This window comes from Streptomyces sp. NPDC056169 (genome assembly GCF_042268445.1).
GTDB lineage: Bacteria > Actinomycetota > Actinomycetes > Streptomycetales > Streptomycetaceae > Streptomyces.
This window is the reverse complement of the sequence record NZ_JBHJUO010000001.1, coordinates 110,795-166,557: the sequence shown is the minus strand read 5'-3', so window position 1 is coordinate 166,557 and position 55,763 is coordinate 110,795. Positions and strand designations below refer to the sequence as shown.

Sequence of the window (55,763 nt, the reverse complement as noted above, 5' to 3'; positions counted from 1 at the left end):
ACCGGCCATCGCCACCGCCGGACTGGTGCTGGCCGGTTCCTTCGGCAGCCTCGCGGTGAACCCCGCCCCGTCCACCCAGCAGATCGGCTTCGCGACTGCCCTCGGCATCCTGCTGTCGGCGTTCGTTCTGTCCGTCGCGCTGGTCCCGGCGCTCGCCGCGCTGCTCGGCCGCTCCCTGTGGTGGCCCGTCCGGCCGCGCCGCGCCGCGAGGCAGCCCTTGCCGTACGAGCCCGGGCGGCAGCCCGGCGAGCCGGGTCCCACCCCGGTCCCGTACGACCGCATCGGCACAAACTGACCGCCGCACCGCCGCCTTCGGGCTCCCGCACGGCCGTCACCGCAAGGAACGCGCGGGCGAACACGGCGAGCCTGTGTGCCGATCGCGTCCGGGGAGGGCGTTCACCACCCGAACCGCCTGTAAACCTCCACCCGATCGAGCGCTCGGACGGCCACGCGCAGTGGCGGGTCCCGTGCGCCTTCTGGAATCCACACGCAAGTTGATCGAAGGGCAAGAACACATGGCTAGGCACACGAAGCGCATCACCCGCCGGCGGCTGCTGGCAACGGCGGCGATCGTGGCGGGGGCTGTCCTCACTCCGGTGGCGGTCCAGGCGGCCACCGTCGACAAGGTCGACACGACCAGGGGGAAGCAGAACCCGGTACACGGGCTGGAGCGGGCGGCCCACCCGCTGCGTGCGACCGAGCCCGGCGGAAACACGGCCGACCTGCGAGCCCTGTCCACGATGATCGGCGACGCCAAGGTGGTCGGCCTCGGCGAGGCCACCCACGGCTCCCACGAGTTCTTCACCATGAAGGAGCGGGTCTTCCGCCACCTGGTGGAAAAGAAGGGCTTCACCACCTTCGCCCTGGAGCTGAGCTGGTCCGCGGGACTCCAGATCGACGACTACCTCCAGACCGGCAAGGGCGACGCTCGCGAGATCGCCGAACAGACGCTGGCCAACTCTCCTTGGGAACGCGAAGAATTCGTGAGTCTCATCGAGTGGATGCGCGACTACAACCGCAACCACCCCGACCGTCCCGTGCACTTCATGGGCGACGACATCGGCGCCCCCTCGTTGAATGACGCGTTCTTCGAACGAGTGACCGGCTACGTGAAGAAGAACCACCCCGATGCGCTGCCGCGGCTCAACGTGCTCTACACCGGCCTGCGGCCCATCGACGACGTCTTCGCCTACCTGGCCAAGCCGCTCGCGGAGCGGCAGCAGCTCGCCGCCAAGGCGCAGCAGGCCCTGGAACTGGTCAGCAGCCAAAAGGGCTCCGGCGGAGACGCGTTCGACTGGGCCGAGCAGAACGCCCGCTCCATCGCCCAGACCGCCAAGTTCCTCACCTTGAACCCCGCCGACCCGGAGTCCCTGAACAGCCTTCAGCGCTTCCGCGACGAGGTCATGGCCCAGAACGTCACGTGGTGGCAGAAGCACACCGGCGACAAGATCCTGGTGTCGGCGCAGAACAACCACGTCGGCTACGTCTCCGACAACCCCGAGATGTACTCCAAGACGCAGGGGGCGTTCCTGCGCGACACCATAGGCAAGAACTACCTGCCCATCGGCTTCACCTTCAACCAGGGCTCGTTCCTGTCGAAGGACGCCGCCCTCGGCGGCGAGTGGAAGAAGTTCACCGTGGGCGCCGCCGAGCCCGGCCGGAATGAGCACACCCTCGACCAGGTCCGTTACCGGGACTTCTACCTCGACGTCCGCAAGGCCCCGGCCGCCGCGCGCGCCTGGCTGAACGTCGCCCGGCCCACGCTCAACATCGGCACGCAGTTCCCCGAGAAGCCCCGCGACGTCACGATCGCCAAGTCCTTCGACGTTCTCATCCACCTCCACGAAATCCGGGAGGCCGAAAAGATGAAGCCGTGACGCCCGCGACGCGCCCCGCCTGGACGAGCCGCGAGAAGAGGCGGGTCAACGACTCACCGTCCACAGCCCACAACGCTCCGTAGCAGGAGGGGCCGGCGCTCATCAGCGGGCCAGGTAGCCGCCGTCTACCGGGAGGATCGCGCCCGTGATGAAGGACGCTTCGGCCGAGGCCAGGAAGAGGATCGCCGCCGCCACCTCCTCCGGCGTGCCGAAGCGGGCCATGGGGTGGGCCCGGAGGACCTCGGAGAGGTACTCCGGGCCGCCGGGCTCCACGCGGGCCGCCGCGACCCGCTCCGTCTCGATCGTGCCCGGGGCCACCGCGTTCACCCGGATCCCGCGCTCCGCCCACTCCACCGCCAGGTGCTTGGTCAGCCCGCTCGCGACGAACTTCGCCGGACCGTAGACCGCCTGCCGTGCCTGCCCGGCGACCCCCGAGATCGACGACGTGCACACGATCGCCCCGCCGCCCGAGACGAGCATCGCCTCGATCGCGTACTTGCACGTCAGGAACATGCCCCGGCCGTCGACGGCCATGACCGCGTCGAAGTCCGCCCCATCCGCCTCGGTGATGTCGAGTAGCGGGATGACGCCCGCGTTGGCCACGAGCACGTCGAGCCGTCCGAAGCGCTCCACCGCCGTGTCGATCATCCGCCGTGCGTCCTCCGCCAGGGAGACGTCGCCGATCACGGGGACGACCCCCTCCAGCGTCGCGAGACCGTCCCCGTCGAGGTCCGCGGCCACGACCCGCGCGCCTTCGGAGAGGAAACGCTTCGTCGTCGCCCGGCCGATCCCGCTCGCCGCGCCCGTGATCACGCACACCCGGTCCGCCAGCCGTCCCGCGGCCCGTCCCGTCACCTGATTCGCCATGCTTCGCCAACGAGTGCGCGAGGCCGGAGTGTCGGTCCCCGCCAGTAGGGTGGGGAGTATGGCAGACCCCTCCAGCTACCGCCCCAAGCCGGGGCAGATCCCCGACTCGCCGGGGGTCTACAAATTCCGCGACGACCACCGCCGGGTGATCTACGTGGGGAAGGCGAAGTCCCTGCGTCAGCGGCTGGCGAACTACTTCCAGCCGCTCGTGAGCCTGCACCCGCGCACGGCCACCATGGTGACGACCGCCGCCTCCGTGGAGTGGACCGTCGTCTCGACCGAGGTCGAGGCGCTCCAGCTGGAGTACTCCTGGATCAAGGAGTTCGACCCCCGGTTCAACGTCAAGTACCGGGACGACAAGAGCTATCCGTACCTCGCGGTCACGCTCAACGAGGAGTTCCCGCGCGTCCAGGTCCTGCGCGGTCACAAGAAGAAGGGCGTGCGCTACTTCGGTCCGTACGCGCACGCGTGGGCGATCCGCGAGACCGTCGACCTGATGCTGCGGGTCTTTCCGGTGCGGACCTGCTCGGCGGGAGTGTTCCGGAACGCCGCTTCGGCCGGCCGCCCCTGCCTCCTCGGCTACATCGGCAAGTGCTCGGCGCCGTGCGTCGGCCGGGTCACGCCCGAGGAGCACCGCGAACTGGCCGAGGAGTTCTGCGACTTCATGGCCGGCCGCACCGGCACGTACATCCGCCGGCTGGAGAAGCAGATGATGCTCGCCGCCGCGGACATGGAGTACGAGAAGGCCGGCCGGCTCCGGGACGACATAGAGGCCCTGCGCCGGGCCATGGAGAAGAGCGCGGTCGTCCTCGCCGACGCCACCGACGCCGACCTGATCGCCCTCGCCGAGGACGAGCTTGAGGCCGCCGTCCAGATCTTCCACGTCCGCGGCGGGCGCGTGCGCGGCCAGCGCGGCTGGGTCACCGACAAGGTGGAGGCCGTCGACACGGCCGGGCTCGTCGAGCACGCGATCCAGCAGCTGTACGGGGAGGAGAGCGGCGACGCCGTCCCCAAGGAGGTCCTGGTCCCGGCGCTCCCGGAGGACGCCGAGGCCGTCACCGCCTGGCTCTCCGGCCGTCGCGGCTCCAACGTCTCGCTGCGGATCCCGCAGCGCGGCGACAAGAAGGACCTGATGGAGACGGTCGCGCGCAACGCGCAGCAGGCCCTCGTCCTGCACAAGACCAAGCGCGCCAGCGACCTGACCACCCGCTCCCGGGCCCTGGAGGAGATCGCCGAGGCCCTGGACCTGGACTCGGCGCCGCTGCGGATCGAATGCTTCGACATCTCCCACCTCCAGGGCGAGGACGTCGTCGCCTCGATGGTCGTCTTCGAGGACGGGCTGCCCAGGAAGAGCGAGTACCGCCGCTTCCAGATCAAGGGCTTCGAGGGACAGGACGACGTCCGCTCGATGCACGAGGTGATCAGCCGGCGCTTCAAGCGCTATCTCGCCGAGAAGGAGAAGACCGGCGAGTGGGTCGACGGGGACGTGCCGGAGGGCGAGGTCCCCGCGCAGGCCCCCGGCGAGGACGACGGCCGGCCCAAGCGCTTCGCGTACCCGCCCCAGCTCGTCGTCGTCGACGGCGGGCAGCCGCAGGTCGCCGCCGCCCGGCGCGCGCTCGACGAGCTCGGCATCGACGACATCGCGGTCTGCGGGCTCGCCAAGCGCCTGGAGGAGGTCTGGCTCCCCGGCGACGACGACCCGGTGGTGCTGCCCCGCTCCAGCGAGGGCCTCTACCTCCTCCAGCGCGTGCGTGACACGGCTCACGACTTCGCCATCCGCTACCAGCGCTCCAAGCGGACGAAACGCATCCGGACCAGCCCCCTTGACGCGGTCCCGGGTCTCGGCGAGACGCGGAAACAGGCGTTGATCAAGCATTTCGGCTCGGTGAAGCGGCTCCGGCAGGCGACAATCGAGCAGATCTGCGAGGTCCCCGGCATGGGCCGGAAGACCGCGGAGTCGGTGGTCGTGGCCCTCGCCCAGGCGGCCCCGGCCGCACCCGCCGTGAACACGGCGACAGGAGAGATCATGGAAGACGACGGGGGCGGCACGGCATGACCGCGCACGAGCAGCACGACGAGAACGAGCAGCACGAGCAGCACGACGAGAACGAGCAGCACGAGCAGCACGACGAGAACGAGCAGCAGGACCAGCAGGACCAGAGCGAAGAGCAAGACCAGCACGACCGAGAAGACGGAGCAGGACACGTGAGTACGGGCACGAAGGAGACCCCCGGCGACAACGGCGCCGAGGCGGCCATTCCCGAGCTGGTGATCATCTCCGGCATGTCCGGAGCCGGCCGGTCCACCGCGGCGAAGTGTCTGGAGGACCTCGGCTGGTTCGTCGTGGACAACCTGCCGCCCGCGCTGATCCCCACCATGGTGGAGCTCGGCGCCCGCTCCCAGGGCAACGTCGCCCGGATCGCCGTCGTCGTGGACGTCCGCGGCCGGCAGTTCTTCGACAACCTCAGGGACTCCCTCGCCGACCTCGACTCCAAGCAGGTCACCCGCCGGATCGTCTTCCTGGAGTCGTCCGACGACGCCCTGGTCCGGCGCTTCGAGTCGGTCCGCAGGCCGCACCCCCTCCAGGGCGACGGCCGGATCACCGACGGCATCGCCGCCGAGCGCGACCTGCTGCGCGAGCTGCGCGGCGACGCCGACCTGGTGATCGACACCTCCAGCCTCAACGTCCACGAGCTGCGCGCCAAGATGGACGCCCAGTTCGCCGGGGACGAGGAGCCCGAGCTCCGGGCGACCGTCATGTCCTTCGGCTTCAAGTACGGCCTGCCGGTCGACGCCGACCTCGTCGTCGACATGCGCTTCCTGCCGAACCCGCACTGGGTCCCCGAGCTGCGCCCCTTCACCGGCCTCAACGAGGAGGTGTCGAACTACGTCTACAACCAGCCCGGCGCCAAGGAGTTCCTGGACCGCTACACGGAGCTCCTCCAGCTGATCGCCGCGGGCTACCGCCGCGAGGGCAAGCGGTACGTGACCATCGCCGTGGGCTGCACGGGCGGCAAGCACCGCTCCGTCGCCACCGCCGAGAGGCTCGCCGCCCGCATCGCCGCCGAAGGGGTCGAGACCGTCGTCGTGCACCGGGACATGGGGCGCGAGTGAAGCCGTACCGCCGCCGCGCCTCCACCCTGACGGCGCGGCGCTCGCTCCGCAGACGAGGTGCCCAGCCCAAGGTCGTCGCCCTGGGCGGCGGCATGGGCCTGTCGGCCTCCCTGGCCGCCCTCCGCCGGATCACCGGTGACCTCACCGCCGTCGTCACCGTCGCCGACGACGGGGGCTCCAGCGGCCGGCTCCGGGAGGAGCTCGGCGTGCTGCCCCCGGGCGACCTGCGCAAGGCGCTCGCCGCGCTGTGCGGGGACGACGACTGGGGCCAGACCTGGGCCCGGGTGATCCAGCACCGCTTCCAGTCCAAGGGCGAGATGCACGGCCACGCCGTCGGCAATCTGCTGATCGTCGCCCTCTGGGAACAGCTCGGCGACCCCGTGCAGGCCCTGGACCTGGTGGGCAGGCTGCTCGGCGCCCAGGGCCGGGTGCTGCCCATGTCCGCCGTACCGCTGGAGCTCCAGGCCCTGGTCAAGGGCCACGACCCGGAGCGGCCGGAGGACGTGGACACCGTGCGCGGGCAGGCGACGGTGGCGCTCACCCCGGGTGAGGTGCAGTCCGTGCACCTCGTGCCGCACGACCCGCCGGCCGTGCCCGAGGCGGTCGCGGCCGTGCTCGACGCGGACTGGGTGGTCGTGGGTCCGGGCTCCTGGTTCTCCTCGGTGATCCCGCACCTTCTGGTCCCCGAAATCCTCGACGCGCTCGTGGAGACGAAGGCCCGGAAGGTGCTCTCGCTGAACCTCGCGCCGCAGCCCGGAGAAACAGAGGGCTTCTCTCCGCAGCGTCATTTGGAGGTTTTGGGACGACACGCCCCTAAACTCGCCCTGGACGTGGTGCTCGCCGACGAGGCAGCCGTGCCCGATCGCGAGTCCCTCGCCGATGCCGCCAAGCGGCTCGGTGCCGCGGTCGAGCTGGCGCCGGTGGCCGGGCCCGACGGCTCCGCGAAGCATGACCCGGAGCTGTTGGCCGCCGCGTACGACCGTATTTTTCGGATGCATGGAAGGATCGGCCCATGGCGATGACGGCAGCGGTGAAGGACGAGATCTCCCGGCTTCCCGTCACCCGGACCTGCTGCAGGAAGGCAGAGGTCTCGTCGATCCTGCGGTTCGCGGGCGGGCTGCACCTGGTGAGCGGCCGCATCGTGATCGAGGCGGAGCTGGACACGGCGATGGCGGCGCGCCGCCTGAAGCGGGACATTCTGGAGATCTTCGGACACAGCTCCGAACTGATCGTGATGGCCCCCGGCGGGCTGCGGCGCGGCTCGCGCTTCGTGGTGCGGGTGGTGGCCGGCGGCGACCAGCTGGCCCGCCAGACGGGCCTCGTGGATGGCAGGGGCCGCCCCATCCGGGGTCTCCCCCCGCAGGTGGTCTCCGGCGCGACCTGTGACGCGGAGGCGGCCTGGCGCGGCGCCTTCCTCGCCCACGGCTCGCTGACCGAGCCCGGCCGGTCCTCCTCCCTGGAGGTCACCTGCCCGGGACCGGAGGCGGCGCTCGCCCTGGTCGGCGCGGCCCGCCGGCTCTCCATCGCGGCGAAGGCCCGCGAGGTGCGGGGCGTGGACCGGGTCGTCGTCCGCGACGGCGACGCGATCGGCGCCCTGCTGACCCGGCTCGGCGCGCACGAGTCGGTGCTGGCCTGGGAGGAGCGGCGGATGCGGCGCGAGGTCCGCGCCACGGCCAACCGCCTGGCCAACTTCGACGACGCCAACCTGCGCCGCTCGGCGCGGGCCGCGGTCGCCGCGGGGGCCCGGGTGCAGCGCGCCCTGGAGATCCTCGCCGAGGAGGTGCCCGAGCACCTCGCCGCCGCGGGCCGCCTCCGCATGGAGCACAAGCAGGCCTCCCTGGAGGAGCTGGGCGCGCTCGCCGACCCGCCGCTGACCAAGGACGCGGTGGCCGGACGGATCCGCCGCCTCCTCGCGATGGCCGACAAGCGGGCGCAGGACCTGGGCATTCCCGGGACCGAGTCCAACCTGACCGAGGAGCTCGACGACAGCCTGGTCGGCTGACCGGCCCCCGTCGCCGCACGGAATCACGAACTCCACGCTGCCGGTGCCCTTCTGAGGCACCGGCAGCTTTTCCGTACCACCGCGAGGCACCCTTGACAGGCCCATGGGTGCCCATGAGCCTGGCGTCTGTTCACCTTCGTGGCAGGCAACAGCAAGGGGGGCTCATGAGACGCAGAGCGAGATCGATCCTCGCCGCGGCTTCACTGCTGATCGCGGGAGTGGCGGCGGCACCCGTCGCCGGAGCACAGCCGAACGACCGGGACGGCGGCGACGCCCTCTCCGTATGGCGCGCCAAGGTCACGCAGGAGCAGGTTCCGCTGCTCCTCGACGCCGGCGCCGACGCCCATGAGATGACCGAGCAGGTGCCCGACCAGGGCTCCGCGACGGTCGAGCTCTTCCTCACCGACCGGCAGGCGGGGCAGCTGCGCGGCCAGGGGGTCGAGCTCGCCGAGCACACCCTGACCGAGCGGGCCGAGCAGCGGAACGCCGCCGCCGGCGACGGCGTCTTCCGCCCGTACGGCGGTCCGAACGGCCTCAAGCAGGAGATCCTCGACACCGCCCGGGCCAACCCCGGCATCACCAAGGTCGTCTCCATCGGCAAGACCCTCAAGGGCCAGGACATCCTCGCCCTCAAGGTCAGCAAGGGCGCGCAGCGCGTCAAGGACGGCTCCAAGCCCGCCACGCTGTACATGTCCAACCAGCACGCGCGCGAGTGGATCACCCCCGAGATGACGCGGCGGCTGCTCCACCACTACCTCGACGGCTACGGCGAGGACGAGCGGCTCACCCGGATCGTCGACTCCACCGAACTGTGGTTCGTGCTCTCCGCCAACCCGGACGGCTACGACTTCACCCACGCCGACCCCGACAACCGGCAGTGGCGCAAGAACCTCCGCGACAACGACGGGGACGGGCGGATCACGTCGGGCGACGGTGTCGACCTCAACCGCAACTTCGCCTACAAGTGGGGCTACGACAACGAGGGTTCGTCCCCCGACCCGGCCGACGAGACCTTCCGCGGCACCGGCCCCGTGTCCGAGCCCGAGACCAAGGCCCTCGACGCCTTCCAGAAGCGGATCGGCTTCTCGTACGGCATCAACTACCACTCGGCCGCGCAGCTCCTGCTGTACGGCGTCGGCTGGCAGGTCGCCACCGACACCCCCGACGACGTGGCCCTCAAGGCCCTCGCCGGCACCCCGCAGAACTCGGCCGTGCCCGGCTACCGGCCGCAGGTCTCCTCGGAGCTGTACATCACCAACGGCGAGGCGGACGGACACGCCGCCAACGTCAACGGGATGCAGATGTTCACCCCGGAGATGTCGACCTGCGCCACCGCCTCCCGGGTCGACCCGAACGACGCCTGGAACCCGGCCGACTGCGCCTCCGTCTTCACCTTCCCGGACGACGAGAAGCTGATCCAGGCCGAGTTCGCCAAGAACATCCCGTTCGCGCTCGCCGTCGCCGAGACCGCCGCCCACCCGGACCGGCCCGTCTCCCCGGTCGGCATCGACGCCCCCGACCTCACCCCGGCCGCCTTCACCACCTCCTACGCCCGCGGCGGGGAGCAGGAGGTCGCCGTCACCGCGCGCAAGTCCCTGCGCGACAAGACCCTCACCTACCGGATCAACGGCGGCCGCACCCACCGCGAGGACCTCGACGCCTGGAAGGGCGGCGAGACCTACGGCGGCGAGGACAACCTCTACTTCGACGAGTACCGCGCCGAGGTCGACGGCGCCCGGCCCGGCGACTCCGTCGAGGTCCGCTTCACCGCCCGCACCCGCGAGGGCCGCGCCACCGCCTCCGCCCCCTTCACCTACAAGGTGGCCGAGCGGCCCCGCGGCGACGTCCTCGTCCTCGCCGACGAGGGCGGCACCACCGCCGCGAAGCACACCGCCGCGTACGTGAAGGCGCTCGCCGACAGCGGGCGCAAGGCCGCCGTCTGGGACGTCGCCACCCAGGGCACCCCGGACGCCCTCGGCGTCCTCTCCCACTTCCGCACCGTCGTCTGGTACACCGGCGCCGAGCGGCCCTCCGGGCCCACCCAGCTCGCCGTCCGCGCCTACCTCAACGAGGGCGGGAAGCTGATCAACGCCGGCGAGAAGTCCGGCGGACTCACCGAGGTCGGCCGGGCCGAGACCAACGACTTCGCCCAGTACTACCTCGGCGCCTACCACCGGGCCGGCCTCGGGCAGCCGCCCGCCTTCGCCGGCACCGGCGCCTTCGCCGGCGTCGGCGCGAGCCTCGGCGCCGCCGCCGACAACCCGCTGGACAACGCCGGCGCGTACACCGTCACCTCGGACACCCTGAAGCCGAAGGAGTTCCCGCAGTTCGCGAGCAGCGCCTCCGCCGGTGACTACCCGGGCGTCCGCACCCCCTTCGAGCCCGCCGAGGGCACGACCTTCGCGGCCGTCAAGCACGCCGACGGCACCTGGGCCCGGCTCGGCAGGACCGTCGACCTCACCGGCGTCCCCGCCGCGTCGAAGCCGCGCCTGGACTTCCAGGTCAGCTACGACACCGAGCCCGGCTACGACAACGTCATCGTCGAGGCCCACACCGTCGGCCAGGACGACTGGACGACCCTGCCCGACACCAACGGCGGCACCTCCACCGCGCCCCCGGCCGACTGCGGCGAGGGCTACTACGTCCGCGGCCACCCCTTCCTCGCCCGCTACCTCACCGTCGGCGAGGACGGCTGCGCGTCGACCGGCACCACCGGCTCCTGGAACGCCTTCACCGGCCCCTCCAACGGCTGGCGGCAGGCCTCCGTCGACCTGAGCGCCTGGGCGGGCAAGCAGGTCGAGCTCTCGATCTCGTACGTCTCCGACCCCGGTACGGGAGAGATGGGCGCCTTCGTCGACGACACCCGGCTCGTCACCGGCACCACCACGCAGGCGGAGGGCTTCGAGACCGGCCTCGGCGCCTGGTCGGTCCCGGGCGCACCGGAGGGCAGCCCCGGCAACGGCGCCGACTGGACGCGCTCCGCGGCGCTCTTCCACTCCCAGGCCGCCGTCACCACCCGGGACACCGTCCTCCTCGGCTACGGCCTGGAGCACGTGCCCGGTGCGACCGAGCGGGCGAGGCTCGTCGGCCGCGCCCTCGCGGTGCTCCGGCGCTGACGGAGAGTAGTGGGGACAAAGGTCCCACGACGGCCCGTACCCGTTGGTAGGTGCGGGCCGTCGGCCGTTTTTCCTCACTTTCCGGGCTCGTACGGTTGCGCTCGATGTCACTCCCAGGGTCCCGGAGAGGTAGGGTCGTAAGCGGTCGGGGACATCCCTAAAAACAAAAATCTCGCCGGCGTCGAGCACACCGGCGTACCTAACGAGGAGATCGGTTCGTGACGATCCGCGTAGGCATCAACGGCTTTGGCCGCATCGGCCGGAACTACTTCCGCGCGCTCCTTGATCAGGGTGCTGACATCGAGATCGTGGCCGTCAACGACCTGGGTGACACCGCGACCACCGCGCACCTTCTGAAGTACGACACCATCCTGGGGCGCCTCAAGGCCGAGGTCACCCACACCGCCGACACCATCACCGTCGACGGCCGCACCATCAAGGTGCTCTCCGAGCGCAACCCGGCCGACATCCCCTGGGGCGAGCTCGGCGTCGACATCGTCATCGAGTCGACCGGCATCTTCACCAAGAAGGCCGACGCCGAGAAGCACATCGCCGGCGGCGCCAAGAAGGTCCTCATCTCGGCTCCGGCCTCCGACGAGGACATCACCATCGTCATGGGCGTCAACCAGGACAAGTACGACGCGGCCAAGCACCACGTCATCTCGAACGCGTCCTGCACGACCAACTGTGTCGCGCCGATGGCCAAGGTTCTCGACGAGAACTTCGGCATCGTCAAGGGCCTGATGACCACGGTCCACGCGTACACCAACGACCAGCGCATCCTGGACTTCCCGCACAAGGACCTGCGCCGCGCCCGCGCCGCCGCGGAGAACATCATCCCGACCACGACGGGTGCCGCCAAGGCCACCGCCCTGGTCCTCCCGCAGCTCAAGGGCAAGCTCGACGGCATCGCGATGCGCGTCCCGGTCCCGACCGGTTCCGCCACCGACCTGGTCGTCACCCTGGACCGCGAGGTCACCAAGGACGAGGTCAACGCCGCGTTCAAGAAGGCCGCCGACGACGGCGACCTCAAGGGCATCCTGTACTACACCGAGGACCCGATCGTGTCCTCGGACATCGTGAGCGACCCGGCCTCCTGCACCTTCGACGCCTCCCTGACCATGGTTCAGGAAGGCACCACGGTGAAGATCCTGGGTTGGTACGACAACGAGTGGGGCTACTCCAACCGTCTCGTCGACCTCACCGTCTTCGTCGGCGGCCAGCTCTAAACTTCAGGGCAGGCTTTCGATGTGAGCAGGGCTCGGGCAGCGCAACGCCGCGCTGTCTGAGCCCTGTCTCGTGTGCTCCACCGCGTACCAAGGAGTCTGTGACAGATGAAGACGATCGACGAGCTTCTCGCCGAAGGCGTCTCCGGCAAGCGGGTGTTCGTCCGCGCCGACCTCAACGTGCCCCTCGACGGCACGACCATCACCGACGACGGCCGCATCCGCGCCGTCGTCCCCACGGTGAAGGCACTCGCCGACGCCGGCGCCCGTGTCGTGGTCGCCTCGCACCTGGGCCGCCCCAAGGGCGCCCCGGACCCGGCGTTCTCGCTCGCCCCGGCCGCCGCTCGCCTCGGTGAGCTGCTCGGCGCCGAGGTGGCCTTCGCGACCGACACGGTCGGCGATTCCGCCACCGCCACCGTCGCCGGCCTCGCCGACGGCGGGGTCGCCGTGATCGAGAACCTCCGGTTCAACGCCGGCGAGACCTCGAAGGACGACGCCGAGCGCGGCGCCTTCGCGGACCAGCTGGCCGCGCTCGCCGACCTGTACGTCGGCGACGGCTTCGGCGCCGTGCACCGCAAGCACGCCTCGGTCTTCGACCTCCCGGCGCGCCTCCCGCACGCCGCGGGCTACCTCATCGCCACCGAGGTCGGCGTCCTGAAGAAGCTCACGGACGACGTCCGGCGGCCGTACGTGGTCGCGCTCGGCGGCGCCAAGGTCTCCGACAAGCTCGGGGTCATCGACCACCTCCTGGAGAAGGCCGACCGCATCCTCATCGGCGGCGGCATGGCGTACACCTTCCTCAAGGCCCAGGGCCACGAGGTCGGCATCTCGCTGCTCCAGGAGGACCAGATCCCGGCGGTCAAGGAGTACCTGGAGCGCGCCGAGGCCCGCGGGGTGGAGTTCGTGCTCCCCGTCGACGTCCTCGTCTCGCCCGAGTTCCCGGACCTGAAGACCAAGGCTCCGGCCAACCCGACCACGGTCGCCGCGGACGCCATCCCGGCGGACGAGGAGGGCCTGGACATCGGCCCGGAGACCCGTAAGCTCTACGCCTCGAAGCTCGCCGACGCGGGAACCGTCTTCTGGAACGGTCCGATGGGCGTCTTCGAGCACCCCGACTACGCCGAGGGCACCAAGGCCGTCGCCCAGGCGCTCGTCGACTCCCCGGCCTTCACGGTGGTCGGTGGTGGCGACTCCGCCGCCGCCGTCCGCATCCTGGGCTTCGACGAGAAGGCATTCGGCCACATTTCGACCGGCGGCGGCGCCTCCCTCGAGTACCTCGAGGGCAAGACGCTTCCCGGCCTCGCCGCACTGGAGGACTGAACACCTTGAGCAGCACCCGCACCCCGCTGATGGCGGGCAACTGGAAGATGAACCTCAACCACCTTGAGGCCATCGCCCACGTCCAGAAGCTCGCCTTCGCCCTGACCGACAAGGACTACGACGCCTGTGAGGTCGCCGTCCTGGTCCCCTTCACCGACCTGCGGTCCGTCCAGACCCTGATCGACGGCGACAAGCTGAAGATCAAGTACGGCGCCCAGGACCTCTCGGCCCACGACTCCGGTGCCTACACCGGTGAGATCTCGGGCTCGATGCTGGCGAAGTTCAAGTGCGCCTACGTGGCCGTCGGCCACTCCGAGCGCCGCCAGTACCACGCCGAGAACGACGAGGTCTGCAACGCGAAGGTGAAGGCCGCCTTCAAGCACGGCGTGACCCCGATCCTCTGCGTCGGCGAAGGCCTGGACATCCGCAAGGCCGGCCAGCAGGTCGCGTACACGCTCGCCCAGCTCGACGGCGGCCTGAAGGACGTCCCGGCCGAGCAGGCCGAGACCATCGTGATCGCGTACGAGCCGGTGTGGGCCATCGGCACGGGCGAGGTCGCCACCCCCGAGGACGCGCAGGAGGTCTGCGGGGCGATCCGCGGCCGTCTCGCGGAGCTGTACTCGCAGGAGCTGGCCGACAAGGTCCGCATCCAGTACGGCGGCTCGGTCAAGTCCGGCAACGTGGCCGCGATCATGGCGCAGCCGGACGTCGACGGCGCCCTGGTGGGCGGCGCGGCGCTGGACGCCGACGAGTTCGTCAAGATCGCGCGCTTCCGCGACCAGTGAGTATGCGGTAGCTGAGTTACGTCGTACCCTTGCGGGGGTCGGGCAGGTGCCCGGCCCCCGTCCGTATAAGTCCGAGGAAGTTGGTTCAGCCGTGGTTATGGGGTTCTCGATCGCCCTGCTCGTCTTCAGCGCGCTGCTGATGCTGCTCGTACTGATGCACAAGGGGAAGGGCGGCGGCCTCTCCGACATGTTCGGTGGCGGCATGCAGTCGTCCGTCGGTGGCTCCTCGGTCGCCGAGCGCAACCTGGACCGGATCACGGTTGTGGTCGGTCTGCTCTGGTTCGCCTGCATTGTGGTACTTGGTCTGCTGATGAAGTTGGACGGGTAACTCCAATCACTGGACGCGCGTTGGGCCTTACGTAGACTGGGGCATCTTCGAGCACCATCACGCAGGGAGTTACGACCGTGGCAAGTGGCAACGCGATCCGGGGAAGCCGGGTCGGAGCGGGGCCGATGGGCGAGGCCGAGCGGGGCGAATCGGCGCCGCGCGCCCGCATCTCCTTCTGGTGCTCGAACGGGCACGAGACGCAGCCGAGCTTCGCCAGCGACGCGGCGATCCCGGAGACCTGGGACTGTCCTCGCTGCGGCTTCCCGGCCGGGCAGGACCGGGACAACCCGCCGGACCCGCCGCGCACGGAGCCGTACAAGACCCACCTCGCCTATGTGCGGGAGCGGCGCAGCGACGCGGACGGCGAGGCCATCCTCGCCGAGGCGCTGGCCAAGCTGCGCGGCGAGATCTGAGCGTGGTGTGACGATGTGACGAACGGGCCTTGCCTGCGAACGCTGTTCGCGGACAAGGCCCGTTCGCCGCTTCGCAGCCGCTATTCCGTCACGCTTCAGCGGTGGCCGTCGGCGATGTGCGCGGTGAGCGCGAGGGACGCCGTCGCCCTGCCGTACGTCAGCTGTGCCACGCGCGCGTAGAGGCAGTCCACGATCAGCAGGACCGAGTGGCGCGTTCCGAAGCCGCCGCGGCGGAAGCCGGTCTCGGCGGAGGTCGAGCCGAGATGGACGCCGGCCGCGCGGGCGACGGGGGAGCGGTGGTCGCCGGTGACCGCGATCGTGGCCGCGCCGCGCTCGGCGGCGAGCCGCAGCGGGCCGAGGACCTCCCGGGTGGCGCCCGAGTGGGAGAAGGCGACGACCGCGTCGGCCGGGGTCAGCAGGGCCGCCGAGGTCTCCGCCGCGTGCACCTCGGTCCGGGCGCGGGCGTCGCAGCCGATGCCGAAGAGCCGGGCCTCGGCCTCCAGGGCGATCACGCCGGAGCCGCCGACCCCGTAGACGTCGATCCGGCGGGCCGCGGCGAGCGTCCGGGCGGCCCGGTCCAGGGCGTCGAGGTCGAGACTCTCCGCGGTCCTGCGCAGCGCCTGGAGGTCGGCCCGCGCGACGACGGAGACGAGCCGGTCCAGCGGGTCGTCGGGGCCGATGTCCGGGCCGAGCGGCCGGGGTTCCGGCTCCTCGGAGTCCACCTGGCCCTGCTCCTTGGCGAGTTCGTACTGGAGGTCCCGGTACGACGGGAGGCCGAGGGCCTGGCAGAAGCGGGTGACGGTGGCCTGGGACGTCCCGGTCCGCTGCCCGACCTCGGATGCGGACGCCTTCGGGACGTCGGCGGGGCGCTCCAGGACCCAGAGGCCGACCTTCCGCAAGGAGCCGGACATCCTGGGCAGTTCGGAGCGGATCAGTGCGGTGATCATGCGGCGCGCCTTCGGTCCGTCGTGTCGTGTCTTCGCGTGGCGGGTCTTGTCGTGCGGTGAATCTATCAACCACCATGCGGACTGATGGACGAATCCAGTATTCACGCGGAGCGCTCATGGGTGGTCGGGATCGACGCGGGCGGTACGCGGATCAGGGCGCGGCTCGCGGACGCGGCGGGCGGTCCGGCCCTCGGTGAGGGGGCGGGCGGTCCGGGCAACGCGCTGAGCGTGGCGCCCGCCGCGCTCGCGCGCCACCTCACGGACGCGCTCCGGGAGGCGCTGCCGGAGGGCGGGGGGCGGCACGTCCGGGCCGTCGTGGCCGGGTTCGCCGGCGGGGGAGAGGGCGCGGGGCGGGAGCGCGCCCTGACGGCCCTCGCGCGGGCCCTCGACGCGGTGGGCGCGGCGCCCGGCGCGGTCGAGGTGTACGGGGACGCGGAGGTCGCCTTCGCCGCCGGGCCGGGCGCCCCGGCCGACGGGCTCGTCCTGATCGCGGGGACGGGCGCCGCCGCCGCACGGGTGGAGCGGCGCCGCGCCCTCCGGGTCGTGGACGGCGACGGCTGGCTCCTCGGGGACGCGGGCAGCGGCTTCTGGCTCGGCCGCGAGGCGGTCCGGACCGTGCTGCGCGCCCTGGACGGCCGCGGGCCGCGGACCGCGCTCGCCGGGCCGGTGGGCGAGGTGTGCGGCGGGCTCACCAAGGAGGCCGTCGTGCGGTACGCGTACGAGGGGCATCCGGTCCGGCTCGCGGCGCTGAGCCCGCTCGTGGTCGCCGCGGCGGCGGCCGGGGACGGCCCGGCGCGGGAGCTCCTGGACCGGGCGGGAGCCGAACTCCGCGCCACCGTGCGGGCGCTGGGGCCGCGCCCCGGCGAGCCCCTGGTGGTCACGGGCGGGCTCGTCGGCCCGGGCGGCCCGCTGCTCGGCCGGCTCGTGGAGGGGGTACGGGAGTGGGGCCTCGTCCCCGTGCCCGTACCGGACGGGGTGGCGGGCGCGGTGGCGCTCGCCCGCCTGGCCGGGTCCCTTGACGGCGCGTCACCCTGACTGGTTCATTGATTCGCGTCGATCAGAAGATATGGGTTCACTGAACCAGTGGAGGCTCCGTCATGTCCGCCGCCCTGCCTCGACCCGACCTCGGCGCCGCCCGGTTCGCCGACCACGCCCGCGGCGCCGTCGACCACGCCGTCGCCGCCAACGAGGACACCGTCCCGCTCGCCGCCCGCCTCCTCGCCGACTGCGTCGCCGCCGACGGGGTGATCCACGCCTTCGGCACCGGCCACTCCCAGGCCGCCGCCCTGGAGATCGCGGGCCGGGCCGGCGGCCTCGTCCCCACCAGCCGGATCTCCCTCGCCGATCTCGTCCTGCGCGGCGGCGAGGACCCCGCCGTCCTCGCCGACCCCCTCCTCGAACGCTCCCCGGGCCTCGCCGACCGGCTCTACGCCCTCGCCGACCCCCGCCCGCAGGACCTGTTCGTCGTCATCTCCAACTCCGGCGTCAACAACGCGATCGTCGACCTCGCCCTCAAGGTCACCGCGGCCGGACACCGGCTGATCGCCCTCACCTCGCTCGAACACACCCACGCCGTCCCCGCCCTCCACCCGAGCGGCAAGCGCCTCGCCGACCTCGCCGACGCCGTCCTCGACAACTGCGCCCCCACCGGCGACGCCGTCCTCCCGCTCCCCGGCGGCGGCGGACTGTGCGGGATCTCCACCCTCACCTCCTCGCTCCTCGTCCAGATGACCGTCGCCGAAGCCGTCGCCCTGCTCCTCGCCGAGGGCCACGAACCGCCCGTGTACGTCTCCGCCAACATCCCCGGCGGCCACGAGCGCAACGCCCTCCTCGAAGCCCGCTACGAGGGGCGGCTGCACCGCGGCGGGTACTGACACCGCCGACGCCCGCCGGACCGGCGTTGTCAGTGGCGTCCTCTACGGTCGATCGGGCAAGGGGATCATCGACGCAGGGGGGCGCCGTGACGGCGACCGAGACAGTGGCGGCCAGGGCCGTACCCGACTGGCGAGGCGGCTTCGGACGGTTGTGGACGGCCGCGGTCGTCTCCCGGTTCGGCGACTCGCTGCGTACCGCCGCCCTGCCCCTCCTCGCCGCCTCGCTCACCGACGACCCCCTCCTCATCGCCTCCGTCACTGCCTGCGGCTTCCTGCCCTGGCTGCTCTTCGGACTCCTCGGCGGAGCGGTCGCCGACCGGGTCGACCAGCGACGGGCCATGTGGGCGGTCGACCTCGTCCGCGGTGCGCTCATGGCCGCGTTCGCCGTGGCCGTCGCGCTCGGACACGCCACGATCGCCCTGCTGCTCGTCCTCGCCTTCGCCCTCACGACCCTGCAGACCCTCTTCGACAACGCGGCCACGGCCCTTCTCCCCGCCCTCGTCCCCACCGAGGCCCTCGCCGCGGCCAACGCCCGCCTGATGACCGGTCAGCAGTTCGCGGGCGGCCTCCTCGCCGCGCCCCTGGTGCCCGCCCTGCTCCTCGCAGGCGACGCCGTGCCGTACGTGGCCGACGCCGCCACCTACGTCCTCGCCGCGCTCCTCATCGCCTCCCTGCGGACCGGGGCACCCGAGAGACCGCCCCGCCCGGCCGGGTCCACCCTCCGCAAGGAGATGACCGAAGGGCTCGCCACGCTCCGCCGGGACCGGCCCCTGCGGTGGCTCTGCACGGCCACCACCCTCTGCAACATCGGCATGGGCGCCCTCATCGCCACCCTCGTCGTCCACGTGACGGACGGGCACCAGGCCGGCAGCGCCGGAAACGCCGCATACGCCGCCACCCTCACCGCCTACGCGGTGGGCGGCGTCATCGGCGGCTTCCTCGCCCGCCGCGTCGCCGAGCGGACCGGACGGATACGCGCCGTCGCCCTCGCCGGGACGGTCCAGACGGGCTGCCTGGTCCTGATGGGCGCCGTCCCCGCCCTCGCGGTATCGATCGCCGCCATGGCGGTGTTCGGCTTCATGGGGACGGTGTGGAACGTCAACCAGACGACCCTCATGCAGGAGCGCGCCCCCGAGGGGATGCTCGGCCGCATCGCCGCGGCCTTCCGCACCCTCGCCGTCGCGGGCGCTCCCCTCGGGGCCCTCCTCGGCGGCGCCGCGGCCGCCGGCTGGGGACCGCACACACCGGCCCTCCTCGCGGCGGCACTGTTCGCGCTCGCCGTAGCGTCGTTGGCCCCCCTGATCAATTAGGTTGGAGGGGCAGCGGGGCAGACATACGAGAAGAAGTGGGCGATGTCCGAGATGAACAACGAAGGCCGCACCAGGCTGAACCGGCTGCCCGAGTGGGCGGCCCTCGGCAAGCACCGTGAGCAGCTGGGCGACACCCACCTGCGCGAGCTCTTCGCCGCGGACCCGGCGCGCGGCACCGACCACACCCTGCGGGTCGGCGACCTCTACCTGGACTACTCCAAGCACCTCGTCACCGACGAGACGCTGACCCTGCTGCGCGAACTCGCCGCCGCCACCGGCGTGGCCGAGCTGCGCGACGCCATGTTCCGCGGCGAGAAGATCAACACCACCGAGGACCGGGCGGTCCTCCACACCGCGCTGCGCGCCCCGCGCGGGGCCGTCATCGAGGTCGACGGGGAGAACGTCGTCCCCGGCGTCCACGCCGTCCTCGACACGATGGGCGCGTTCTCCGACAAGGTCCGCGCGGGCGAGTGGACCGGCCACACCGGCAAGCCGGTCAAGAACATCGTGAACATCGGCATCGGCGGCTCCGACCTCGGCCCCGCCATGGCCTACGAGGTCCTGCGCTCCTTCACGCAGCGGGACCTGACGCTCCGTTTCGTCTCCAACGTGGACGGCGCCGACCTCCACGAGGCCGTCCGCGACCTCGACCCCGCCGAGACGCTGTTCATCGTCGCCTCGAAGACCTTCACCACCATCGAGACGATCACCAACGCCACCTCCGCGCGCGACTGGCTCCTCGGCGGCCTCGGCGCCGGCCAGGAGGCCGTCGCCAAGCACTTCGTGGCCCTCTCGACCAACGCCGAGAAGGTCGCCGAGTTCGGCATCGACACCACGAACATGTTCGAGTTCTGGGACTGGGTCGGCGGCCGCTACTCCTACGACTCCGCCATCGGCCTCTCCCTGATGATCGCCATCGGCCCGGAGCGCTTCCGCGAGATGCTCGACGGCTTCCACCTCGTCGACGAGCACTTCCGCACGGCCCCGCCCGAGGAGAACGCGCCGCTGCTGCTCGGCCTCCTCGGCGTCTGGTACGGCGCGTTCTTCGACGCGCAGTCGCACGCCGTCCTGCCGTACTCCCACTACCTCTCCAAGTTCACCGCCTACCTCCAGCAGCTCGACATGGAGTCCAACGGCAAGTCGGTGGACCGCGAGGGCAACCCGGTCGACTGGCAGACCGGCCCCGTCGTCTGGGGCACCCCCGGCACCAACGGGCAGCACGCCTACTACCAGTTGATCCACCAGGGCACCAAGGTCATCCCGGCCGACTTCATCGGCTTCGCCCGGCCCGTCGCCGACCTGCTCCCCGGCCTCGTCGCCCAGCACGACCTGCTGATGGCCAACTTCTTCGCCCAGACCCAGGCGCTCGCCTTCGGCAAGACGCCCGAGGAGGTACGGGCCGAGGGCGTCCCCGAGGAGCTCGTCCCGCACAAGACCTTCCAGGGCAACCACCCGACCACCACGATCCTCGCCGACGCGCTCACCCCGTCCGTCCTCGGCCAGCTGATCGCGCTCTACGAGCACAAGGTCTTCGTCCAGGGCGCGATCTGGAACATCGACTCCTTCGACCAGTGGGGCGTCGAACTCGGCAAGGTCCTCGCCAGGAAGATCGAGCCGGTCCTGACGGAGGGCGAGGGCGGCGAGCACCTCGACAGCTCGACCGCCGGGCTCGTCTCGGCCTACCGCGCGCTGCGCGACCGGGGCTGATCGCATGACGGGGGAGAACGCGGTGCGGCTGCGGCCGCCCAGGAACGCCGTCGACGAGCGGGCCGTCGCCTGGTGGCGGAGCCAGCTCCTGGTGACCACCGCCGTGCCGGTGGTGATCCTCGCCGTCCTCGGCGCGCTCATCGGGCCCGCCCGGTTCTGGCTGCTGCTCGCGGCCGGGACCGTCGCGGCCCTCGGCCTCGCCTGCGCCGCGTTCTTCCCCGCCTGGTGGTTCCGGGTGCACCGCTGGGAGGTGACCGACGAGGCCGTCTACGTCCGCACCGGGGCCCTGTGGCAGGAGTGGCGGATCGCCCCGATGTCCCGGATCCAGACGGTCGACACCGTACGCGGCCCGCTGGAGCAGCTCTTCCGGCTCGGCACCGTCACGGTGACCACCGCCTCCTCGAAGGGCGCGCTCCGGATCGAGGGCCTCGACCACGAGCTCGCCGCCGAGCTCGGCGAGCGGCTCACGGCCCTCACCCAGGCCACCCCCGGGGACGCCACATGAGCGAGGAGGGGCCCGTCGGGGGAGTACCCGGCGGGGAAGGCCACGACGAGGAGTGGCGGCGCCTGGAGCGGCGCATGCTCCTGGCCACCGCCGCCGTCCTGTGCGGCGTGGCGGGCGGCGCCGGACTGCCCACGGTGGTCGGCCTCGCCGGATCCAGGCCGCTGTGGCAGGCCCTCTCCTGGGTCCTCGCCGGAGCCTTCCTCCTCGTCCTCGGCGGCACCCTCGTCGACTACGTCCGCTTGCGCCGTACCCGCTACCGGATCGGCCCCGAGCGGGTCGAACTCCACACCGGGCTCCTGCTGATCAAACGCCGCTCCCTGGCCCGTGAGCGCGTCCGCAGCGTCGACCTCACCGCCAACCCCCTCCAGCGCGTCCTCGGGCTCGTCAAGGTCCGCATCGGCACCGGAGAGAGCACCGGCGGCAGCGAGTCCACGCTCGAACTCGACCTGGTCACCCGCGCCGAGGGCGAGCGCCTCCGCCACGACCTCCTCGCCCGCACCACCACCGACCCCGCCGGCGTTCCCGACGAGGGCGCCCTCGCCACCGTCGACCCGCGCTGGATCCGCTACGCCCCGGTCTCCTTCCTCGCCCCGGCCCTCGGCGGCGCGGCGGCCGGGGCCGTCATGCAGGTCAGCGAGTGGTTCGGCGCCCAGGCCGAGGTCATCGGCTGGATAGGGGACCGCTTCCGGGACGTCTCCCTCACCTGGATGATCGTCGACCTGATCCTCATCGCCACCGTCGTCGGTGCCGTCGGCTCCCTCGGGCTGTGGGTCGAGATGTGGTGGAACCACCGCCTGGAGCGCGAGCCCGGCGGCACCCTGCGCGTCCGCCGCGGCCTCCTCACCGCCCGCTCCGTCTCCATCGAGGAGCGCCGGCTGCGCGGGATCGAGGTCGTCGAGCCGCTGGGCGTACGCCTGGTCGGGGCCGCCCGGGTCGACGCCGTCGCCACCGGCCTCGCCAAGGACGACGGGGACAAGCACGCCGACCTCAAGACCCTGCTGCCGGCCGCGCCCCGGGAGACGGCCGACCGCGTCGCCGCCCAGGTCCTGCGCGAGCCGGAACCGCCCACCGGGGCGCCGCTCGCCGCCCATCCCCGCGCCGCCCGCACCCGCCGGCTGCGCTGGGCCCTCTGGTCCGTCGCCGCCCCGGCCGCCCTCCTCGCCGTCCTCGGGCTGCTCCTCACCCCGGTCCTGCTGTACGTGGCGGCGGGCTGCGTCGTCGTCCTCACCCCGCTCGCGGTGCTCCTCGCCCTCGACGCGTACCGCAGTCTCGGACACGGCGTCAGCGGCGCCTATCTGGTGACCCGTTCGGGCACGGTCCGGCGCGCCACGGTCGCCCTCCAGCGCTCCGGCGTCATCGGCTGGACCGTCAAGCAGTCGTACTTCCAGCGCCGCGCGGGCGTCCTCACGCTGACCGCCACGACGGCGGCCGGCGAGGGCGCGTACGACATCCACGACGCGGGCGAGAGCCAGGGCCTGACCTTCGCCGCCGAGGCCGTACCGGACCTCCTCGCGCCCTTCCTGGAGCCCGTACCGACGCCGGAGGCCCGGTCCACCTCCCGCCGGACGAAGTCCAGGGGGAGGTGAACCGGGCCTCCAGGTCGTGGAATCAGGCCGAAGCCGGCGGATACAGGCTCCGCGGCAGCTCCGAGGCGGCCGCCGCGTCGAGCAGCCACAGCGTGCGCGAGCGGCCGTAGGCGCCCGCCGCCGGGGCCTGCACCTCGCCCGCACCGGACAGCGCGATCGCCGCGGCCTTCGCCTTGTCCTCGCCGGCCGCGAGCAGCCAGACCTCCTTGGCCGCCCTGATCGCCGGAAGCGTCAGCGAGACCCGGACCGGCGGCGGCTTGGGAGCGCCGTGCACCCCGACCACCGTCCGCTCGGTCTCGCGGACCGCCGGCAGCTCCGGGAAGAGCGACGCCACATGCGTGTCCGGGCCGACGCCCAGCATCAGCACGTCGAAGGTCGGCACCCCGCCATGGTCACCGGGACCCGCGGCGGCGGCCAGCTCCGCCGCGTACGCGGCGGCGGCGGCGTCGACATCGCTGCCGTACGGACCGTCCGAGGCCGGCATCGCGTGCACCCGTGCCGGGTCGAGAGGCACCCGGTCGAGCAGCGCCTCACGGGCCTGGGTGACGTTCCGCTCGGGATCGCCCTCCGGCAGGAAACGCTCGTCGCCCCACCACAGGTCGAGCCGCGACCAGTCGACTGCGTCCCGCGCGGGCGCCGAACCCAGCGCCGCGAGCAGGCCGTTGCCGTTGCGCCCGCCGGTCAGTACGACCGAGGCGGAGCCGCGGGTGGCCTGGGCGTCCACGATCCGGGTGATCAGCCGGGCCGCGGCGGCCTGCGCCATCAGCTCCTTGTCGCGGTGGACGACCAGCTGAGGGGTGCTCACTTGGCCGCCGCCTTCTTGGCCGGAGCCTTCTTCGCGGCGGGCTTCGCGGGGGCCGGGGCCGACTCCACGACCACGGCCGCCTCGGCGACGGGCTCGTCGACAGGCACGGGAGCGACGGTCGCCGCCTCCTCGTCGAGCCGCTCAAGACCGAACTTGAGCGCCGTCGCGTAGGTGTCGTCCGGGTCGAGCCGGCGCAGCTCCTCCGCGATCAGCTCGGCCGTGTCCCGGCGCTTGAGCGCCACGCCGCGGTCCGGCTGCCCCTGGATGGAGAGCGTCGCGAGCGAGCCGTCCGGCCGGTCCAGCACGATCGGCCCGGAGCTGGTCTCCATCCGTACGGAGGTGAGCCCCGGCCCGGTCGACTTCGCGCGCCGCACCGGCACCTTCAGCCGCTCGGCGAGCCACATCGCGAGCAGCTCGACGCTCGGGTTGAACTCCTCGCCCTCGACCTCGGCCGAGGTGACCTCGCACGCGACCTGGTCGAGCGCGGCGGCGAGCATCGAGCGCCACGGGGTGATCCGGGTCCACGAGAGGTCCGTGTCGCCCGGGGTGTACGTGTCCGCCCGCGCCGTCAGCTCCTGGATGGGCTGCTCGGCGGCGTACGTGTCGGTCACCCGGCGCTGGGCGAGCGCGCCCAGCGGGTCGTTCGCCGGGTCGGTCGGCGCGTTCACCGGCCACCAGACGACGACGGGGGCGTCCGGGAGGAGCAGCGGCAGCACCACCGACTGGGCGTGGTCGACGACCTCGCCGTACAGCCGGAGCACAACCGTTTCGCCGGTGCTGGCGTCGGCGCCGAGGCGGACCTCGGCGTCGAGCCGCGCCTTGGCGCGGTCCCGCGGGGAGCGCGAGACCCGCTTGATGACGACGAGGGTCCGCGAGGGGTGCTCGCGGGACGCCTCGTTGGCCGCCTTCAGCGCGTCGTAGGCGTTCTCCTCGTCGGTGACGATGACGAGGGTGAGCACCATGCCGACGGCCGGGGTGCCGATCGCCCGCCGCCCGAGCACCAGCGCCTTGTTGATCTTGGAGGACGTGGTGTCCGTCAGGTCGGTCTTCATGGCCGGCGCCAGCTCCGTCCGTCTCGTGCGAGCATCTCGTCCGCCTCGACCGGACCCCAGGTCCCGGACTGGTACTGCGCGGGCGTGCCGTGCGTGTCCCAGAACTGCTCGATCGGGTCGAGGATCTTCCAGGACAGCTCGACCTCCTCCACGCGCGGGAAGAGGTTCGAGTCGCCGAGCAGGACGTCGAGGATGAGCCGCTCGTACGCCTCGGGGCTGGACTCCGTGAAGGACTCGCCGTAGGCGAAGTCCATCGACACGTCCCGGATCTCCATCTGGGTGCCGGGCACCTTGGAGCCGAACCGCACCGTCACGCCCTCGTCCGGCTGGACCCGGATCACGATGGCGTTGCGGCCGAGCTCCTCGGTCGCGGTGTGGTCGAAGGGGGAGTGCGGGGCGCGCTGGAAGACGACCGCGATCTCGGTGACGCGGCGGCCCAGGCGCTTGCCCGTACGGAGGTAGAAGGGGACGCCCGCCCAGCGGCGGTTGTCGATCTCCAGCTTCACGGCCGCGTAGGTGTCGGTCTTCGACTGGGGGTCGATGCCGTCTTCCTGGAGGTAGCCGACGGCCTTCTCGCCGCCCTGCCACCCGGCCGCGTACTGACCCCGGACCGTGGTCTTCCCCGGGTCCGTCGGCAGCTTCACCGCGCCGAGGACCTTGGTCTTCTCGGCGGCGAGCGCGTCGGCGTCGAAGGAGGCGGGCTCCTCCATCGCGGTCAGCGCCAGCAGCTGGAGCAGGTGGTTCTGGATGACGTCACGGGCGGCGCCGATGCCGTCGTAGTACCCGGCCCGGCCGCCGATGCCGATGTCCTCGGCCATGGTGATCTGGACGTGGTCGACGTACGACCTGTTCCAGATCGGCTCGAAGAGGGTGTTGGCGAAGCGGAGCGCCAGGATGTTCTGGACGGTCTCCTTGCCGAGGTAGTGGTCGATGCGGAAGACCGCGTCGGGCGGGAAGACCTCGTGGACGACCTCGTTGAGCTCCTTGGCGGAGGTCAGGTCGTGACCGAAGGGCTTCTCGATGACCGCGCGGCGCCAGGAGCCGTCCTTCTGGTCGGCCAGGCCGTGCTTCTTGAGCTGCCGGACCACCAGGGGGAAGAACTTCGGCGGCACGGAGAGGTAGAAGGCGAAGTTGCCGCCCGTACCCTGCGCCTTGTCCAGCTCCTCGACGGTGGACTTCAGCTTCTCGAAGGCCTCGTCGTCGTCGAAGTCGCCCTGGACGAACCGCATGCCCTGGATCAGCTGCTGCCACACCTCCTCGCGGAACGGGGTGCGCGCGTGCTGCTTGACCGCCTCGTAGACCTCCTGCGCGAAGTCCTCGTCCTGCCATTCGCGGCGGGCGAAGCCGACGAGCGAGAAGCCCGGCGGCAGCAGACCGCGGTTGGCCAGGTCGTAGACGGCAGGCATCAGCTTCTTGCGGGACAAATCGCCCGTGACGCCGAAGATCACCAGGCCCGACGGCCCCGCGATGCGCGGGAGCCGTCGGTCGGCGGCGTCACGGAGCGGGTTGGCTCCGTCGACTGCGCTCAAAGTGCTTACGCCTCCGCAGGTACGCGGCGCGCGAGCTCCGCCTCGGTGGACTTGAGCAGGTCGTTCCAGGACGCCTCGAACTTGTCGACGCCCTCGTCCTCCAGGAGCTGCACGACCTCGTCGTAGCTGATGCCCAGCTTTGCGATGGCCGCCAGCTCCGCGCGGGACTGGTCGTACGTGCCGCGCACGGTGTCACCGGTGACCTCGCCGTGGTCGGCGGTGGCCTCCAGGGTGCCTTCCGGCATGGTGTTGACCGTGCCCGGGGCGACCAGGTCCACGACGTACAGCGTGTCCTTGTACGCCGGGTCCTTGACGCCGGTCGAGGCCCACAGCGGACGCTGCTTGTTGGCCTGCGCCTTGTCGAGGGCGGCCCAGCGGTCCGAGGAGAAGACCTCCTCGAACGCCTCGTAGGCCAGGCGGGCGTTGGCCAGAGCGGCCTTGCCCTTGAGCGCCTTGGCCTCGTCGGTGCCGATGCCGTCCAGGCGCTTGTCGATCTCCGAGTCCACACGGGACACGAAGAAGGACGCCACCGAGTGGATCTTCGAGAGGTCGAGGCCGCGCTCGCGGGCCTTCTCCAGGCCCGCCAGGTAGGCGTCCATGACCGCGCGGTAGCGCTCCAGCGAGAAGATCAGCGTGACGTTGACGCTGATGCCGAGGCCGATGACCTCGGTGATCGCCGGCAGACCCGCCTTGGTGGCCGGAATCTTGATGAGCGTGTTGGGGCGGTCCACCAGCCAGGCCAGCTGCTTGGCCTCGGCGATGGTGGCGACCGTCTCGTGGGCGAGACGGGGGTCGACCTCGATGGAGACCCGGCCGTCCTGGCCGTCGGTCGCCTCGAAGACCGGCCGCAGGATGTCGGCGGCGTCGCGCACGTCCGCCGTCGTGATCATGCGGATGGCCTCGTCGACGGTCACCTTGCGGGCGGCGAGGTCGGCGAGCTGCTGCTCGTAACCGTCACCCGAGGTGATGGCCTTCTGGAAGATCGACGGGTTCGTGGTCACGCCGACCACGTGGCTCTGGTCGATGAGCTCGGCCAGGTTGCCGGACGTGATCCGCTTGCGCGAGAGGTCGTCCAGCCAGATCGCGACGCCTTCGTCGGAGAGGCGCTTGAGAGCGTCTGTCATGAGAATTGCATCTCCATTAAGTCGTACGTATGGGCGTCAGCGCGCGGCGGCGGCGAGAGATTCCCGGGCGGCGGCGACGATCGCATCCGGCGTGAACCCGAACTCGCGGAAGAGGACCTTCGCGTCCGCCGAGGCACCGAAGTGCTCCAGCGAGACGATCCGGCCGGCGTCCCCGACGTACCGGTGCCAGGTGAGACCGATGCCGGCCTCGACCGCGACGCGGGCCTTGACCGACGGCGGCAGGACGGAGTCCTTGTACGCCTGGTCCTGCTCCTCGAACCACTCGACGGACGGCATCGAGACCACCCGGGTCGGGACGCCGGCGGCCTGGAGCTGCTCGCGGGCGTCGACGGCCAGGTGGACCTCGGAACCGGTCGCGATCAGCACGAGCTGCGCGTCGCCACCGTCGGCGTCGAACAGCACGTAGCCGCCCTTGGCCGCGTCCTCGTTCGGCGCGTAGGTCGGCACGCCCTGACGGGTGAGGGCCAGACCGTGCGGGGCACCCTTGCCGAAGACCTTGGTGTGCCGCTTCATGATCTCGCGCCAGGCGATCGTCGTCTCGTTGGCGTCGGCCGGACGGACCACGTTCAGACCCGGGATCGCGCGCAGCGAGGCGAGGTGCTCCACCGGCTGGTGCGTCGGGCCGTCCTCGCCCAGACCGATCGAGTCGTGCGTCCAGACGTACGTCACCGGCAGGTGCATCAGGGCCGACAGACGCACCGCGTTGCGCATGTAGTCGGAGAACACCAGGAAGGTGCCGCCGTAGATGCGCGTGTTGCCGTGGAGCGCGATGCCGTTCATCTCGGCGGCCATCGAGTGCTCGCGGATGCCGAAGTGGATCGTGCGGCCGTACTTGTCGGCCTCCGGCAGCGGGTTGCCCTCGGGCAGGAACGACGAGGTCTTGTCGATCGTCGTGTTGTTCGAGCCGGCCAGGTCGGCCGAGCCGCCCCACAGCTCCGGGATGATCGCGCCGAGCGCCTGGAGGACCTTGCCCGAGGCCGCGCGGGTGGCGACACCCTTGCCCGGCTCGAAGACGGGGAGCTTCTCCTCCCAGCCGGCCGGCAGCTCGTTCGCCTGGATGCGGTCGAACTCCGCCGCCCGCTCCGGGTTGGCCGTGCGCCACTCCGCGAGGGACTTCTCCCACGCGGCACGCGCCTCACGGCCCCGGTCGCCGAGCGAACGGGTGTGCGTGATGACCTCGTCGGTGACCTCGAAGGTCTGCTCCGGGTCGAAGCCCAGGACGCGCTTGGTGGCCGCGATCTCCTCGTCGCCGAGCGCCGAGCCGTGCGAGGCCTCGGTGTTCTGCGCGTTCGGCGCGGGCCAGGCGATGATCGAGCGCATCGCGATGAACGACGGACGCTCGGTCTCGGCCTCGGCGGCCCTGACCGCCGCGTACAGCGCCGCCGGGTCCAGGTCGCCGTTGGCCTTCGACTCGACGCGCTGGACGTGCCAGCCGTACGCCTCGTACCGCTTCATCGTGTCCTCGGACACGGCCGTCTCGGTGTCGCCCTCGATCGAGATGTGGTTGTCGTCCCACAGCAGGATCAGGTTGCCGAGCTTCTGGTGACCGGCGAGCGAGGACGCCTCGGCGGAGATGCCCTCCTGGAGGCAGCCGTCACCGGCGATCGCGTAGATGCGGTGGTCGAACGGGGAGGTGCCGGGGGCCGCCTCCGGGTCGAACAGACCGCGCTCGAAGCGGGCGGCCATCGCCATGCCCACGGCGTTGGCGACACCCTGGCCCAGCGGGCCGGTGGTCGTCTCGACGGCGGCCGTGTGGCCGTACTCCGGGTGACCGGGGGTCTTCGAACCCCAGGTGCGGAAGGCCTTCAGGTCGTCCAGCTCAAGACCGAAGCCACCCAGGTACAGCTGGGTGTAGAGGGTCAGGGACGAGTGGCCCGCGGAGAGGACGAACCGGTCGCGCCCGACCCACTCGGGGTCGGCCGGGTCGTGCCGCATCACCTTCTGGAAGAGGGTGTACGCGGCGGGCGCCAGGCTCATCGCCGTACCGGGATGGCCGTTGCCGACCTTCTGTACGGCGTCCGCGGCCAGGATGCGGGCGGTATCGACAGCCCGCTGGTCCAATTCGGTCCACTCGAGGTCTGTGGTGGTCGGCTTAGTGCTCACCCTGGGTCAGGGCTCCTCTCCACATGTTCTGAAGCCGGTGACTGAGGGTGTACCGGCGGTGTCGAGCCTACCCCCGACAGGGCCCCCTCTTTTCGTGTGCGGGCCCCTCAAATGAGCGGACACAGCAAGACTGCCGGTGGCCGTGTCGGTTCGCCTCCCGAGCGGTGTCCACGCCTTGGGACACACCCCTCCAACACGACCCCACCCCCGCGAAGATCGGCGTCTGGGCAACGTCTACAGTGGCGTGGTACGCGCAAGCTTCACCCCGTCTTCATCAGGGGAGCTTGCTGGGAATTTCTCTGTCAGGGGTGTGCGTGACGGCCGTCGAGTCCCGACCCGCAGGGGTCGTCTTGACTCCCAGCCCGGGGGCCCATCGGCCGTTCGGGGCCCGCGTCAAGGCATACGTGGCGCTGACCAAGCCGCGGATCATCGAGCTGCTGCTCATCACGACCGTTCCGGTGATGTTCCTCGCCGAACAGGGCGTGCCGAACCTGTGGCTGGTGCTCGCCACCTGCTTCGGCGGCTACCTGTCGGCGGGCGGCGCCAACGCGCTGAACATGTACATCGACCGCGACATCGACGCCCTGATGGACCGCACCTCCCAGCGCCCGCTGGTCACCGGTGTGCTCACGCCGCGTGAGGGCCTCGTCTTCGGCCTCAGCCTCGCCGTGATCTCCACGCTCTGGTTCGGCCTGCTGGTCAACTGGCTCTCCGCCGCGCTCTCGCTCGGCGCGCTCCTCTTCTACGTGGTCGTCTACACGATGATCCTGAAGCGGCGCACCGCGCAGAACATCGTCTGGGGCGGCATCGCCGGCTGCCTGCCGGTGCTCATCGGCTGGTCGGCCGTGACGAACTCGATGTCGTGGGCCGCGATCATCCTCTTCCTCGTCATCTTCTTCTGGACGCCGCCGCACTACTGGCCGCTCTCGATGAAGGTCAAGGACGACTACGCCCGCGCCGGCGTGCCGATGCTCCCCGTCCTCGCCTCCAACAAGGTCGTGGCCAAGCAGATCGTCGCCTACAGCTGGGTGATGGTCGCCGTCTCCCTGCTGCTGACCCCGCTCGGCTACACCGGCTGGTTCTACACGGCCGTGGCGCTGATCACCGGCGGCTGGTGGCTGTGGGAGGCCCACGGGCTGCTCAACCGCGCGAAGGCGGGCGCGACCGGCGCGAAGCTCAAGGAGATGCGCCTCTTCCACTGGTCCATCACCTACGTCTCGCTGCTCTTCGTGGCGGTCGCGGTGGACCCCTTCCTCCGCTAGTTCCTCCAGCGGGCGCGAAGCGCTCAGATGATTCGCTCGGCCGACGGCCGGGTCACGTGGGATAGACCACGTGGCCCGGCCGTCGCCAGTCGATCTACCCCTCGGTAGCATCCTTGACATGGCAGAAACGAAGCAGGAAGAGCGCAGGGCGGCCAGGCTCGCGAAGCAGATCCGGGCGTTCTCCGCGGAGCACGGCGGCGCCGAGGGCCAGCTCGCCCACATCGGCCAGGCGGGCACCCGGATCGTCCTCGTCGGCACGGACGGCGGCTGGGGCGACCTGGTGGCCCCCACGTACCCGATCGCGCAGCAGGCCGCCGAGAAGGCCGGTCTGACGCTCCACGACGAGTTCGACGGCGAGTTCGCCGCGAAGGTCGTCACCGGCCCGTACGAGTGGAGCCGGATGGCCGGTATCCAGATCGGCGGCCCCTCCAACAGCTGAGGCAACAACCTCGCGCGGGGCTCACCCGTTAGGACGTGTGGAGACACGTCCACACAGGGAGCCCCCCGAGATGATCGACACGCCGAGCCTGGTGGACCAGTACTGCCACGGAGTGCTCCGTACGGAGCTCGGCCTCGGCACCTTCGAGACCCGCCTCGGCGCGCACCTCGGCGACCGGGGCGACGGTCCGCCCGGCCTGCCCGCCGCCGGGACGACCTTCTTCGACACCCAGACCGGATTCGCGGTACGGCGCTGGTGTCCGCCGCTCCTCGGCCTCGAACCGCACTGCCCGCCGGCCCGCTACCTCGCCCGCCGTCGCGAACTCGGCGTCGTCGAGGCCGGCCGCCGGCTCCTGAGGGCCTCCGGGATCTCCACCTACCTGGTGGACACGGGGCTCCCCGGCGATCTGACCGGGCCCGCCGAGATCGCCGCCGCGGGCGACGCCGAGGCCCACGAGATCGTCCGCCTCGAACCCCTCGCCGAACAGGTCGCCGACACCTCTGGGACCGTCGAGGCGTTCCTCGCCAACCTCGCCGAGGCCGTCCACGGGGCCGCCGCGAACGCCGTCGCCTTCACCTCGGTGGAGGGCGTACGCCGAGGGCTCGCGACGGCGCCCGAGCCACCGGGACCGGGGGAGGTGCGCGGGGCGGCGGGGCGCTGGCTGGCCGGACGCCCGGCGGGCGGGCGGCTCACCGACCCCGTCCTGCTGCGGCATCTCCTCTGGATCGCCGTCACCGCGGGGCGCCCGCTCCAGCTGCACACGGGGGCCCGCGACCCGGCCGTCCTCGGCGGCTTCGCCGCCGCCACGACGGGGCTCGGCGCCGACCTCGTCCTGCTGCACGCCTACCCGCACCACCGCGCGGCGGCGCACCTGACGGTCGTCCACCCGCACGTGTACGCGGACCTCGGCCCCGTCCTCGCCCACACCGGGGCCCGGGCGGCGGCCGTCCTCGCCGAGGTCCTGGAACGGGCGCCGTTCGGCAAGCTGCTGTTCTCCAGTGGCGCCCAGGGGCTGCCCGAGCTCCACGTGGTCGCCGCCGGCGCCTTCCGCTCGGCGCTCACGCGGGTGCTCGGCGAGTGGGTGTCGGAGGGCGCCTGGTCCCACGCGGACGCCCAGCGCGTCGCCACGATGCTCGCGGCGGGCAACGCCCGGCGGGTCTACCGACTGGCCTGAGGCCCGTCGGTGGACCCCGGACCGGTGGATCAGACGGTCGCCGTGAGCTCCGGGTCGGCCTGGGCCGGGATCTCCGCCGTCGCCACCGGGCGCTCGCGCAGGCTCAGGGCCAGCCGCAGCACCGCGATCCACATCAGCGAGGAGCCGAGCATGTGGACGGCGACCAGGACCTCGGGGACCCCGGTGAAGTACTGGACGTAGCCGATCCCGCCCTGCGCGAGCAGCACGATCAGGAGGTCACGGGCCCGGGCCCGGGTGTCGTCCGGGGCGTCCACCACGCGCAGCACCAGCCACATGGCGAGCGCGAGCGCGCAGACGACCCAGGCGGCGATGGCGTGGAGGTGGGCGGCGTTCGTCCAGTCCCACGGCATGCGCGGGACCTCGCTGCTGTCACCGGCGTGCTTGCCGGCGCCGGTCACCGTCGTACCGAGCACGATGAGCAGACCCGAGGCGATCGTGATCGCCCACGACAGCTTGCGGACCGGGCGCGGCGCGCGCGGCCGGGGGGCGGTGTCGCCCTCGCCGGTCCGGTGCCAGGTGATGACCGCGACCGTGAGCAGGGCGTTCGCGGCCAGGAAGTGGCCGGCGACCGTCCACGGGTTGAGGCCCATCCACACCGTGATGCCGCCGATGACGGCGTTGCTCATCACGATCCAGAACTGCGCCCACGCCCAGCGGGTGAGGTTCCGGCGCCACGGCTTGGTCGACCGGGCGGCGATGATCGCCCACCCGACGGCCGCCGACAGGACGTACGTCAGCATCCGGTTGCCGAACTCGATCATGCCGCGGTAGCCCTGCTCCGGCGTCACGATGAGGCTGTCGTCCGTGCACTTCGGCCACGTGTCGCAGCCGAGACCGGAACCGGTCAGCCGGACCGCGCCACCCGTGACGATGATGAACACGCTCATCACGACGGCGGAGAGCGCGGCGCGCCGGAGAGTCCGGGGGGACGGGGTCCAGCGCTGGGCGATGAAGGCGAGGGGGGTCAGCACGGGCCCCATCGTAGGACGGGGCTTGTGCACGCTTTCACGAGGGGGGTGGCTTGTCGGGATGCGTCACCCTCTGAGTCTTATCGACTACAGCGTTCAGCCGTTGATGCGCTGGGTTTGCGCTGACCGAACCCGCGGTGACGCCTCGAATGAATGTTCTTGTGTCGGATGGTGGGGCGATGGTCGTACGTTGAGCGTCGTGCAGCTTCGGTACTCGTTTCGCGTGTACCCGAACGGTTCGCAGCGTGCGGCGTTGGCGAGGGCGTTCGGGTGTGCGCGGGTGGTCTACAACGACGCGCTCCGCGCTCGCGAGATCGCCCTCGCTGAGGGGCTGCCGTTCCCGAAGACCGGGGATCTGTCCAAGGCCTTGATCACCGAGGCGAAGAGGACCGCCGAGCGTGCCTGGCTGGCCGAGGTTTCGGCTGTGGTGCTTCAGCAGTCGTTGCGGGATCTGGACACCGCGTACCGGAACTTCTTCGACGGTCTGAAGGGCAAACGTCCGCGGATGGGCGCGCCCCGGTTCAAGTCGAAGCGGGACGGTCGGCAGGCGGTCCGGTTCACCGCGAACGCGCGATGGAAGATCACTCCGGGTGGCGACCTGTCGCTGCCGAAGATCGGGGACGTGAGGGTGAAGTGGTCCCGCGCCCTGCCGTCCGTGCCGGCGACGGTGACCGTGATCAAGGACGCGGCCGGCCGGTACTTCGCGTCGTTCGTGGTGGAGACCGATCCGGCCGTGCTGCCCGAGGTGGAACCGGTCGTCGGCATCGACCTGGGCCTCGGGCACTTCGCAGTGCTCTCCGACGGCACGAAGATCGATGCCCCGCGCTTCCTGCGCCGGGCGGAGAAGAAGCTCAAGAAGGCCCAGCGGAATCTGAGCCGTAAGGCCAAGGGCAGCAACAACCGGGACAAGGCCCGCGTCAAGGTCGCCCGTGCGCACGCGCGGGTGGCCGACGCGCGGCGCGAGTTCCACCATCAGCTCTCCACGAAGGTCATCCGCGAGAACCAAGCGGTGGCCGTGGAGAACCTGGCGGTGAAAGGGCTCGCCCGTACGCGCCTGGCCAAGTCCGTCCACGATGCCGGCTGGACGTCGTTCGTCGCGATGCTGGAGTACAAGGCCGCCCTGTACGGCCGGACCTTCCTCCGCATCGGACGATTCGAGCCCACCAGCCAAGTCTGCTGCGTATGCGGGACCAAGGACGGCCCCAAACCCCTGCACATCCGCCTGTGGGAGTGCCAGGGCTGCGGGACCGTCCTCGACCGTGACATCAACGCGGCCGTCAACATCGCCAAGGCCGCCGGACTGGCGGTGTCAGCCTGTCGAGCGCAGGTAAGCCGGGGACTCGTCCCCGCACAGCGCGAAGAAGCAGGAACCCGCCCGACACCTTGGCCCTCGACGGCACGGTAAGCGGGGATCGCCGCCTCTCAAGGCGGCGAGGAGGTCAATCCCAGCGGAAGAACTTCGCCGCCGCGCCGAGGCCGAGGACCGCCCAGATCGTCAGGATCAGCGCGTTGCCCCAGGGCATCGACGCACCGTTCTGGAGGACGTCCCGGAGGCCGTCGGAGAGGGCGGAGATCGGGAGGAGTTCCAGGAGGGAGCGGGCCGGTTCGGGGAACTTGTCCAGGGGCACGATGACCCCGCCGCCCACCAGGAGCAGCAGGAAGACCAGGTTGGCGGCGGCCAGGGTGGCCTCCGCCTTGAGGGTGCCCGCCATCAGGAGGCCGAGGCCGGAGAAGGCGGCCGTGCCGAGGATCAGGAGGAGGGCGACGGAGGCGGGGTTGCCGTTCGGGGACCAGCCGAGGGCCAGGGCGATCGCCGTGAGGAGCGCGACCTGGAGCACCTCGGTGACGAGGACGGCGAGCGTCTTGGCGGTCATGAGCGCCCAGCGGGGGAGCGGTGAGGCGCCGAGTCGCTTGAGCACCCCGTAGCGCCGCTCGAAACCGGTCGCGATGGCCTGGCCGGTGAAGGCGGTGGAGAGGACGGCGAGGGCGAGGACGCCGGGGGCGAGGAAGTCGACGGCCTTGTCGGCTCCCGTGTCGACGATGTCGACCGTGGAGAACAGGACGAGGAGGAGGGAGGGGATGATCACCGTCAGGAGGAGCTGCTCGCCGTTGCGCAGCAGCATCCGGGTCTCCAGGGCCGTCTGCGCCGCGATCATCCGGCCGACGGGGGCCGCGCCCGGCTTGGGGGAGTAGGTGCCCGTGCTCATGACCGCAGTTCCTTGCCCGTGAGTTCCAGGAAGACGTCTTCCAGGGTGTGGCGTTCGACGGAGATGCCCTCGGGCATGACGCCGTGCTGGGCGCACCAGGTGGTGACCGTGGCGAGCAGCTGGGGGTCGATGGCGCCGGTGATCCGGTACGTGCCCGGGAGGGGTTCCGCGGCGGCCGTGCCGTCCGGGAGCGCCTTGAGCAGGGAGCCGAGGTCGAGCCCGGGGCGTCCGGTGAAGCGCAGGGTGTTCTCGGCGCCGCCGCGGCAGAGCTGCTCGGGGCTGCCCTGGGCGGCGACCCGGCCGGCGTCGACGATGGCGACGTCGTCGGCGAGCTCCTCGGCCTCCTGCATGAAGTGGGTGGTGAGGACGACGGTCACGCCGTCGGCGCGCAGCTCGCGCACGAGGTCCCAGGTGGCGCGGCGGGCCTGCGGGTCGAGTCCGGCGGTGGGCTCGTCGAGGAAGACGAGCTCGGGGCGGCCGACGACGGCCATGGCGAGCGCGAGGCGCTGCTGCTGGCCGCCGGAGAGCCGGCGGTAGGTGGTGCGGCCGCAGGAGCCGAGGCCGAGGCGCTCGATCAGGGCGTCCACGTCGAGGGGGTGGGCGTGCAGCTTCGCCATGTGGCGGAGCATCTCGTCGGCGCGGGCGCCGGAGTAGACGCCGCCGGACTGGAGCATCACGCCGATCCGGGGGCGCAGGGCGGCCGCGTCGGCAATCGGGTCGAGGCCGAGGACGCGGACGGTGCCGCCGTCGGGTCTGCGGTAGCCCTCGCAGGTCTCGATGGTGGTGGTCTTGCCGGCCCCGTTGGGGCCGAGGACGGCGGTGACGGTGTGTGCCCGCACGTCGAGGTCGAGGCCGTCGACGGCGGTCTTGCTTCCGTACCGCTTGACGAGGCCGTGTACGCGGACGGCGCTGTCGACGGACTCATTTCCCATGGGCGGAAGTCTAGAGAGGGGGCGAAGGTCCTTCCGGCGCGGGGCCCGGGTCCCTTGAATCGGGACTTTTACGTGCGGTTCACCCGGGTGGGCGGGCATAGCGTCGGCGGTGTGATCAGCGTGGCGGAGAACCTGCGGGAGACGGCCGGACAGGCCGAGCACAAGGCGCACGACCTGGCCCGGCCCGGCCGCTACGCGGTCTCGGCGATGCTGGCCGGGGCGTACATCGGGATCGGCGGGGTGGCGGAGCGCTTGTGGCCTGCACGTATTGGTTCACCGGACGGCCGGACGCCGACGTGGTGCGGGCCCGTGATTCGTCCTACGAATGATCATTTCCGCAGGTCAGGTAAGCCTTACCTGAGTGACGCACCGCACCGCCGCCGCCGTGGACGCGGCTTGTCAGTCCTCGATTAATTACGCAACAATGGCGTTGTGAAAAACGTTGGCGCGGCTCCCGTGGAGGAACTCGCGACCCGTGAGCGCTCGACGCGCAACCGGGTCGCGCGGTCGATCCTGGACCACGGTCCCTCGACCGTCGCCGATCTGGCCGAGCGACTGCGCCTCACCCAGGCCGCCGTCCGCCGCCACCTCGACTCGCTGGTCGCGGACAACGTCGTCGAGGCCCGCGAGAAGCGCGTCTACGGCGCCCGCGCCCGAGGCCGCCCCGCGAAGATCTTCGCGCTCACCGACTGCGGCCGGGACGAGTTCGACCAGTCGTACGACTCCCTGGCCGTCGAGGCGCTCCGCTGGATCGAGCGCAACGCCGGCGGGGAAGCGGCCGTCGCCGCCTTCGCCCGCGACCGGATCGAGGCCCAGGGCGACACGTACAGGGAAGCCGTCGAGACGGCCGACCCCGCCCGGCGGACCGAGGCACTTGCCAAGGCCCTGACAGCGGACGGGTACGCTGCCACTGCGCGGAACGCGCCGGTCGGCGAGCAGCTCTGCCAGCACCACTGCCCGGTCGCCCACGTCGCCGAGCAGTATCCGCAGCTGTGCGAGGCGGAGACGGAGTTCTTCTCCCGCCTCCTGGGAACGCACGTCCAGCGTCTGGCCACCATCGCGCATGGTGACGGCGTCTGCACGACGTTCATCCCGCACAGCGCCCCACAGACCAGTTCATCAGCATCCGTCAGCACGGCCGGGAGGAACCCCGCATGACCACCGAGATCAGCCACCCCGAGCTTGAGGGCCTGGGTCGGTACGAGTACGGCTGGGCCGACTCCGACACGGCCGGTGCCACGGCCAAGCGCGGTCTGAACGAGGACGTCGTCCGCGACATCTCCTCGAAGAAGAACGAGCCCGAGTGGATGCTGAAGCTGCGTCTCAAGGGTCTGCGGCTCTTCGGCAAGAAGCCCATGCCCACCTGGGGCTCCGACCTCTCCGGCATCGACTTCGACAACATCAAGTACTTCGTGCGGTCCACCGAGAAGCAGGCCGAGTCCTGGGAGGACCTGCCGGAGGACATCAAGAACACGTACGACAAGCTCGGCATCCCGGAGGCGGAGAAGCAGCGCCTCGTCGCCGGTGTCGCCGCCCAGTACGAGTCCGAGGTCGTCTACCACCAGATCCGCGAGGACCTGGAGGAGCAGGGCGTCATCTTCGTCGACACCGACACCGCGCTGAAGGAGCACGAGGAACTCTTCAAGGAGTACTTCGGCACCGTCATCCCGGTCGGCGACAACAAGTTCGCCTCGCTGAACACGGCCGTGTGGTCCGGCGGCTCGTTCATCTACGTGCCGAAGGGCGTCCAGGTCGAGATCCCGCTCCAGGCCTACTTCCGTATCAACACGGAGAACATGGGCCAGTTCGAGCGGACGCTGATCATCGTCGACGAGGACGCCTACGTCCACTACGTCGAGGGCTGCACCGCCCCGATCTACTCCTCGGACTCGCTGCACAGCGCCGTCGTCGAGATCATCGTGAAGAAGGGCGGCCGCTGCCGCTACACGACCATCCAGAACTGGTCGAACAACGTCTACAACCTGGTGACCAAGCGCGCCGTCGCCTACGAGGGCGCCACCATGGAGTGGGTCGACGGCAACATCGGCTCCAAGGTCACCATGAAGTACCCGGCCGTCTACCTCATGGGCGAGCACGCCAAGGGCGAGACGCTGTCCATCGCCTTCGCGGGCGAGGGCCAGCACCAGGACGCCGGCGCCAAGATGGTGCACATGGCCCCGAACACCTCCTCGAACATCGTCTCCAAGTCGGTGGCGCGAGGCGGCGGCCGCACCTCCTACCGCGGTCTCATCGAGATCGGCGAGGGCGCCCCGGGCTCCAAGTCCAACGTGCTCTGCGACGCGCTGCTCGTCGACACGATCTCCCGCTCGGACACGTACCCCTACGTGGACGTGCGCGAGGACGACGTCTCCATGGGCCACGAGGCCACCGTCTCCAAGGTCTCCGAGGACCAGCTCTTCTACCTGATGAGCCGCGGCCTCACCGAGTTCGAGGCCATGGCGATGATCGTCCGCGGCTTCGTCGAGCCCATCGCCAAGGAGCTCCCGATGGAGTACGCCCTGGAGCTCAACCGGCTGATCGAGCTGCAGATGGAAGGCTCGGTCGGCTAAAGCCGCCCCGCAGCCCTTCGCCCCGCAGCGACCGACTTCGTACGTACGCAGGAAGAGAGCAAGACGACAGCCATGGCTGAGGCTCAGAACATCCCGGCGGGCTCCACCACCGCCGGCTCGATCGCGGTGGCCGCCGAGTCCACCGTCGCCACGCGCATGAGCGCGCCCCCGTCCTTCGACGTCGCGGACTTCCCCGTCCCGCACGGCCGTGAGGAGGAGTGGCGGTTCACGCCGCTGGCGCGACTGCGCGGCCTTCACGACGGCACCGCCGTCGCGTCCGGCGAGGGCGTCAAGGTCGAGATCGAGGCCCCCGAGGGCGTCACCGTGGAGACCGTCGGCCGCGAGGACGAGCGGCTCGGCAAGGCGGGCAAGCCCGTCGACCGCGTCGCCGCCCAGGCGTACTCCTCCTTCGAGAAGGCCTCGGTCGTCACCGTCGCCAAGGAGGCCGTCCTCACCGAGCCGATCCGCATCGCCGTGCGCGGCGAGGGCGGGGTCGCCTTCGGCCACCAGGTGATCGAGCTCGGCGCCTTCGCCGAGGCCGTCGTGGTCATCGACCACACCGGTGACGCGGTGCTCGCCGCCAACGTCGACTACGTCCTCGGTGACGGCGCCAAGCTGACCGTCGTCTCCGTCCAGGACTGGGACGAGAAGGCCGTCCACGTCGCCCAGCACAACGCGCTGGTCGGCCGCGACGCCTCCTTCAAGTCGGTGATCGTCACCTTCGGCGGCGATGTCGTCCGCATCCACCCCCGCGTGTCGTACGCGGCCCCCGGCGGCGAGGCCGAGCTCTTCGGCCTGTACTTCACCGACGCCGGCCAGCACCAGGAGCACCGCCTCCTGGTCGACCACAACACCCCGCACTGCAAGTCCAACGTGGCCTACAAGGGCGCGCTGCAGGGCCAGGACGCGCACGCCGTCTGGATCGGCGACGTGCTCATCCAGGCCGCCGCCGAGGGCACCGACACGTACGAGCTCAACCGGAACCTGGTCCTCACGGACGGCGCCCGGGTCGACTCCGTGCCGAACCTGGAGATCGAGACCGGCGAGATCGCCGGTGCCGGTCACGCCTCGGCCACCGGCCGCTTCGACGACGAGCAGCTCTTCTACCTGATGTCCCGCGGCATCTCGCAGGCCGAGGCCCGCCGCCTCGTCGTCCGCGGCTTCTTCGCGGAGCTGGTCCAGCAGATCGGTCTGCCGGACGTCCAGGAGCGCCTCCTCGCCAAGATCGAGGCCGAGCTGGAGGCCTCCGTCTGATGGCCTTCGTCCGAGTCTGCGCACTGAGCGAGCTGGAGGCCGACACCCCGAAGCGGGTCGAGGTCGACGGCACGCCGGTGTCGGTCGTGCACACCGAGGGCGAGGTGTTCGCGATCAACGACATCTGCTCGCACGCGAACGTCTCCCTCTCGGAGGGCGAGGTCGAGGACTGCGCCATCGAGTGCTGGCTGCACGGGTCGAGCTTCGACCTCCGCACGGGCAAGCCCTCCGGCCTTCCCGCGACGCGCCCCGTGCCCGTTTACCCCGTCAAGATCGAAGGGGACGATGTGCTCGTCTCCGTCACCCAGGAGTCCTGAGTCACCCATGGCAACGCTTGAAATCCGCAACCTGCACGTCTCCGTCGAGGCCGAGAACGGCCCCCGCGAGATCCTCAAGGGTGTCGACCTGACCATCAAGCAGGGCGAGACCCACGCCGTCATGGGCCCCAACGGCTCCGGCAAGTCGACCCTGGCGTACTCGCTCGCCGGCCACCCGAAGTACACGGTCACCGGCGGCACCGTCACCCTCGACGGCGAGGACGTCCTGGAGATGTCGGTCGACGAGCGCGCCCGCGCCGGCGTCTTCCTGGCCATGCAGTACCCGGTCGAGGTCCCCGGTGTCTCGGTCTCCAACTTCCTGCGCACCTCCGCCACCGCCATCCGCGGCGAGGCCCCCAAGCTGCGCACCTGGGTGAAGGAGGTCAAGTCCGCGATGGAGCAGCTCCAGATGGACCCGGCCTTCGCCGAGCGCAACGTCAACGAGGGCTTCTCCGGCGGTGAGAAGAAGCGCCACGAGATCCTCCAGCTGGAGCTCCTCAAGCCGAAGATCGCGATCCTCGACGAGACCGACTCGGGCCTCGACGTCGACGCGCTGCGCCAGGTCTCCGAGGGCGTCAACCGCGTCCGCGAGACCGGCGAGGTCGGCACCCTGCTGATCACGCACTACACGCGCATCCTGCGCTACATCAAGCCCGACTTCGTTCACGTCTTCTCCGAGGGCCGCATCGTCGAGTCCGGTGGCGCCGAGCTTGCCGACAAGCTGGAGAACGAGGGCTACGAGGCCTACAGCACGAAGGGTGGCGCATCCGCGTGACATCTGCCCATCAGGGGCTCTCCGGCCTCCTCGACACCGAGGCGATCCGCAAGGACTTCCCGCTCCTGGATCGCGTGGTCCACGACGGCAAGAAGATCGTGTACCTGGACTCCGCGGCGACCTCGCAGAAGCCGCGCCAGGTCCTCGACGCGCTGAACGAGTACTACGAGCAGCACAACGCCAACGTGCACCGTGGCGTGTACCTGGTCGCCGAGGAGGCGACGGCGCTGTACGAGGGCGCCCGCGACAAGGTCGCGGCGTTCATCAACGCGCCGAGCCGCGACGAGGTGATCTTCACCAAGAACGCCTCGGAGTCGCTCAACCTCGTGGCCAACATGCTGGGCTGGGCCGACGAGCCCTACCGCGTGGACCACGAGACCGAGATCGCCATCACGGAGATGGAGCACCACTCCAACATCGTGCCGTGGCAGCTGCTCTCGCAGCGCACGGGCGCGAAGCTGAAGTGGTTCGGCCTCACCGACGACGGCCGTCTCGACCTCTCGAACATCGAAGAGGTCATCACCGAGAAGACCAAGATCGTCTCGTTCACGCTGGTCTCGAACCTGCTGGGCACGATCAACCCGGTCGAGACGATCATCCGTCGCGCCCAGGAGGTCGGTGCGCTCGTCTGCATCGACGCCTCGCAGGCGGCCCCGCACATGGTCCTGGACGTGCAGGCGCTCCAGGCCGACTTCGTGGCCTTCACCGGCCACAAGATGTGCGGTCCGACGGGCATCGGCGTCCTGTGGGGACGGCAGGAGCTCCTGGAGGACCTCCCGCCCTTCCTCGGCGGCGGCGAGATGATCGAGACCGTGTCGATGCACTCCTCGACCTACGCTCCGGCCCCGCACAAGTTCGAGGCGGGTACGCCCCCGATCGCCCAGGCCGTCGGCCTCGGTGCGGCCGTGGACTACCTGTCGGCGATCGGCATGGAGAACATCGCGCGCCACGAGCACGCGATCACCGAGTACGCCGTTCGGCGCCTCCAGGAGGTCCCGGACCTGCGGATCATCGGCCCCACCACGGCCGAGGACCGCGGCGCGGCGATCTCCTTCACGCTCGGCGACATCCACCCGCACGACGTGGGTCAGGTGCTCGACGAGGAGGGCATCGCGGTCCGGGTCGGCCACCACTGCGCGCGGCCGGTCTGCCTGCGGTACGGAATTCCTGCGACCACGCGGGCGTCGTTCTATCTGTACTCCACCCCGGCCGAGGTCGACGCCCTCGTCGCGGGTCTGGAGCACGTACGGAACTTCTTCGGGTAGGGGTTGGGTCGTGAAGCTGGATTCGATGTACCAGGACGTCATCCTGGACCACTACAAGCACCCGCACGGGCGCGGTCTTCGGGACGGCGATGCCGAGGTGCACCACGTCAATCCGACGTGCGGCGACGAGATCACGCTCCGCGTGAAGTACGAGGGCTCGCGCATCGCGGACGTCTCGTACGAAGGTCAGGGCTGCTCGATCAGCCAGGCTTCGGCCTCGGTGCTGAACGAGTTGCTCGTCGGCAAGGAGCTGGCAGAGGCGCAGAAGATCCAGGGCACCTTCCTGGAGCTGATGCAGTCGAAGGGCCAGATCGAGCCCGACGACGCGATGGAGGAGATCCTGGAGGACGCGGTCGCGTTCGCGGGCGTCTCCAAGTACCCGGCCCGTGTGAAGTGCGCGCTGCTCAGCTGGATGGCGTGGAAGGACGCGACCGCCCAGGCGCTGGGTGACGCGGAGAGGAAGTCGGCATGACCGAGAACGCTGGGGCCACGATGAAGCCGGCCTCCGAGGAAGAAGTCCGCGAGGCGCTGTACGACGTCGTCGACCCCGAGCTGGGTATCGACGTGGTCAACCTCGGGCTGATCTACGGCATCCACATCGACGACTCGAACGTCGCGACGCTGGACATGACCCTGACGTCGGCGGCCTGCCCGCTGACCGATGTGATCGAGGACCAGGCGAAGTCCGCGACGGACGGCATCGTCAACGAGCTGAAGATCAACTGGGTCTGGATGCCGCCGTGGGGTCCGGACAAGATCACGGACGACGGTCGCGAGCAGCTGCGCGCGCTCGGCTTCAACGTCTGAGACGCGGATGTGCGAGAACGGCCGTGCCCTTCGGGGCACGGCCGTTTCGCGTGTCCGACCCGGCCGAGGGGATCCGGGAAGCCGTTAGTACAGGCCGGCGGAGCGGGCCAGGTCCGGGGCCAGGTTCTCCTTGCGGATGCGCAGGTCGACGTAGAGCAGGGCCGTCACCATCGGGGGAAAGACGGAGACGACCAGCTGGCTGACGATCTGTCCGGCGAGCAGGAACGCGATGACCACGGCGGAGGCGGCGATCATCGCGCTCGGGTCGTCGCCGGAGAAGTCGATGGCCGCCATCGGCGCCGACGCCACCAGCGAGAGGATCTGCTGGATGATCCAGCCGACGAAGCTGGTCGCCACCGCCACGAGCAGCAGGATGCCGAAGGCGCGCCACCAGGTACCGCGGACGAGGGCCGAGGAACGGCGCATCGAGGCGATCGCGCCCTGGCCCTCCATGACCGCGGCCGCCGGGGCCAGGCTGAACTTCACCCAGATCCAGAGCGCGAGCGGGGTGACGAGCAGCGCCAGGAGGAAGGCCAGGGCGGGCACGAGGATCCAGTTGCCGTCCGCGAGGCCGCTCGAGGTGTTCGAGGCCGCGAACAGAGCCAGGAGCATGCCGACGAAGCCCACGACGAGGAGCGCGAAGGGGATCACCAGGGCGAGGCTCGTCAGGAACACGGTGCCGAGGACGGCCGGCATCCGGGACCAGGCGCGGCGCCAGAGCGCGCGGAAGGTGACCGGGCGGCCGAGGACGGCTTCCTGGATCACGGCGGGGCAGGCCGCCGCCATCAGGGCGTTGGCGCAGAGGAGCGCGAGCAGGGCGGCGATCCAGACGCAGACGAAGGCGACGATCATCGGCCGGACGTCGTCCCACGCCGGTTCCTGACCCGTGGGCAGGTCGAACACGGCGTCGAAGAGGTCGCCCACGGCGGCGAACGCGATGCCGATCGCCGCGACGACGAACAGGAGCGTCGTGCCGTAGACGGCGGCGGTGAAACCGAGCAGCTGCTTCCAGTGGCGCCCGAAGGCGGAGAAGGTGCCGGAGAGGATCGCGCCGAGGGTGAGTGGTGCCAGGGGTATGACCCCGGGTCTCGGGGGCGGAGGCGGGTAGCCGTAGCCGTAAGGCGGCGCTGGGGGAAACGTCATGCCGGATACCGTAGCGGTCGCCGATGTGTACGCCCGTACGCATGATGTGTACTCTCGTACACATGGGTTACGGACTGCTGGCGGGCGCCATCGTGGCGGAAATCCTCGCCACCACCTCGATGAAGTACAGCGACGGCTTCTCCAAGCTCTGGCCCTCGCTGATCACCGGCGCGGGCTACCTGATCGCCTTCGCGCTCCTCGCGCAGGCCCTCAAGACCCTCCAGGTCGGCACCGCGTACGCCATCTGGTCCGGGGTCGGCACCGCCGCCGTCGCCACGATCGGCATCCTCTTCCTCGGCGAGACCCTCAGCCTCGCCAAGATCGCCGGGATCGTCCTCATCGTCGCCGGGGTCGCCGTCCTCCAGCTCGGCGGCGCGCACTGATGGCCCGCGCCCGCCGCCACGACCCCGAGCGGCGCGAGCGGATCGTCGACGCGGCCCTCCGGGTCGTCGGGCGGTCCGGCATCGCCGGGCTGAGCCACCGCACGGTGGCGGCCGAGGCGGACGTGCCGCTCGGCTCCACCACGTACCACTTCGCCTCCCTCGACGAACTCCTCGTCGCCGCGCTCCGCCAGGCCAACGAGGGCTTCGGGCGGCAGCTCCGCGAAAGCCCCGCCCTGGCCGAGCCCGACGCCCCCCTCGCCGCCCCCCTCGCCCGGCTCCTCGGGGAGTGGATGGGCGGCGAACGCACCGGCGTGGAGCTGGAGTACGAGCTCTACCTCGCGGCCCTGCGCCGCCCCGCCCTGCGCCCGGTCGCCGCCGAATGGACCGAGGCCGTCGTCGCCACGCTCGCCGCCCGGACCGATCCCGCCACCGCGCGCGCCGTGGTCGCCCTCATGGACGGCATCTGCCTCCAGGTGCTGCTCACCGACGGCACGTACGACGAGGAACACGCGCGCGAGATGCTGGCGCGGGTCCTGAACGAAGCACCCAAGGCACCGGTCCGGGACTCGTCGGAACCGCCGACGCGCTCGACCGACACCTGAGACCGGTTGGCCCGCGCGGGGGCCCGACCGTTAGGTTTTCCGTCATGACCACTGCTCCTCGCACCACCGGCGCCGTCGCCGCCGGCCTCGCCACCATCGCCGGTGACGGCTCCGTTCTCGACACCTGGTTCCCCGCCCCCGAGCTGACCGACGCGCCCGGCCCCGCCGGCACCGAGCGGCTCACCCCCGAAGAGGCCGTGAACGCCCTCGGCGACGGGGCCGCCAAGGCCCTCGGCGTGGACGCCCGCCGCGGCGTCGAGGTGGTCGCCGTCCGTACCGTCATCTCCTCGCTCGACGACAAGCCGCTCGACGCGCACGACGCCTACCTGCGCCTGCACCTGCTCAGCCACCGGCTCGTCAAGCCGCACGGCCAGAGCCTGGACGGCGTCTTCGGCCTCCTCGCCAACGTCGCCTGGACCTCGCTCGGCCCGGTCGCCGTGGACGACATCGAGAAGGTGCGGCTCAACGCCCGCGCCGAGGGCCTGCACCTCGCCGTGACCAGCATCGACAAGTTCCCGCGCATGACCGACTACGTCGTGCCCGCCGGGGTCCGCATCGCCGACGCCGACCGTGTGCGCCTCGGCGCCCACCTCGCCGCCGGTACCACCGTCATGCACGAGGGCTTCGTCAACTTCAACGCCGGCACCCTCGGCACCTCGATGGTCGAGGGCCGGATCTCCGCCGGCGTCGTCGTCGGCAACGGCTCCGACATCGGCGGCGGCGCCTCCACCATGGGCACCCTCTCCGGCGGCGGCAACGTCGTCATCTCGATCGGCGAGCGCTGCCTGATCGGTGCCGAGGCGGGCGTCGGCATCGCCCTCGGTGACGAGTGCGTCGTCGAGGCCGGCCTGTACGTCACGGCCGGCACCCGGGTCACCATGCCCGACGGCCAGGTCGTCAAGGCCCGTGAGCTCTCCGGCGGCTCGAACATCCTCTTCCGCCGCAACTCGGTCACCGGCGCCGTCGAGGCCCGCCCGAACAACGCGGTCTGGGGCGGACTGAACGAGATCCTCCACAGCCACAACTGATGTGGTGACTCTGCGTTAACAGGGCGCGCGCCCGGCAGGGCGCGGAGTCACTGGACGCAGACAAGGCGAGGAGTCGACATGAGGACGAAGCCCACGGTCGCCGGAGTGCTCACGGCGGTGGCGGTGCTGCTGCCGGCCGGCACGGCCCAGGCGGACGAGACGCACACGCACAACGGCCCGACCGTCACGAACGGCCCCAGCCTCTCGCTCCACACCGGGCAGATCGACGACCCGCTGGAGGACGTCCTGGAGCACGCCGCGATCCTCGGCCGGACCTACACGACCGACTCCGCCTGAGCTCCTCGCAGCAGCGCTTCGAGCGCACCCCGCAGCCCGTCGACCGTCTCCCGGTCGGCGGGCTGCAGCGGTTCCCGCACCGGTCCGCCGAGCAGCGCCTTGGCGGTCACCGTGCCGGGCAGCCCCGAGGCCATCATCAGCTCGGCGAGCGGCAGCGTCAGGGCGTTGAGGCGGGCGGCCTCGGCGGTGTCCCCGGCGTCGAAGGCGTCGAGGACCGCGCGCAGCTGACGGGGGGCCACGTTCGCCACCGTACTGACGTAGCCGGCGCCGCCGACCGCGTACAGCGGGAGGTTCAGCTCCTCGCAGCCCGAGTAGTACGCCAGCCCGGTCTCCGCGATCAGCCGGGCCGCGGCCAGGAAGTCGTACGAGCAGTCCTTCACCGCGACGATCCGCGGGTGCTCGGCGAGCCGCCGCATCGTCGCCGGTTCGACGCGCGTGCCGGTGCGGCCGGGGATGTCGTAGACCATCACCGGCAGCTCCGTCGCGTCCGCGACCTTCAGGAAGTGCGCCTCGACGGCCGCCTGCGGAGGGCGGCTGTAGTACGGGGTGACGACGAGCAGTCCGTCGGCGCCCGCTTTCTCGGCCTGGCGGGCCAGCTCCGCGGTGTGCCGGGTGTCGGCGGTGCCGATGCCCGTGAGGACCGACGGGACCGGGCCGATCGCCGCCCGGACGGCGGAGACGAGCGCGGCCTTCTCGGCGTCGGTGGTGGTCGGCGACTCGCCGGTGGTGCCGTTGAGGACCAGGCCGTCGCAGCCCTCCGCGACGAGACGGGCGGCCAGCTCGCCCGCCCGGTCGAGGTCGAGCGTGCCGGCGGGGGAGAAGGGCGTGACCATCGCGCAGAGCGCGCGGCCGAAAGGACGTTCAGTGCTCATCAGGGAAGTCTGTGCGCAACGGACGGTGAAGGTCCACTTAGATCTGCTTGGTTCGAGGGATAAGCGCTACTGAAGGGTGGCGCCGGTCTGACATGATCGGCGGGCGCGACAGGGGGACATGGAGAACACCACAGCATGAGCTCACACCGCACGACCGAAGAGCGCGTCGTGACCCAAGAGCGCGCCGTGACCGAAGAGCGCGTCGCACTCGTCACCGGCTCGTCCTCGGGCATCGGGGCCGCCGTCGCCCGCCGCCTCGCCGAGGCCGGCATCCGGGTCGTCGTCAACTCCGCCCGGTCCGTCGAGGCCGGGGAACGCCTCGCCGCCGAACTGCCCGGCGCCGTCTACCTCCGGGCGGACGTCTCCGACGAGACCCAGGCCAAGGAGCTCGTCGAGCGGACCGTGGAGCGCCTCGGTCGCCTCGACCTCCTCGTCAACTGCGCGGGCACCACCCGCTTCATCCCGCACGACGACCTCGAAGCCGCCTCGCCCGACGTGTGGCGGCACCTCTACGACGTCAACGTCATCGGCGTCTGGCAGACCGTCACCGCCGCCGTCCCGCACCTGCGGAAGACCCGCGGCAGCGTCGTGACGATCTCCTCCCAGGCCGGCGTCCGGCCGGGCGGCAGCTCCATCCCGTACGCGGTCTCCAAGGCCGCCGTCAACCACATGACGAAGCTCCTCGCCAAGACCCTCGGCCCCGACGTCCGGGTCAACGCGGTCGCGCCCGGCCTCATCGACACCCCTTGGTTCGACGGGGTCGACGGCGCGGACGAGGCCAAGGAGCACGTCGCGGGCGTCGTCCCGCTGCGCCGCGTCGGCCGCCCCGAGGACATCGCGCAGGCCGTCTTCGACCTGGCCCACGCCTCGTACATCACGGGCGAGGTGCTCCTCGTGGACGGCGGCGGGCACCTGCTCGGCTAGTCGGGCTCCGCGCGGTCGACGTCAGAAGCGCAGCTTGAACCCGTCGTGGCTGCGCGCGAAACCCAGCGAGGCGTAGAAGCGGTGGGCCTCCGTCCGCCGCTTGTCGCTGGTCAGCTGGACGAGCGCGCAGCCGCGTGCGCGGGCCCGCGCCACGGCCCCCTCCATCAGCCCCCGCCCGAGACCGCCGCCCCGCCGGTCGGCCCTGATCCGTACCGCCTCGATCAGGGCCCGCTCGGCGCCGCCCTTGCCGAGCCCGGGGATGTACGTGATCTGGAGGCAGCCCACGACGAGTTCGCCGTCCACGAGGACCAGCATCTCGTTGCGCGCATCGGCCTCGATGTCGGCGAAGGCCCGCTCGTACGCCTCGGTGACGACGACCGAGGCGGGGTCCACGACCGTGTCCTCGTCGGCCAGGAGCGCGAGGACGGCGGGAAGTTCGGCACGGGTCGCGGGGCGCAGGGTCAGGTCGCGAAGAATCATGGCGCGAAGTCTCGCACGGGAACGGGGGTTGACCTCAACCAAGGTTGAGGGACGACGGTGGAGTCATCCGAGGAACCCCCGAGGAACAGGAGACCCCCATGAACGCCGTCGCCCACCCCGATGCCCGCCCCGACCTCCACCGCCCCGGAGTCGGCGCCGTCCTCGTCAGCACCTGGCGGGTCGGCACCCCCGAGCGCCAGCGCGCGGCCGTCGACGCCATCCGCAGGACCTGGGAGAGCAGGGAATGGCCCGACCTCGGGCTGCTCTCGTACAGCGTCTACGCCGGGACCGACGGGGACACGCTGCTGCACTACTCGCAGTGGACCGCCGAGCAGGCCTACGAGGACTTCCTCCGCACCTACCGCGACGACCGGAACGCCGAGATCGACGCCGCCGTGCCCGGCATCGAGCGGGTGGAGCTCCGCCGTTACGCGCCGATCCACCGCTCCGCCGTCCGCGACGGGTCGGGCACGGGGGAGCTGCCCGGGATCGTCGTGGTCGTCGAGGCCGACTTCGGAGGGCCCGAGGCGGGGAGCCGGGAGGACTGGGTGGACACCGTGTTCACCGCCATGGACGAGGACACGACGATGCGGCCGGGGTCCGGCGGAACCAGCGTCCAGTTCCATCTGTCCACCGACGGCGGCCGGGTCCTGAACTACGCCGAGTGGGAGAGCGAGCGGGCCCATGTGGAGTGGCTGGCGGACGACGCCCGGCTGGGCGAGGCCTGGACGCGGGTGCGCCACTACCCGGCGCTCGTGGGCGGCCGGGTGAAGCGGTACACGCCCGCGCTCAGCCTGAGCGCGGGCGTGTGACACGGCCGGACGGCCCGGAGCGGCTCGTCGCCGCCCCCGGGCCACCCCGGGTGACTACGGGCGGAAGCGGACGACCTGCGGGTCGTGGTCGCTGTCCTGGTCGGCGAACTCCGCGTTGATGTGGACGCTGTCGTACGCGAAGTGGTGCACGCCCGGGCTCGTCAGGATCTGGTCGAGGACCTGGCTGTTGCCCTGGTACACGTACGAGTACCGCTCGGAGCGCGGCAGCGACTTCACGGCCGGGTACAGCGCGCCGCCGTCCGTCAGCGCCTGCGTCGTGCCGGAGAACTCGAAGTCGTTGATGTCGCCGACGACGAGGACGTCCGCCTGCTTCTCCAGGGCGACGATGTCCTTCACGAAGGCGTTGACGGCCTGCGCCTGGAGCAGTCGCTTCGCCTCGGAGGAACGGTTCGGCGGCTGGTGGTGCGAGACGATGGACTCGTCCCCGCCCTTCGAACCGAAGTGGTTGGCGATCACGAAGACCGTGCGGCCACGGAAGACGAACTCGCCCGCGAGCGGCTTCCGGCTGCTCTCCCAGGCGGTGTTCGCCGGGTCGATGCGGCCGGGGGAGAGGGTCAGCGCGGCGCGGCCCTTCTCGCCCGTCACGGCGGTGCCGGTGACGGCGTCGCCGCCCGCGCGGTCCGTGAAGGAGACCCGCGCGGGGTTGAAGAGGAAGACCTGGCGGATGTTGCCGCCGGGCTCGCCGCCGTCCTTGTTGTTCTGCGGGTCGACGGAGCGCCACTCGTACGCGGGGCCGCCGGCCGCGACGATCGCGTCCGTGAACTTCTTGACCGTCTGGTCGGCGGCGACCGTACCGTCGTTCTTGGCGCCGTTGTTGTCCTGGATCTCCTCCAGGGCGAGGATGTCGGGCGACGCGAGGTTGTCGACGACCGCCTTCGCGAGGGCGTCGAACTTCTCCTGCGGGTCGCTCGGGTCGAGGTTCTCGACGTTGTACGTCGCCACGGCCAGCTCGTTCTTGTGCTGCTTGTCCGTGGTCTCGCGCTCCAGGCCGCGGTCCTCGACCGTGCCGAGGGTCCGCGCGGTCAGCGTGTAGCCGCCGAACTGGTTGAAGTCGAGCGGGCCCTCGGTCGTGCCCGTCAGCCGGTCGCCCACGTTCGCCTTCGGGAAGGGCTGCTGGGCGAGCGGGGTCAGCGACTGGATCTGGAGCCGGCCGGTGTTCTGGGACTCGTACGAGCCGTAGACCGTGCCGCCGCGCCAGTTGCGGTTCTCGAACGGCTTCACCGTCACCCACAGCTCCGCGTACGGGTCGGTGGCGCCGACCACCCGCGAGGAGCCGATCCGGACGTTGGTGCCCTCCAGGGACTCGTAGTAGTCCAGGGCGTACGTCTCCGGGTCCAGCGGCAGGCCGTTGATCGAGCCGGCGGCGGCCGGGTCGCCCTCCGGGGCGTACGCGTCGGGGACGGACCAGGCGGAGATCGTCACCGGGGCCGGGACCGGGTTGCCCTGCGAGACCACCGTGACGACCGGCTTGGAGAGCTGCGTCAGCGACTGGTTGCCGGAGGTCAGGCCGCCCGGGACGTACTCGGTGACCGTGCCGTTCAGGCTGACCGCGTCGCCGACGGCGACGGTCGGGACCGAGCTGGTGAAGACGAACAGGCCCTCGCTGGTGGCCGGGTCGGCGTCGGCCTCGGGGTCCTGGATCCAGAAGCCGCGCGAGCCGTACGTGCGGACGCCCGTGACGATGCCCGTGACACCGGTGACCTGCTTGCCCACGAGGGGGGAGACGCGGGTGGTGCCCTGGATGTCGTGGATGCGGACGCCGGCGGCGCTGTCCTCGGTGGCGGCGCTCGCCGAACCGGCGAGGAGGCCGGCGGCGAGAGCGGCGGCGACGACGGCCGAGATAGAGGCGTATCTCGGTATGGAGGAAGGCATCAGGGCTCCGGAGGGTGCTTGGAGGAACGGCAGATGAATCTACGCGCGTCAATCTCTTGTGAGAGTGGGGAACTTGTCAAGAGTCGACGGGTGTACGAAGGCTGACGGATCCGTGAACCGGCGGACGCCCTCCCGGATGCGTCTACGCTGAGTACCGCTCTTTCCCCGCAGTCCCCCACCCCCGTCCCACCCGTACGCGTCGAGGAGACACCCCACATGTCAGCGGAGCAGCCCACCCTTCCCCCCGTTCGGCTTCCCGCGGACGCGGAGCTGGCGCGGGACGCCCTGGCCGCGCCCCTCCTCGCCCGCGCCGTGCGTCTCGCCCGCTGGGCCGGGCCCGAGACGCGGATCGGCGCGGGCGGCGAGCTCGTCGACGCGCAACTCCCGGACGCCGTCGAGGTCCTGGGCCTCACCGTCGACGCCGACGGCACGGACGGGGCCGGCGGCGGCTCCTTCGCGGACACCGAGGCCTTCGAGGAGGCCGTCGAGGAGGCCGAGATCCTGGCGGCCGACGCCTGGCGGCTCGCCGTCGACACCGGCCTCGTGACCGTCGAGGACGGCGCGGACGACGAGACTCCCGGCGGGGCGGGGCCCGGCGAGAACCTGGCGCTGATCACCGGCGGTTCGCCGCAGGACGTCCTCGCGATCTGGCTGGACGGCTTCGACGCCGTCTTCGCGGACGCCGTCGTGCCCGTCCTCGACGACCTGGAGACCCTCGTCGGCGAGGACGGCGAGATCGACCTGGAGTCGCTGGACTGGGACCCCGAGATGGAGGGCGAGTTCCTGGAGGGCGTGCTCGGCAACCTCTACCTGCTGACCGTCAGCGAGGGCGGACCCGGCGACGGGCCCGTACCGCTGCCCGCGCTCGCCGCGTCGATGGTCGTCCCCGACGACATGGGCGAACCGACCGACGACGTGCTGGAGCAGGTCTCGGACGCGATGATGCGGCTCGACGAGCAGTTCCGCCTCCTGGAGGCGATCGGGCTCGTCGAGTACCAGCCCGTCGACGAGGCCCTGATGGCCGAGGAGGGTGAGGAGCCCGCCGCGCCGGTCGACGACGAGGACGTCTCGCGGTACGGCATGGTCCGGCTCACCACGCTCGGGCTCTACGGCGTCCGGGCCCGGATGCTCGACGCCGGCGTCGACGCGCCCGCCGTCGGCGACCTCGCCGACAAGGGCGCCGACGCGCTCCTCGGCGGGATCGCCGGCTACCCGGAGGCCGCCGCGCGCGCCGAGACCACCGCGTGGCTCTCCGGCCGCGACGTGGTGACCGCGGCGCGGGAGCTGCTGCACGCGGCCCGGGGCGCGGACGCGGGCTCGCCGCTCCGCCGCCTCCACTGCCAGCAGGCGCTCTCGCTCGTGGGCGCGGAGGCGGAGCCCGCGGTCCGGGAGGTCCTGGACGACGCGGAGCTCGGCGGCCTGGCGCGGGTCTGGCTCGCGGAGCGGGGTGCGGCGGACGTGCCCGCGCCCTCGGAGACGATGATCTTCTGGCTGGCGATCGACACGATCGCGGCGCAGCTCGACTCGGACGGCGACCTGGAGGAGCTCCAGGAGCTGATCGAGGGGCTCACGGGCCGGCACAGCGGCTTCTTCGAGGCGGCCTGGCGGGTGGAACACCCGGCGACGGCCGAGGTCCTGGAGGCGATGGGCCGGCTGCACCGCGACAAGACGGCGGCGAAGGAGGCCCGCAAGTCGGCCTTCAAGGCCCGCTCGCGGTCGGGTTCCTGAGCCGGGTGGCCGGGTGGCCCAGTGACCCGGTGGCCCAGTGACCCGGTGACCTGGTGGCCGGGTGGGTCCGTTGGCCCGGATCCGGTGATCTCCCTCGGCTGGTTCTCGCTCGTGTGACGCCCGGCGGGCGTTCCCGCGGTGTTTAGCTCGTGTTCGCGGGGGCACGGGAGGGTGGCCCGCGACATCCGGCCGTCACAGGGAGACCCGTACACCATGCCTCTCCACCGCAGGGAGTTCACGAAGCAGTCCGCCGTCGCCGGTGCGGGGCTCGTCCTCACCGGCGTCGTCGGCGCTCTCGCCACGGCGCCCGAGGCGCTGGCCTCCGACGAGCCGGAGGTGTACGGAGCGGGGCACGGCGAGGGACACGGGCACGCACACGGGCACGTGCTCGGCTACGGGCCGCTCGTCGCCGACCCCGAGGGGATCCTCGCCCTGCCCGCCGGGTTCTCGTACCGCGTCGTCACGCACAGCGGTGTCACGCGCCTGGAGAGCGGCGAGTTCACGCCGAACAACCACGACGGCACCGCGGCCTTCGCCGGCCCCCGCGGCACCACGTACCTGGTCAACAACCACGAGCTCTACGGCCCCCGCGCGAACTGGCCCCACCCCGTCCCGCTCACCGAGGGCCTCGTCTACGACCCGACCGCCCCCGGCGGCTGCACCGTCGTCGAGGTGCACCGGGACGGCACCGTCGCCGAGTGGGTCGGACTCGCCGGCACCTCCACCAACTGCGCCGGCGGCAGCACCGCCTGGGGCACGTGGCTGACCGGCGAGGAGAACTCCGACCTCGCGGGCGTCAACGGCATGACCAAGGACCACGGCTACGTCTTCGAGGTCGACCCGCACGACCGGCGCGCCAACCTCGACCCCAAGCCGATCAAGGCCTTCGGCCGCTACGACCACGAGGCCGTCGTCATCGACCCCAAGCGCGGCCACGCCTACCTCACCGAGGACGCCGCGCTGCCCTTCGGCCTGTTCTTCCGCTGGGTGCCGCCGAAGGGCTTCGAGCACGGGCGCGGACGGCTCCGTACGCTCGCCGACGACGCCGGTGTGCTCCAGGCCTTCAAGTGCACCGACTCCGGGGGCCGTTTCGTCGAGGACCTGTCCCAGGCCACCCGCATCGGCACGGTCTACGGTGTGGACTGGGTCGACGTCCCCGACCGCGACGCCCGCACCGTCGCCGTCCGCCGGCAGTTCGGCCCCGGCCAGGTCACCCGCGGCTGCAAGCTGGAGGGCATGTGGTGGGCCGACGGCGGTGCGTACGTCGTCTCCTCCTTCGCGCGCGAGGAGTGGAGCCCCGGCCCCTCGCACGACGGCCAGGTCTGGTTCTACGACCCCCGGCGCCGCACCCTCACCCTGAAGGTCCTGCTCGGCGTGAACCCGGCGCCCGGCGAGGACGGCGTCTACGACGGCCCCGACAACATCACCGTCTCCCCGTACGGCGGGATCGTCATCGCCGAGGACGGCCGGGGCGTGCAGCACCTCTTCGGCGCCACCGACTCCGGCCGGACGTACCCGATCGCCCGGAACGAGCTCAACGACGGCGAGTTCACCGGGGTCTGCTTCTCGCCCGACGGCGGCACGCTGTTCGCCAACATCCAGACTCCGGGCATCATGGTCGCGATCACCGGCCCCTGGCGCCGCCAGCCCCGCCGCTGAACCCCTCTGACCCCTGGTCAGGTCCATGGGCTGACATCTAACATGTCAGCCCATGGACGCACTGCGGCCCGTGGGCCGGACCCTTCTGCGCGACCGGGCTTACGAGGCACTGCGCGAGGCCATCGTGCGCGGCGACCTCGCCGCCGGCGCCTCCCTGAAGGACGCCGACCTCGCCGACCGCCTCGGGCTCTCCCGCGCACCCGTGCGCGAGGCCCTGGCCCGGCTCTGCGACGAGGGCCTCGTCGAGACCAAGCCGCAGAGCTACACCCGGGTCACCCGCCCGGTCAGCCGGGTCGTCCGCGACGCCGCCTCCGTCGTGCGCGTGATGCACGAACTCGCC

At 71.3% G+C, this 55,763-nt stretch carries 54 protein-coding genes (2 of these 54 running past the window's edge); 40 read left to right on the top strand and 14 right to left on the bottom strand.

What is annotated here, in order from left to right; translation table 11 throughout:
* Together ACFC0G_RS00805 and ACFC0G_RS00800 are read left to right on the top strand one after the other, a co-directional pair.
* Positions 1-295, top strand: partial view of an MMPL family transporter gene (locus tag ACFC0G_RS00805; RefSeq protein WP_376395032.1) — the 3' end only. 1,943 nt of this gene lie to the left of the window's left edge; only the last 295 of its 2,238 coding nucleotides appear in the window; its start codon lies off the left edge, out of view; it ends in the stop codon at positions 293-295.
* 220 nt (positions 296-515) lie between these two features.
* Positions 516-1,877, top strand: a complete 1,362-nt coding sequence (locus ACFC0G_RS00800) for an erythromycin esterase family protein (RefSeq protein WP_376395029.1) — start codon at positions 516-518, stop codon at positions 1,875-1,877.
* 102 nt (positions 1,878-1,979) lie between these two features.
* Here the strand turns inward: ACFC0G_RS00800 and ACFC0G_RS00795 are convergent, their stop codons facing one another.
* Entirely contained in the window at positions 1,980-2,744 is a 765-nt protein-coding gene (locus ACFC0G_RS00795; protein ID WP_376395026.1) for an SDR family NAD(P)-dependent oxidoreductase, read from the bottom strand.
* 58 nt (positions 2,745-2,802) lie between these two features.
* Here ACFC0G_RS00795 and uvrC point away from each other — a divergent pair, with 58 nt between their 5' ends.
* The 10 genes from uvrC to ACFC0G_RS00745 all read left to right on the top strand — a co-directional run bounded on the left by uvrC (position 2,803) and on the right by ACFC0G_RS00745 (position 15,048).
* Entirely contained in the window at positions 2,803-4,800 is a 1,998-nt protein-coding gene (gene uvrC, locus ACFC0G_RS00790; RefSeq protein WP_376395023.1) for an excinuclease ABC subunit UvrC, read from the top strand.
* On the top strand, positions 4,797-5,858 hold the full coding sequence (rapZ, locus tag ACFC0G_RS00785) for an RNase adapter RapZ (protein WP_376395020.1): 1,062 nt from the start codon (positions 4,797-4,799) through the stop codon (positions 5,856-5,858). Before uvrC ends, rapZ begins: the two co-directional genes overlap by 4 nt.
* Positions 5,855-6,880, top strand: a complete 1,026-nt coding sequence (gene yvcK / locus ACFC0G_RS00780; protein WP_376395017.1) for a uridine diphosphate-N-acetylglucosamine-binding protein YvcK — start codon at positions 5,855-5,857, stop codon at positions 6,878-6,880. Before rapZ ends, yvcK begins: the two co-directional genes overlap by 4 nt.
* On the top strand, positions 6,871-7,860 hold the full coding sequence (gene whiA / locus ACFC0G_RS00775; RefSeq protein ID WP_017238652.1) for a DNA-binding protein WhiA: 990 nt from the start codon (positions 6,871-6,873) through the stop codon (positions 7,858-7,860). The genes yvcK and whiA overlap by 10 nt, the downstream gene beginning before the upstream one ends.
* 164 nt (positions 7,861-8,024) lie before the next feature.
* Positions 8,025-10,976 carry a M14 family zinc carboxypeptidase gene (locus ACFC0G_RS00770; RefSeq protein ID WP_376395013.1) on the top strand — a complete coding sequence of 984 codons (2,952 nt, stop codon included), beginning with the start codon at positions 8,025-8,027 and terminating at the stop codon, positions 10,974-10,976.
* A 218-nt stretch (positions 10,977-11,194) separates the two neighbouring features.
* Complete coding sequence (gene gap / locus ACFC0G_RS00765) at positions 11,195-12,205, top strand: type I glyceraldehyde-3-phosphate dehydrogenase (protein ID WP_376395010.1); 1,011 nt, start codon at positions 11,195-11,197, stop codon at positions 12,203-12,205.
* A 105-nt stretch (positions 12,206-12,310) separates the two neighbouring features.
* Positions 12,311-13,522: a phosphoglycerate kinase gene (locus tag ACFC0G_RS00760; protein WP_376395007.1), complete on the top strand. Its 1,212-nt coding sequence runs from the start codon at positions 12,311-12,313 to the stop codon at positions 13,520-13,522.
* Positions 13,523-13,551: 29 nt separating this feature from the next.
* Positions 13,552-14,307 carry a triose-phosphate isomerase gene (gene tpiA, locus ACFC0G_RS00755; protein ID WP_376396114.1) on the top strand — a complete coding sequence of 252 codons (756 nt, stop codon included), beginning with the start codon at positions 13,552-13,554 and terminating at the stop codon, positions 14,305-14,307.
* 97 nt (positions 14,308-14,404) lie between these two features.
* Positions 14,405-14,635 (top strand): preprotein translocase subunit SecG, encoded by a 231-nt coding sequence (gene secG / locus ACFC0G_RS00750; protein ID WP_376395004.1) that lies wholly within the window; start codon positions 14,405-14,407, stop codon positions 14,633-14,635.
* A gap of 77 nt (positions 14,636-14,712) precedes the next feature.
* Entirely contained in the window at positions 14,713-15,048 is a 336-nt protein-coding gene (locus tag ACFC0G_RS00745; RefSeq protein WP_071891222.1) for an RNA polymerase-binding protein RbpA, read from the top strand.
* Between the two features lie 95 nt (positions 15,049-15,143).
* Here the strand turns inward: ACFC0G_RS00745 and ACFC0G_RS00740 are convergent, their stop codons facing one another.
* Positions 15,144-15,995 (bottom strand): MurR/RpiR family transcriptional regulator, encoded by an 852-nt coding sequence (locus tag ACFC0G_RS00740; RefSeq protein WP_376395001.1) that lies wholly within the window; start codon positions 15,993-15,995, stop codon positions 15,144-15,146.
* An 84-nt stretch (positions 15,996-16,079) separates the two neighbouring features.
* On the opposite strand from ACFC0G_RS00740, the gene ACFC0G_RS00735 reads away from it, so the two are divergent.
* From ACFC0G_RS00735 to ACFC0G_RS00710, 6 genes are all read left to right on the top strand, one after another.
* Positions 16,080-17,030 (top strand): N-acetylglucosamine kinase, encoded by a 951-nt coding sequence (locus tag ACFC0G_RS00735; protein ID WP_376394998.1) that lies wholly within the window; start codon positions 16,080-16,082, stop codon positions 17,028-17,030.
* Between the two features lie 62 nt (positions 17,031-17,092).
* Complete coding sequence (locus tag ACFC0G_RS00730; RefSeq protein WP_376394995.1) at positions 17,093-17,869, top strand: sugar isomerase domain-containing protein; 777 nt, start codon at positions 17,093-17,095, stop codon at positions 17,867-17,869.
* An 86-nt stretch (positions 17,870-17,955) separates the two neighbouring features.
* Complete coding sequence (locus ACFC0G_RS00725) at positions 17,956-19,179, top strand: MFS transporter (protein ID WP_376394992.1); 1,224 nt, start codon at positions 17,956-17,958, stop codon at positions 19,177-19,179.
* A gap of 51 nt (positions 19,180-19,230) precedes the next feature.
* Positions 19,231-20,886, top strand: coding sequence for a glucose-6-phosphate isomerase (pgi, locus tag ACFC0G_RS00720; protein WP_376396111.1), 1,656 nt, complete (start codon positions 19,231-19,233; stop codon positions 20,884-20,886).
* A gap of 4 nt (positions 20,887-20,890) precedes the next feature.
* Positions 20,891-21,391 carry a PH domain-containing protein gene (locus tag ACFC0G_RS00715; protein WP_376394989.1) on the top strand — a complete coding sequence of 167 codons (501 nt, stop codon included), beginning with the start codon at positions 20,891-20,893 and terminating at the stop codon, positions 21,389-21,391.
* Positions 21,388-22,977: a PH domain-containing protein gene (locus ACFC0G_RS00710; protein WP_376394986.1), complete on the top strand. Its 1,590-nt coding sequence runs from the start codon at positions 21,388-21,390 to the stop codon at positions 22,975-22,977. Before ACFC0G_RS00715 ends, ACFC0G_RS00710 begins: the two co-directional genes overlap by 4 nt.
* Positions 22,978-22,999: 22 nt before the next feature.
* Here the strand turns inward: ACFC0G_RS00710 and pgl are convergent, their stop codons facing one another.
* Genes pgl through tkt form a run of 5 tightly spaced genes read right to left on the bottom strand, consistent with a single transcriptional unit; the run spans position 23,000 to position 29,611 of the window.
* Positions 23,000-23,782: a 6-phosphogluconolactonase gene (pgl, locus tag ACFC0G_RS00705; protein ID WP_376394983.1), complete on the bottom strand. Its 783-nt coding sequence runs from the start codon at positions 23,780-23,782 to the stop codon at positions 23,000-23,002.
* Positions 23,779-24,834, bottom strand: a complete 1,056-nt coding sequence (gene opcA / locus ACFC0G_RS00700; protein ID WP_376394980.1) for a glucose-6-phosphate dehydrogenase assembly protein OpcA — start codon at positions 24,832-24,834, stop codon at positions 23,779-23,781. The genes pgl and opcA overlap by 4 nt, the downstream gene beginning before the upstream one ends.
* Positions 24,831-26,363 (bottom strand): glucose-6-phosphate dehydrogenase, encoded by a 1,533-nt coding sequence (gene zwf, locus ACFC0G_RS00695; protein WP_376394977.1) that lies wholly within the window; start codon positions 26,361-26,363, stop codon positions 24,831-24,833. The genes opcA and zwf overlap by 4 nt, the downstream gene beginning before the upstream one ends.
* Positions 26,364-26,368: 5 nt before the next feature.
* On the bottom strand, positions 26,369-27,487 hold the full coding sequence (gene tal, locus ACFC0G_RS00690) for a transaldolase (protein ID WP_024757161.1): 1,119 nt from the start codon (positions 27,485-27,487) through the stop codon (positions 26,369-26,371).
* 36 nt (positions 27,488-27,523) lie between these two features.
* Positions 27,524-29,611: a transketolase gene (gene tkt, locus ACFC0G_RS00685; RefSeq protein ID WP_376394973.1), complete on the bottom strand. Its 2,088-nt coding sequence runs from the start codon at positions 29,609-29,611 to the stop codon at positions 27,524-27,526.
* Between the two features lie 314 nt (positions 29,612-29,925).
* Here tkt and ACFC0G_RS00680 point away from each other — a divergent pair, with 314 nt between their 5' ends.
* From ACFC0G_RS00680 to ACFC0G_RS00670, 3 genes are all read left to right on the top strand, one after another.
* Positions 29,926-30,873 carry a heme o synthase gene (locus tag ACFC0G_RS00680; protein WP_376394971.1) on the top strand — a complete coding sequence of 316 codons (948 nt, stop codon included), beginning with the start codon at positions 29,926-29,928 and terminating at the stop codon, positions 30,871-30,873.
* Positions 30,874-30,991: 118 nt separating this feature from the next.
* Positions 30,992-31,312, top strand: coding sequence for a hypothetical protein (locus tag ACFC0G_RS00675; RefSeq protein WP_376394968.1), 321 nt, complete (start codon positions 30,992-30,994; stop codon positions 31,310-31,312).
* 70 nt (positions 31,313-31,382) lie between these two features.
* Positions 31,383-32,486: an amidohydrolase family protein gene (locus ACFC0G_RS00670; protein WP_376394965.1), complete on the top strand. Its 1,104-nt coding sequence runs from the start codon at positions 31,383-31,385 to the stop codon at positions 32,484-32,486.
* Positions 32,487-32,515: 29 nt separating this feature from the next.
* Here the strand turns inward: ACFC0G_RS00670 and ACFC0G_RS00665 are convergent, their stop codons facing one another.
* The gene (locus ACFC0G_RS00665) at positions 32,516-33,487 is read right to left on the bottom strand and encodes a heme A synthase (RefSeq protein ID WP_376394962.1); all 972 of its coding nucleotides are present in this window, start codon (positions 33,485-33,487) and stop codon (positions 32,516-32,518) included.
* 187 nt (positions 33,488-33,674) lie between these two features.
* Here ACFC0G_RS00665 and ACFC0G_RS00660 point away from each other — a divergent pair, with 187 nt between their 5' ends.
* Complete coding sequence (locus ACFC0G_RS00660; RefSeq protein ID WP_376396108.1) at positions 33,675-34,880, top strand: RNA-guided endonuclease InsQ/TnpB family protein; 1,206 nt, start codon at positions 33,675-33,677, stop codon at positions 34,878-34,880.
* A gap of 34 nt (positions 34,881-34,914) precedes the next feature.
* Here the strand turns inward: ACFC0G_RS00660 and ACFC0G_RS00655 are convergent, their stop codons facing one another.
* Together ACFC0G_RS00655 and ACFC0G_RS00650 are read right to left on the bottom strand one after the other, a co-directional pair.
* A complete protein-coding gene (locus ACFC0G_RS00655) occupies positions 34,915-35,682 on the bottom strand; it encodes an ABC transporter permease (protein ID WP_376394959.1) in 768 nt (255 codons plus the stop codon).
* Positions 35,679-36,614, bottom strand: a complete 936-nt coding sequence (locus tag ACFC0G_RS00650) for an ABC transporter ATP-binding protein (protein ID WP_376394956.1) — start codon at positions 36,612-36,614, stop codon at positions 35,679-35,681. Before ACFC0G_RS00650 ends, ACFC0G_RS00655 begins: the two co-directional genes overlap by 4 nt.
* Before the next feature lie 111 nt (positions 36,615-36,725).
* Here ACFC0G_RS00650 and ACFC0G_RS00645 point away from each other — a divergent pair, with 111 nt between their 5' ends.
* The 9 genes from ACFC0G_RS00645 (at position 36,726) to ACFC0G_RS00605 (ending at position 43,602) form a co-directional block, all read left to right on the top strand.
* A complete protein-coding gene (locus ACFC0G_RS00645) occupies positions 36,726-37,028 on the top strand; it encodes a hypothetical protein (protein WP_376394953.1) in 303 nt (100 codons plus the stop codon).
* An 18-nt stretch (positions 37,029-37,046) separates the two neighbouring features.
* Positions 37,047-37,772, top strand: coding sequence for a helix-turn-helix transcriptional regulator (locus ACFC0G_RS00640; protein ID WP_376394950.1), 726 nt, complete (start codon positions 37,047-37,049; stop codon positions 37,770-37,772).
* Positions 37,769-39,184, top strand: a complete 1,416-nt coding sequence (sufB, locus tag ACFC0G_RS00635; protein WP_376394946.1) for a Fe-S cluster assembly protein SufB — start codon at positions 37,769-37,771, stop codon at positions 39,182-39,184. The genes ACFC0G_RS00640 and sufB overlap by 4 nt, the downstream gene beginning before the upstream one ends.
* Before the next feature lie 72 nt (positions 39,185-39,256).
* Positions 39,257-40,438, top strand: coding sequence for a Fe-S cluster assembly protein SufD (sufD, locus tag ACFC0G_RS00630; protein ID WP_376394943.1), 1,182 nt, complete (start codon positions 39,257-39,259; stop codon positions 40,436-40,438).
* Positions 40,438-40,755, top strand: coding sequence for a bifunctional 3-phenylpropionate/cinnamic acid dioxygenase ferredoxin subunit (locus tag ACFC0G_RS00625; RefSeq protein ID WP_030322524.1), 318 nt, complete (start codon positions 40,438-40,440; stop codon positions 40,753-40,755). Before sufD ends, ACFC0G_RS00625 begins: the two co-directional genes overlap by 1 nt.
* A 7-nt stretch (positions 40,756-40,762) precedes the next feature.
* Positions 40,763-41,530 carry a Fe-S cluster assembly ATPase SufC gene (sufC, locus tag ACFC0G_RS00620; protein ID WP_024757174.1) on the top strand — a complete coding sequence of 256 codons (768 nt, stop codon included), beginning with the start codon at positions 40,763-40,765 and terminating at the stop codon, positions 41,528-41,530.
* Complete coding sequence (locus ACFC0G_RS00615; protein WP_024757175.1) at positions 41,527-42,795, top strand: cysteine desulfurase; 1,269 nt, start codon at positions 41,527-41,529, stop codon at positions 42,793-42,795. The genes sufC and ACFC0G_RS00615 overlap by 4 nt, the downstream gene beginning before the upstream one ends.
* Positions 42,796-42,805: 10 nt before the next feature.
* Positions 42,806-43,267, top strand: a complete 462-nt coding sequence (gene sufU / locus ACFC0G_RS00610) for a Fe-S cluster assembly sulfur transfer protein SufU (protein ID WP_376394938.1) — start codon at positions 42,806-42,808, stop codon at positions 43,265-43,267.
* Positions 43,264-43,602 carry a metal-sulfur cluster assembly factor gene (locus ACFC0G_RS00605; protein ID WP_024757177.1) on the top strand — a complete coding sequence of 113 codons (339 nt, stop codon included), beginning with the start codon at positions 43,264-43,266 and terminating at the stop codon, positions 43,600-43,602. The genes sufU and ACFC0G_RS00605 overlap by 4 nt, the downstream gene beginning before the upstream one ends.
* An 84-nt stretch (positions 43,603-43,686) precedes the next feature.
* Here ACFC0G_RS00605 and ACFC0G_RS00600 read toward each other — a convergent pair whose 3' ends face one another.
* Entirely contained in the window at positions 43,687-44,745 is a 1,059-nt protein-coding gene (locus tag ACFC0G_RS00600; RefSeq protein WP_376394934.1) for an oxidoreductase, read from the bottom strand.
* Between the two features lie 62 nt (positions 44,746-44,807).
* Here ACFC0G_RS00600 and ACFC0G_RS00595 point away from each other — a divergent pair, with 62 nt between their 5' ends.
* The 4 genes from ACFC0G_RS00595 to ACFC0G_RS00580 all read left to right on the top strand — a co-directional run bounded on the left by ACFC0G_RS00595 (position 44,808) and on the right by ACFC0G_RS00580 (position 47,055).
* Positions 44,808-45,128: a multidrug efflux SMR transporter gene (locus ACFC0G_RS00595; protein WP_329624136.1), complete on the top strand. Its 321-nt coding sequence runs from the start codon at positions 44,808-44,810 to the stop codon at positions 45,126-45,128.
* Positions 45,128-45,730 (top strand): TetR/AcrR family transcriptional regulator, encoded by a 603-nt coding sequence (locus ACFC0G_RS00590; protein ID WP_376394930.1) that lies wholly within the window; start codon positions 45,128-45,130, stop codon positions 45,728-45,730. The genes ACFC0G_RS00595 and ACFC0G_RS00590 overlap by 1 nt, the downstream gene beginning before the upstream one ends.
* Before the next feature lie 44 nt (positions 45,731-45,774).
* Positions 45,775-46,758 carry a 2,3,4,5-tetrahydropyridine-2,6-dicarboxylate N-succinyltransferase gene (gene dapD / locus ACFC0G_RS00585; protein WP_376394927.1) on the top strand — a complete coding sequence of 328 codons (984 nt, stop codon included), beginning with the start codon at positions 45,775-45,777 and terminating at the stop codon, positions 46,756-46,758.
* Positions 46,759-46,836: 78 nt separating this feature from the next.
* The gene (locus ACFC0G_RS00580) at positions 46,837-47,055 is read left to right on the top strand and encodes a hypothetical protein (protein WP_055644201.1); all 219 of its coding nucleotides are present in this window, start codon (positions 46,837-46,839) and stop codon (positions 47,053-47,055) included.
* Here the strand turns inward: ACFC0G_RS00580 and dapA are convergent.
* Complete coding sequence (gene dapA / locus ACFC0G_RS00575; protein ID WP_376394923.1) at positions 47,034-47,927, bottom strand: 4-hydroxy-tetrahydrodipicolinate synthase; 894 nt, start codon at positions 47,925-47,927, stop codon at positions 47,034-47,036. The two genes, ACFC0G_RS00580 and dapA, sit on opposite strands and share 22 nt — an antisense overlap.
* A gap of 135 nt (positions 47,928-48,062) precedes the next feature.
* Between dapA and ACFC0G_RS00570 the strand changes: the two genes are divergently transcribed.
* The gene (locus ACFC0G_RS00570; protein WP_376394920.1) at positions 48,063-48,851 is read left to right on the top strand and encodes an SDR family NAD(P)-dependent oxidoreductase; all 789 of its coding nucleotides are present in this window, start codon (positions 48,063-48,065) and stop codon (positions 48,849-48,851) included.
* 21 nt (positions 48,852-48,872) lie between these two features.
* Here ACFC0G_RS00570 and ACFC0G_RS00565 read toward each other — a convergent pair whose 3' ends face one another.
* Positions 48,873-49,331, bottom strand: coding sequence for a GNAT family N-acetyltransferase (locus tag ACFC0G_RS00565; protein WP_376394916.1), 459 nt, complete (start codon positions 49,329-49,331; stop codon positions 48,873-48,875).
* 98 nt (positions 49,332-49,429) lie between these two features.
* Here ACFC0G_RS00565 and ACFC0G_RS00560 point away from each other — a divergent pair, with 98 nt between their 5' ends.
* The gene (locus tag ACFC0G_RS00560; protein WP_376394913.1) at positions 49,430-50,143 is read left to right on the top strand and encodes an antibiotic biosynthesis monooxygenase; all 714 of its coding nucleotides are present in this window, start codon (positions 49,430-49,432) and stop codon (positions 50,141-50,143) included.
* A gap of 54 nt (positions 50,144-50,197) precedes the next feature.
* Here ACFC0G_RS00560 and ACFC0G_RS00555 read toward each other — a convergent pair whose 3' ends face one another.
* A complete protein-coding gene (locus ACFC0G_RS00555) occupies positions 50,198-52,036 on the bottom strand; it encodes an endonuclease/exonuclease/phosphatase family protein (RefSeq protein WP_376394910.1) in 1,839 nt (612 codons plus the stop codon).
* 216 nt (positions 52,037-52,252) lie between these two features.
* Here ACFC0G_RS00555 and ACFC0G_RS00550 point away from each other — a divergent pair, with 216 nt between their 5' ends.
* The 3 genes from ACFC0G_RS00550 to ACFC0G_RS00540 form a co-directional block, all read left to right on the top strand.
* Entirely contained in the window at positions 52,253-53,764 is a 1,512-nt protein-coding gene (locus tag ACFC0G_RS00550; protein WP_376394907.1) for a hypothetical protein, read from the top strand.
* A gap of 213 nt (positions 53,765-53,977) precedes the next feature.
* Positions 53,978-55,423: an alkaline phosphatase PhoX gene (locus ACFC0G_RS00545; protein WP_376394904.1), complete on the top strand. Its 1,446-nt coding sequence runs from the start codon at positions 53,978-53,980 to the stop codon at positions 55,421-55,423.
* 52 nt (positions 55,424-55,475) lie between these two features.
* Positions 55,476-55,763 carry the beginning of a GntR family transcriptional regulator gene (locus ACFC0G_RS00540; RefSeq protein ID WP_376394901.1) on the top strand. 462 nt of this gene lie beyond the right edge of the window, so the window shows 288 of its 750 coding nt (coding positions 1-288); it begins with the start codon at positions 55,476-55,478; the stop codon falls past the right edge of the window.

What these genes read in the sequence shown, in the direction of transcription:
- ACFC0G_RS00800 (WP_376395029.1), top strand. Translation starts at nt 516, where the DNA reads ATGGCTAGGCACACGAAGCGCATCACCCGCCGGCGGCTGCTGGCAACG.
- ACFC0G_RS00795 (WP_376395026.1), bottom strand. Translation starts at nt 2,744, where the DNA reads ATGGCGAATCAGGTGACGGGACGGGCCGCGGGACGGCTGGCGGACCGG.
- uvrC (WP_376395023.1), top strand. Translation starts at nt 2,803, where the DNA reads ATGGCAGACCCCTCCAGCTACCGCCCCAAGCCGGGGCAGATCCCCGAC.
- rapZ (WP_376395020.1), top strand. Translation starts at nt 4,797, where the DNA reads ATGACCGCGCACGAGCAGCACGACGAGAACGAGCAGCACGAGCAGCAC.
- whiA (WP_017238652.1), top strand. Translation starts at nt 6,871, where the DNA reads ATGGCGATGACGGCAGCGGTGAAGGACGAGATCTCCCGGCTTCCCGTC.
- ACFC0G_RS00770 (WP_376395013.1), top strand. Translation starts at nt 8,025, where the DNA reads ATGAGACGCAGAGCGAGATCGATCCTCGCCGCGGCTTCACTGCTGATC.
- ACFC0G_RS00760 (WP_376395007.1), top strand. Translation starts at nt 12,311, where the DNA reads ATGAAGACGATCGACGAGCTTCTCGCCGAAGGCGTCTCCGGCAAGCGG.
- tpiA (WP_376396114.1), top strand. Translation starts at nt 13,552, where the DNA reads ATGGCGGGCAACTGGAAGATGAACCTCAACCACCTTGAGGCCATCGCC.
- secG (WP_376395004.1), top strand. Translation starts at nt 14,405, where the DNA reads ATGGGGTTCTCGATCGCCCTGCTCGTCTTCAGCGCGCTGCTGATGCTG.
- ACFC0G_RS00740 (WP_376395001.1), bottom strand. Translation starts at nt 15,995, where the DNA reads ATGATCACCGCACTGATCCGCTCCGAACTGCCCAGGATGTCCGGCTCC.
- ACFC0G_RS00735 (WP_376394998.1), top strand. Translation starts at nt 16,080, where the DNA reads ATGGACGAATCCAGTATTCACGCGGAGCGCTCATGGGTGGTCGGGATC.
- ACFC0G_RS00730 (WP_376394995.1), top strand. Translation starts at nt 17,093, where the DNA reads ATGTCCGCCGCCCTGCCTCGACCCGACCTCGGCGCCGCCCGGTTCGCC.
- pgi (WP_376396111.1), top strand. Translation starts at nt 19,231, where the DNA reads ATGAACAACGAAGGCCGCACCAGGCTGAACCGGCTGCCCGAGTGGGCG.
- ACFC0G_RS00715 (WP_376394989.1), top strand. Translation starts at nt 20,891, where the DNA reads ATGACGGGGGAGAACGCGGTGCGGCTGCGGCCGCCCAGGAACGCCGTC.
- ACFC0G_RS00710 (WP_376394986.1), top strand. Translation starts at nt 21,388, where the DNA reads ATGAGCGAGGAGGGGCCCGTCGGGGGAGTACCCGGCGGGGAAGGCCAC.
- opcA (WP_376394980.1), bottom strand. Translation starts at nt 24,834, where the DNA reads ATGAAGACCGACCTGACGGACACCACGTCCTCCAAGATCAACAAGGCG.
- tal (WP_024757161.1), bottom strand. Translation starts at nt 27,487, where the DNA reads ATGACAGACGCTCTCAAGCGCCTCTCCGACGAAGGCGTCGCGATCTGG.
- ACFC0G_RS00675 (WP_376394968.1), top strand. Translation starts at nt 30,992, where the DNA reads ATGGCAGAAACGAAGCAGGAAGAGCGCAGGGCGGCCAGGCTCGCGAAG.
- ACFC0G_RS00670 (WP_376394965.1), top strand. Translation starts at nt 31,383, where the DNA reads ATGATCGACACGCCGAGCCTGGTGGACCAGTACTGCCACGGAGTGCTC.
- ACFC0G_RS00665 (WP_376394962.1), bottom strand. Translation starts at nt 33,487, where the DNA reads ATGGGGCCCGTGCTGACCCCCCTCGCCTTCATCGCCCAGCGCTGGACC.
- ACFC0G_RS00655 (WP_376394959.1), bottom strand. Translation starts at nt 35,682, where the DNA reads ATGAGCACGGGCACCTACTCCCCCAAGCCGGGCGCGGCCCCCGTCGGC.
- ACFC0G_RS00650 (WP_376394956.1), bottom strand. Translation starts at nt 36,614, where the DNA reads ATGGGAAATGAGTCCGTCGACAGCGCCGTCCGCGTACACGGCCTCGTC.
- sufB (WP_376394946.1), top strand. Translation starts at nt 37,769, where the DNA reads ATGACCACCGAGATCAGCCACCCCGAGCTTGAGGGCCTGGGTCGGTAC.
- sufD (WP_376394943.1), top strand. Translation starts at nt 39,257, where the DNA reads ATGGCTGAGGCTCAGAACATCCCGGCGGGCTCCACCACCGCCGGCTCG.
- ACFC0G_RS00625 (WP_030322524.1), top strand. Translation starts at nt 40,438, where the DNA reads ATGGCCTTCGTCCGAGTCTGCGCACTGAGCGAGCTGGAGGCCGACACC.
- sufC (WP_024757174.1), top strand. Translation starts at nt 40,763, where the DNA reads ATGGCAACGCTTGAAATCCGCAACCTGCACGTCTCCGTCGAGGCCGAG.
- ACFC0G_RS00605 (WP_024757177.1), top strand. Translation starts at nt 43,264, where the DNA reads ATGACCGAGAACGCTGGGGCCACGATGAAGCCGGCCTCCGAGGAAGAA.
- ACFC0G_RS00600 (WP_376394934.1), bottom strand. Translation starts at nt 44,745, where the DNA reads ATGACGTTTCCCCCAGCGCCGCCTTACGGCTACGGCTACCCGCCTCCG.
- ACFC0G_RS00595 (WP_329624136.1), top strand. Translation starts at nt 44,808, where the DNA reads ATGGGTTACGGACTGCTGGCGGGCGCCATCGTGGCGGAAATCCTCGCC.
- ACFC0G_RS00590 (WP_376394930.1), top strand. Translation starts at nt 45,128, where the DNA reads ATGGCCCGCGCCCGCCGCCACGACCCCGAGCGGCGCGAGCGGATCGTC.
- dapD (WP_376394927.1), top strand. Translation starts at nt 45,775, where the DNA reads ATGACCACTGCTCCTCGCACCACCGGCGCCGTCGCCGCCGGCCTCGCC.
- ACFC0G_RS00580 (WP_055644201.1), top strand. Translation starts at nt 46,837, where the DNA reads ATGAGGACGAAGCCCACGGTCGCCGGAGTGCTCACGGCGGTGGCGGTG.
- dapA (WP_376394923.1), bottom strand. Translation starts at nt 47,927, where the DNA reads ATGAGCACTGAACGTCCTTTCGGCCGCGCGCTCTGCGCGATGGTCACG.
- ACFC0G_RS00570 (WP_376394920.1), top strand. Translation starts at nt 48,063, where the DNA reads ATGAGCTCACACCGCACGACCGAAGAGCGCGTCGTGACCCAAGAGCGC.
- ACFC0G_RS00565 (WP_376394916.1), bottom strand. Translation starts at nt 49,331, where the DNA reads ATGATTCTTCGCGACCTGACCCTGCGCCCCGCGACCCGTGCCGAACTT.
- ACFC0G_RS00560 (WP_376394913.1), top strand. Translation starts at nt 49,430, where the DNA reads ATGAACGCCGTCGCCCACCCCGATGCCCGCCCCGACCTCCACCGCCCC.
- ACFC0G_RS00555 (WP_376394910.1), bottom strand. Translation starts at nt 52,036, where the DNA reads ATGCCTTCCTCCATACCGAGATACGCCTCTATCTCGGCCGTCGTCGCC.
- ACFC0G_RS00550 (WP_376394907.1), top strand. Translation starts at nt 52,253, where the DNA reads ATGTCAGCGGAGCAGCCCACCCTTCCCCCCGTTCGGCTTCCCGCGGAC.
- ACFC0G_RS00545 (WP_376394904.1), top strand. Translation starts at nt 53,978, where the DNA reads ATGCCTCTCCACCGCAGGGAGTTCACGAAGCAGTCCGCCGTCGCCGGT.